The 57,671-nt window shown below is 33.2% G+C and carries 51 protein-coding genes (2 of these 51 cut by a window edge); 23 read left to right on the forward strand and 28 right to left on the reverse strand.

Annotation, left to right across the window (positions count from 1 at the left end; all coding sequences use genetic code 11):
* Positions 1–906, reverse strand: the 5' portion of a protein-coding gene (locus SD960_RS14430) for a fumarate reductase/succinate dehydrogenase flavoprotein subunit (RefSeq protein ID WP_318804217.1). It extends 1,095 nt beyond the left edge of the window; 906 of the gene's 2,001 nt are visible here — the first part of the coding sequence; its start codon is at positions 904–906; its stop codon lies beyond the left edge, outside the window.
* An 11-nt stretch (positions 907–917) separates the two neighbouring features.
* Positions 918–1,583 (reverse strand): succinate dehydrogenase cytochrome b subunit, encoded by a 666-nt coding sequence (locus SD960_RS14435; protein WP_318804219.1) that lies wholly within the window; start codon positions 1,581–1,583, stop codon positions 918–920.
* Between the two features lie 362 nt (positions 1,584–1,945).
* Between SD960_RS14435 and SD960_RS14440 the strand changes: the two genes are divergently transcribed.
* Positions 1,946–3,307 (forward strand): hydroxymethylglutaryl-CoA synthase family protein, encoded by a 1,362-nt coding sequence (locus tag SD960_RS14440; protein ID WP_318804221.1) that lies wholly within the window; start codon positions 1,946–1,948, stop codon positions 3,305–3,307.
* Between the two features lie 153 nt (positions 3,308–3,460).
* On the opposite strand, the gene SD960_RS14445 is transcribed toward SD960_RS14440, so the two are convergent.
* Positions 3,461–3,817, reverse strand: coding sequence for a hypothetical protein (locus tag SD960_RS14445; protein ID WP_318804223.1), 357 nt, complete (start codon positions 3,815–3,817; stop codon positions 3,461–3,463).
* Between the two features lie 223 nt (positions 3,818–4,040).
* Between SD960_RS14445 and SD960_RS14450 the strand changes: the two genes are divergently transcribed.
* Both SD960_RS14450 and SD960_RS14455 read left to right on the forward strand, forming a co-directional pair.
* On the forward strand, positions 4,041–4,226 hold the full coding sequence (locus SD960_RS14450) for a bacteriocin-like protein (protein WP_318804224.1): 186 nt from the start codon (positions 4,041–4,043) through the stop codon (positions 4,224–4,226).
* A 67-nt stretch (positions 4,227–4,293) separates the two neighbouring features.
* The gene (locus SD960_RS14455; protein ID WP_318804226.1) at positions 4,294–4,488 is read left to right on the forward strand and encodes a hypothetical protein; all 195 of its coding nucleotides are present in this window, start codon (positions 4,294–4,296) and stop codon (positions 4,486–4,488) included.
* Between the two features lie 79 nt (positions 4,489–4,567).
* Here SD960_RS14455 and SD960_RS14460 read toward each other — a convergent pair whose 3' ends face one another.
* From SD960_RS14460 to SD960_RS14470, 3 genes are all read right to left on the reverse strand, one after another.
* Positions 4,568–5,005, reverse strand: a complete 438-nt coding sequence (locus tag SD960_RS14460; RefSeq protein WP_318804227.1) for a GNAT family N-acetyltransferase — start codon at positions 5,003–5,005, stop codon at positions 4,568–4,570.
* Positions 5,006–5,066: 61 nt separating this feature from the next.
* Entirely contained in the window at positions 5,067–5,537 is a 471-nt protein-coding gene (locus tag SD960_RS14465) for a GNAT family N-acetyltransferase (RefSeq protein WP_318804228.1), read from the reverse strand.
* Positions 5,538–5,676: 139 nt separating this feature from the next.
* Positions 5,677–6,852: a DUF5018 domain-containing protein gene (locus SD960_RS14470; RefSeq protein WP_318804229.1), complete on the reverse strand. Its 1,176-nt coding sequence runs from the start codon at positions 6,850–6,852 to the stop codon at positions 5,677–5,679.
* A 341-nt stretch (positions 6,853–7,193) separates the two neighbouring features.
* Between SD960_RS14470 and SD960_RS14475 the strand changes: the two genes are divergently transcribed.
* On the forward strand, positions 7,194–8,486 hold the full coding sequence (locus SD960_RS14475; protein WP_318804230.1) for an aminopeptidase P family protein: 1,293 nt from the start codon (positions 7,194–7,196) through the stop codon (positions 8,484–8,486).
* A gap of 65 nt (positions 8,487–8,551) precedes the next feature.
* On the opposite strand, the gene SD960_RS14480 is transcribed toward SD960_RS14475, so the two are convergent.
* Complete coding sequence (locus SD960_RS14480; RefSeq protein WP_318804231.1) at positions 8,552–9,070, reverse strand: ferritin; 519 nt, start codon at positions 9,068–9,070, stop codon at positions 8,552–8,554.
* An 88-nt stretch (positions 9,071–9,158) separates the two neighbouring features.
* Positions 9,159–9,515 carry a hypothetical protein gene (locus SD960_RS14485; RefSeq protein ID WP_318804232.1) on the reverse strand — a complete coding sequence of 119 codons (357 nt, stop codon included), beginning with the start codon at positions 9,513–9,515 and terminating at the stop codon, positions 9,159–9,161.
* Positions 9,516–9,694: 179 nt separating this feature from the next.
* On the opposite strand from SD960_RS14485, the gene SD960_RS14490 reads away from it, so the two are divergent.
* Both SD960_RS14490 and SD960_RS14495 read left to right on the forward strand, forming a co-directional pair.
* Positions 9,695–10,498, forward strand: a complete 804-nt coding sequence (locus tag SD960_RS14490; protein ID WP_318804233.1) for a TIGR00266 family protein — start codon at positions 9,695–9,697, stop codon at positions 10,496–10,498.
* 175 nt (positions 10,499–10,673) lie between these two features.
* Positions 10,674–11,453 carry an alpha/beta hydrolase gene (locus tag SD960_RS14495; protein WP_318804235.1) on the forward strand — a complete coding sequence of 260 codons (780 nt, stop codon included), beginning with the start codon at positions 10,674–10,676 and terminating at the stop codon, positions 11,451–11,453.
* 94 nt (positions 11,454–11,547) lie between these two features.
* Here SD960_RS14495 and SD960_RS14500 read toward each other — a convergent pair whose 3' ends face one another.
* The 6 genes from SD960_RS14500 to SD960_RS14525 all read right to left on the reverse strand — a co-directional run bounded on the left by SD960_RS14500 (position 11,548) and on the right by SD960_RS14525 (position 21,501).
* Positions 11,548–14,313, reverse strand: a complete 2,766-nt coding sequence (locus tag SD960_RS14500; protein WP_318804237.1) for a PD-(D/E)XK nuclease family protein — start codon at positions 14,311–14,313, stop codon at positions 11,548–11,550.
* Positions 14,314–14,376: 63 nt separating this feature from the next.
* Positions 14,377–15,852 (reverse strand): OmpA family protein, encoded by a 1,476-nt coding sequence (locus tag SD960_RS14505; protein WP_318804239.1) that lies wholly within the window; start codon positions 15,850–15,852, stop codon positions 14,377–14,379.
* A 112-nt stretch (positions 15,853–15,964) separates the two neighbouring features.
* Positions 15,965–17,158 (reverse strand): glycine C-acetyltransferase, encoded by a 1,194-nt coding sequence (gene kbl, locus SD960_RS14510; RefSeq protein WP_318804241.1) that lies wholly within the window; start codon positions 17,156–17,158, stop codon positions 15,965–15,967.
* A gap of 70 nt (positions 17,159–17,228) precedes the next feature.
* Positions 17,229–20,384 carry a UvrD-helicase domain-containing protein gene (locus tag SD960_RS14515; RefSeq protein WP_318804242.1) on the reverse strand — a complete coding sequence of 1,052 codons (3,156 nt, stop codon included), beginning with the start codon at positions 20,382–20,384 and terminating at the stop codon, positions 17,229–17,231.
* 195 nt (positions 20,385–20,579) lie between these two features.
* Positions 20,580–21,176, reverse strand: a complete 597-nt coding sequence (locus SD960_RS14520) for a lipoprotein signal peptidase (RefSeq protein ID WP_318804244.1) — start codon at positions 21,174–21,176, stop codon at positions 20,580–20,582.
* A 121-nt stretch (positions 21,177–21,297) separates the two neighbouring features.
* Positions 21,298–21,501, reverse strand: a complete 204-nt coding sequence (locus SD960_RS14525; RefSeq protein WP_318804246.1) for a hypothetical protein — start codon at positions 21,499–21,501, stop codon at positions 21,298–21,300.
* Positions 21,502–21,678: 177 nt separating this feature from the next.
* Here SD960_RS14525 and SD960_RS14530 point away from each other — a divergent pair, with 177 nt between their 5' ends.
* Positions 21,679–22,035, forward strand: a complete 357-nt coding sequence (locus SD960_RS14530; protein WP_318804248.1) for a roadblock/LC7 domain-containing protein — start codon at positions 21,679–21,681, stop codon at positions 22,033–22,035.
* Positions 22,036–22,069: 34 nt separating this feature from the next.
* Positions 22,070–22,450, forward strand: coding sequence for a hypothetical protein (locus tag SD960_RS14535; protein WP_318804249.1), 381 nt, complete (start codon positions 22,070–22,072; stop codon positions 22,448–22,450).
* A gap of 157 nt (positions 22,451–22,607) precedes the next feature.
* Here SD960_RS14535 and SD960_RS14540 read toward each other — a convergent pair whose 3' ends face one another.
* From SD960_RS14540 to gdhA, 7 genes are all read right to left on the reverse strand, one after another.
* The gene (locus SD960_RS14540) at positions 22,608–22,988 is read right to left on the reverse strand and encodes a TraR/DksA family transcriptional regulator (RefSeq protein WP_026983623.1); all 381 of its coding nucleotides are present in this window, start codon (positions 22,986–22,988) and stop codon (positions 22,608–22,610) included.
* Between the two features lie 10 nt (positions 22,989–22,998).
* Positions 22,999–26,400, reverse strand: a complete 3,402-nt coding sequence (gene ileS, locus SD960_RS14545) for an isoleucine--tRNA ligase (protein WP_318804255.1) — start codon at positions 26,398–26,400, stop codon at positions 22,999–23,001.
* 201 nt (positions 26,401–26,601) lie between these two features.
* The gene (locus SD960_RS14550) at positions 26,602–28,521 is read right to left on the reverse strand and encodes a hypothetical protein (RefSeq protein WP_318804257.1); all 1,920 of its coding nucleotides are present in this window, start codon (positions 28,519–28,521) and stop codon (positions 26,602–26,604) included.
* Positions 28,522–28,575: 54 nt separating this feature from the next.
* Positions 28,576–30,468 carry a PQQ-binding-like beta-propeller repeat protein gene (locus SD960_RS14555; protein WP_318804258.1) on the reverse strand — a complete coding sequence of 631 codons (1,893 nt, stop codon included), beginning with the start codon at positions 30,466–30,468 and terminating at the stop codon, positions 28,576–28,578.
* A gap of 93 nt (positions 30,469–30,561) precedes the next feature.
* On the reverse strand, positions 30,562–31,275 hold the full coding sequence (gene recO, locus SD960_RS14560) for a DNA repair protein RecO (RefSeq protein WP_318804259.1): 714 nt from the start codon (positions 31,273–31,275) through the stop codon (positions 30,562–30,564).
* A gap of 115 nt (positions 31,276–31,390) precedes the next feature.
* The gene (locus SD960_RS14565) at positions 31,391–33,673 is read right to left on the reverse strand and encodes a T9SS type A sorting domain-containing protein (RefSeq protein WP_318804260.1); all 2,283 of its coding nucleotides are present in this window, start codon (positions 33,671–33,673) and stop codon (positions 31,391–31,393) included.
* A gap of 218 nt (positions 33,674–33,891) precedes the next feature.
* Positions 33,892–35,235 (reverse strand): NADP-specific glutamate dehydrogenase, encoded by a 1,344-nt coding sequence (gene gdhA / locus SD960_RS14570; RefSeq protein ID WP_318804262.1) that lies wholly within the window; start codon positions 35,233–35,235, stop codon positions 33,892–33,894.
* A 322-nt stretch (positions 35,236–35,557) separates the two neighbouring features.
* On the opposite strand from gdhA, the gene SD960_RS14575 reads away from it, so the two are divergent.
* The gene (locus tag SD960_RS14575) at positions 35,558–36,349 is read left to right on the forward strand and encodes a THC0290_0291 family protein (protein WP_318804263.1); all 792 of its coding nucleotides are present in this window, start codon (positions 35,558–35,560) and stop codon (positions 36,347–36,349) included.
* A gap of 81 nt (positions 36,350–36,430) precedes the next feature.
* On the opposite strand, the gene SD960_RS14580 is transcribed toward SD960_RS14575, so the two are convergent.
* The gene (locus SD960_RS14580; protein WP_318804264.1) at positions 36,431–37,609 is read right to left on the reverse strand and encodes a cystathionine gamma-synthase; all 1,179 of its coding nucleotides are present in this window, start codon (positions 37,607–37,609) and stop codon (positions 36,431–36,433) included.
* 69 nt (positions 37,610–37,678) lie between these two features.
* On the opposite strand from SD960_RS14580, the gene SD960_RS14585 reads away from it, so the two are divergent.
* The 3 genes from SD960_RS14585 (at position 37,679) to SD960_RS14595 (ending at position 39,300) form a co-directional block, all read left to right on the forward strand.
* Positions 37,679–38,422 carry a DUF3298 and DUF4163 domain-containing protein gene (locus tag SD960_RS14585; RefSeq protein WP_318804265.1) on the forward strand — a complete coding sequence of 248 codons (744 nt, stop codon included), beginning with the start codon at positions 37,679–37,681 and terminating at the stop codon, positions 38,420–38,422.
* A gap of 82 nt (positions 38,423–38,504) precedes the next feature.
* The gene (locus SD960_RS14590; protein ID WP_318804266.1) at positions 38,505–38,981 is read left to right on the forward strand and encodes a DUF6932 family protein; all 477 of its coding nucleotides are present in this window, start codon (positions 38,505–38,507) and stop codon (positions 38,979–38,981) included.
* 10 nt (positions 38,982–38,991) lie between these two features.
* A complete protein-coding gene (locus tag SD960_RS14595) occupies positions 38,992–39,300 on the forward strand; it encodes a hypothetical protein (RefSeq protein ID WP_318804268.1) in 309 nt (102 codons plus the stop codon).
* Between the two features lie 92 nt (positions 39,301–39,392).
* Here the strand turns inward: SD960_RS14595 and SD960_RS14600 are convergent, their stop codons facing one another.
* From SD960_RS14600 to SD960_RS14615, 4 genes are all read right to left on the reverse strand, one after another.
* Positions 39,393–40,544, reverse strand: coding sequence for an ATP-binding protein (locus SD960_RS14600; protein ID WP_318804270.1), 1,152 nt, complete (start codon positions 40,542–40,544; stop codon positions 39,393–39,395).
* 334 nt (positions 40,545–40,878) lie between these two features.
* On the reverse strand, positions 40,879–41,634 hold the full coding sequence (locus SD960_RS14605) for an SDR family NAD(P)-dependent oxidoreductase (RefSeq protein ID WP_318804271.1): 756 nt from the start codon (positions 41,632–41,634) through the stop codon (positions 40,879–40,881).
* A 104-nt stretch (positions 41,635–41,738) separates the two neighbouring features.
* Positions 41,739–42,227, reverse strand: coding sequence for a GNAT family protein (locus tag SD960_RS14610; protein WP_318804272.1), 489 nt, complete (start codon positions 42,225–42,227; stop codon positions 41,739–41,741).
* A 15-nt stretch (positions 42,228–42,242) separates the two neighbouring features.
* Positions 42,243–43,118, reverse strand: coding sequence for an aldo/keto reductase (locus SD960_RS14615; RefSeq protein WP_318804273.1), 876 nt, complete (start codon positions 43,116–43,118; stop codon positions 42,243–42,245).
* A 224-nt stretch (positions 43,119–43,342) separates the two neighbouring features.
* Between SD960_RS14615 and SD960_RS14620 the strand changes: the two genes are divergently transcribed.
* The 8 genes from SD960_RS14620 to SD960_RS14655 all read left to right on the forward strand — a co-directional run bounded on the left by SD960_RS14620 (position 43,343) and on the right by SD960_RS14655 (position 52,908).
* The gene (locus tag SD960_RS14620; protein ID WP_007807095.1) at positions 43,343–44,347 is read left to right on the forward strand and encodes an AAA family ATPase; all 1,005 of its coding nucleotides are present in this window, start codon (positions 43,343–43,345) and stop codon (positions 44,345–44,347) included.
* A gap of 96 nt (positions 44,348–44,443) precedes the next feature.
* Entirely contained in the window at positions 44,444–45,307 is an 864-nt protein-coding gene (locus SD960_RS14625) for a DUF58 domain-containing protein (protein ID WP_302093882.1), read from the forward strand.
* Positions 45,308–45,462: 155 nt separating this feature from the next.
* Positions 45,463–47,097 (forward strand): hypothetical protein, encoded by a 1,635-nt coding sequence (locus SD960_RS14630; RefSeq protein ID WP_318804279.1) that lies wholly within the window; start codon positions 45,463–45,465, stop codon positions 47,095–47,097.
* Complete coding sequence (locus SD960_RS14635) at positions 47,097–48,098, forward strand: VWA domain-containing protein (RefSeq protein WP_318804280.1); 1,002 nt, start codon at positions 47,097–47,099, stop codon at positions 48,096–48,098. The genes SD960_RS14630 and SD960_RS14635 overlap by 1 nt, the downstream gene beginning before the upstream one ends.
* A 51-nt stretch (positions 48,099–48,149) precedes the next feature.
* Positions 48,150–49,184, forward strand: coding sequence for a VWA domain-containing protein (locus tag SD960_RS14640; protein ID WP_318804282.1), 1,035 nt, complete (start codon positions 48,150–48,152; stop codon positions 49,182–49,184).
* Positions 49,185–49,316: 132 nt separating this feature from the next.
* On the forward strand, positions 49,317–50,093 hold the full coding sequence (locus SD960_RS14645; protein ID WP_318804284.1) for a tetratricopeptide repeat protein: 777 nt from the start codon (positions 49,317–49,319) through the stop codon (positions 50,091–50,093).
* A 131-nt stretch (positions 50,094–50,224) separates the two neighbouring features.
* Positions 50,225–51,973 carry a BatD family protein gene (locus SD960_RS14650; RefSeq protein ID WP_318804286.1) on the forward strand — a complete coding sequence of 583 codons (1,749 nt, stop codon included), beginning with the start codon at positions 50,225–50,227 and terminating at the stop codon, positions 51,971–51,973.
* Between the two features lie 188 nt (positions 51,974–52,161).
* On the forward strand, positions 52,162–52,908 hold the full coding sequence (locus SD960_RS14655) for a tetratricopeptide repeat protein (RefSeq protein ID WP_318804288.1): 747 nt from the start codon (positions 52,162–52,164) through the stop codon (positions 52,906–52,908).
* Positions 52,909–53,096: 188 nt separating this feature from the next.
* On the opposite strand, the gene SD960_RS14660 is transcribed toward SD960_RS14655, so the two are convergent.
* Together SD960_RS14660 and SD960_RS14665 are read right to left on the reverse strand one after the other, a co-directional pair.
* On the reverse strand, positions 53,097–53,666 hold the full coding sequence (locus SD960_RS14660; RefSeq protein WP_318804290.1) for a 5-formyltetrahydrofolate cyclo-ligase: 570 nt from the start codon (positions 53,664–53,666) through the stop codon (positions 53,097–53,099).
* Positions 53,653–54,639, reverse strand: coding sequence for a succinylglutamate desuccinylase/aspartoacylase family protein (locus SD960_RS14665; protein WP_318804291.1), 987 nt, complete (start codon positions 54,637–54,639; stop codon positions 53,653–53,655). The genes SD960_RS14660 and SD960_RS14665 overlap by 14 nt, the downstream gene beginning before the upstream one ends.
* 105 nt (positions 54,640–54,744) lie before the next feature.
* Between SD960_RS14665 and SD960_RS14670 the strand changes: the two genes are divergently transcribed.
* The 3 genes from SD960_RS14670 to SD960_RS14680 form a co-directional block, all read left to right on the forward strand.
* Positions 54,745–55,272, forward strand: a complete 528-nt coding sequence (locus SD960_RS14670) for a hypothetical protein (protein ID WP_318804292.1) — start codon at positions 54,745–54,747, stop codon at positions 55,270–55,272.
* A gap of 107 nt (positions 55,273–55,379) precedes the next feature.
* Positions 55,380–57,173, forward strand: coding sequence for an excinuclease ABC subunit UvrC (gene uvrC / locus SD960_RS14675; RefSeq protein WP_318804294.1), 1,794 nt, complete (start codon positions 55,380–55,382; stop codon positions 57,171–57,173).
* Between the two features lie 9 nt (positions 57,174–57,182).
* Positions 57,183–57,671, forward strand: partial view of a patatin-like phospholipase family protein gene (locus SD960_RS14680; protein ID WP_318804296.1) — the 5' end (the start) only. The gene runs 1,788 nt beyond the window's last position; the window shows 489 of its 2,277 coding nt (coding positions 1–489); its start codon is at positions 57,183–57,185; its stop codon lies beyond the right edge, outside the window.

Here is a 57,671-nt window from a genome sequence, read left to right on the forward strand (position 1 = left end):
TGCATCTTCTAGTTTTGCAGGAACCCAAATACGACCGTCATTACGTAACGATTCAGACATCAAAGTCAGTTTTGACTGGTGATCTCCAGAAACCGGAATACAAGTTGGGTGAATTTGTGTGTAACAAGGATTTGCGAAAAATGCTCCTTTTTTATGAATTTTCCAAGCTGCTGTTGCGTTACTTCCCATAGCATTTGTTGACAAGAAAAATACGTTTCCGTATCCTCCAGAACCAACTACTACTGCGTGAGCAGAATGTCTTTCTATTTCTCCTGTAATTAAGTTACGAGCGATAATACCTCTCGCTTTTCCGTTTACGATTACTATGTCCAGCATTTCGTGACGGTTGTACATTTTTATTTTTCCACGACCAATCTGACGGTTCATTGCAGAATAAGCTCCTAGCAATAACTGTTGTCCCGTTTGTCCTTGTGCATAAAAAGTACGGGAAACCAAAGTTCCTCCGAAAGAACGGTTGTCTAAAAGTCCGCCATATTCACGAGCCAATGGAACTCCTTGAGCCACACACTGGTCAATAATATTGGCAGAAACTTCAGCCAAACGGTGAACGTTTGCTTCACGCGCACGGTAGTCACCCCCTTTTACAGTATCGTAGAACAATCTGTAAACAGAGTCACCATCACCTTTATAATTTTTTGCTGCATTGATTCCCCCTTGTGCTGCAATAGAGTGTGCACGACGAGGCGAATCCTGAAAGCAGAAAGCTTTTACGTTATATCCCTGCTCAGCCAAAGTAGCCGCAGCCGAACCTCCAGCCAAACCTGTACCAACAATGATAATATCTAAATTACGCTTGTTAGCAGGGTTTACTAAATTAATATGATCTTTATAATCTGTCCATTTGTCCGATATTGGGCCGTGTGGAATTTTTGAATCTAATGCCATTATAATTTATATTAATTATTGAAATGATGAAATAATGCGATAATTACGAAAGCAGCCGGTACAACAACAGCGAACCAGTAACCTACTTTACTTAAAAATCTTGAATATTTGTTGTGCATTCCCATTGATTGAAGAGAAGATGCAAATCCATGCCAAAGGTGAAAACCTAATAACACAAAAGAAATACAATACAATCCTGTGCGAATTGGATCGTGAAATTTATGAACTAACTCTCCATAATATCTTGTAGCATCAGGTGCCGTTCCGTTTACATATTTATAAGCAACTTCAGGAAACCAAAAATCATAAAAGTGCAATCCTAAGAAAGCTAAAATAACCAATCCGGAAATAATCATATTTCTAGAACTCCATGAAGCATTTGCAGCTCCGTTGTAATTTGCGTAAGCAATTGGTCTAGCAGCTCTATTTTGAGCAGTAAGTACAAATCCCATAACAAAATGGAAAATTACTCCGAATGCCAAAACAGGTTGCATTACATATTGAATTAGCGGATTGTAACCCATAAAGTGAGAAGCTTCGTTAAAAACATCTTCACTAAGAATAGAAATGAAATTTAAGGTAACATGCAGCGCTAAAAACGTGATTAAGAATATTCCCGAAAGAGCCATAGCCACTTTCTTTAAGATGGAAGCATTCAATAGTGCAGATTGTGCCATAAGTGTTTAAGTAGTTTGTTTTAAAAAATTAGACAAAAATAAGTCAATTAACAAAGAACTACAACCATTTCGTTGTTATTTATAATGATTTTAAAATAGACTACGTAATACGTATTTTTACGTATTAAAAATACTTAATATCAAATAATTTTATTATAAAAAACTAAAAACGCATACTTTACAGAAATTATTTAACAGTAATACCCACTATCTGACTCTCACAAAACTTTATCAAATTATTATTTTAATCAAACATTTAATTTATTTTCTTCAAAAGTGTTCGCTCATCGCAATTTTATAGCCGAAAAAAATGGTCATTCCATTGCATAATTTTACCTTTATCAGCTTCAAAAAAAATCAGAATGAAAACAGGAATAGACGCTATATCATTTGATGTAGCCAACATACATTTACCTATAAAAACTTTGGCTGTTGCCAGAAATATTGAACCGGAAAAACTAGAAAAAGGTCTCGGATTAATTAAAATGACTTTACCGGACGTTCATCAGGATGCGGTTGTTTATGGAGCAAATGCTTTAACTAAACTTATTCTTGAGCATGAAATAAACTTAAACGAGATTAGCCGGATTTATGTTGGAACCGAAAGCGCCATCGATAGCTCAAAACCAATCAGTTCTTATTTAATTAATTTAATGGAACAAAAATTTGGCGAAGATTCTCTTGCCGAATGTGATGTTGTCGATTTTACTTTTGCCTGTATTGGCGGTGTTGACGCTTTGCAAAACTGCGTTGATTTTGTAAAACTGAATCCAACAAAAAAAGCTATTGTGGTTACAACTGATTTTGCAAAATACGATTTAAACTCTACGGGTGAATATACACAAGGCGCTGGAGCATTGGCAATGTTAGTAACTTCGAACCCAAGAATTATTGCTTTTGATGAAAATTGGGCAACAAGCACAAAAGGAGTTTTTGACTTTTTTAAACCTTACAGAACTATATCCAAAGGCGCCATTACAAAAAACGAAAACAACGATCCGTGGTTTGAGAATTTAGAAGCTGAAATTGAAGTTCACAAAGACCAGCCTGTTTTTGACGGTCAATATTCAAATCAATGTTATATGGACCGTACGCGAAATGCTTACTTCTCCTTTAAAAAATTAAAAAACACAACCGAAACCTTATACAATACCTGGAATAGCATTATCATGCACTTGCCATATTCTTTTCAGGGACGCAGAATGTTGTCTGAAATTTACGCTTTAGACAGTGCCGATAAAATCATTGCAGAAAATATTGAGCCGGCAGATTATCAGAATAAAATTAAAGAAGTGGGAAAATCGGATGAATACAAAAAATTTGTAACCGAGAAATTACAACCTGCAGAATTGGCTTCTTCTTTAATAGGAAACCTTTATACAGGATCTATTTTCATGGGATTATTATCTACTTTGGCCCATTATTATGATACTAAAAAAGAAGTTTCAGGAACTAAATTCGGATTTCTGGCTTACGGAAGCGGATCGAAATCAAAAGTTTTTGAAGGAACAATTCAACCAAATTGGCAATCGGCTTTAGCCAAAACCAAACTTTTTGAAAATCTGGAAGAAAGCGTCGAAATTGGTTTTGAAACTTATGAAAGTCTGCATAAAAAAGAACAAAAACAAAGTATTCGAACTCCTAAAAACGAATGGGTTTTGGATCGAATAGAAAAAGAAATCCCTAATTTGATTGGGGCGAGATATTATAAATGGATTGATTAAGAAATTCCATTTTTTCTAAATTCCAAATTCCAATTAATTAAATACGCAGAACCTTTGTCAAAGTTTGAAGCTTTGACAAAGGTTTTTTATTTATGTGCGTTGTGAGAGATATTAAATTTCTTCACTCCGTCTTTCCTTATTTTTTAAAATAAACTATAATTTAAAGGGTTTCCACTTTTCTTTTTTTGTTTTTCTTTCTGCGCCAATACCTTTTGGCATTTCGTATAAATCATTAATAGACTGATCAATTTCTGTAGCATTTTTTAATGATATTATTTTTGCATTTTCCTCGGTATGATCTTCTTGTCCACATAGAAATTGCCAATCTCCTTCAACATCATGGCTTGCATATAAAATATCCCGTTCGTGATTAAAAACATGATTACATACAAAACAGGAAGTGTTTTCAGGTTCTATAAAATCAAATCTATTATTTGGGGTTTTGTTCTGTCCGAAAATATTCAAAAAAGCCATAATCAGTAAGATTGAAAAGTAATATTTCACATTCATAGTCATTAAATTTATAAAAATCAACGTATTACAAATTTACCAAAATTACTTTATCAAATTACTTCCTCGCCAATTACTTTAAAACACAATCTTAACCTTTGTCAAAGTTCCAAACTTTGGCAAAGGCTTTTTTTGTAAGTATTTATTTAAAAATATTTTGTAGTTTTATCAAAGTAGTATCCGAAAAACTTATAGAGTAGGAAAATCCAAAAAACAAACCATTATGAAAAATTTCCAAAAATTAACAAAAGAAGAACTAAAATCAATTAACGCTGGTACCAGCACAACTTGCATACCATGGCAGCTCTGTAACGGTCAGGAAGCTACTTTTTATACCATCAACTCATGCGGCTGGTACTTATACAAAACAGCAACAGGCAGCATCTGTATGGAATATGGAGCATCGTAAAACTTACCTGTCCTTATTAATTCATATTTGAAAAACTTATAAGTAAAAACCAAAAAACAAACTATTTATGAAAAATTTAGAAAAATTATCATCACAAAAATTATCAAAAGAAGAATTAAAATCAATTAATGCCGGAACTCCAACCTGCGTACCATATCCAATATGTGCCGGTGACGAAGTCTCTTATTACGGAAGAAACATATGCGGTTGGTATTTATTCAGAACAGCAACAAATAGTATCTGTATGGAATACGCTCTATAATAAAAACAATAATCAATTATTAAAACTGCTATTAACAATAGCAGTTTTTTTATGTTTAAACTTTTTATCGCTGAAAAGTTTAAACATAAATCGTAAACTTATTATGCGATAAAGTAAAACAAAGATTTTCATAAATTAACACGTTCTCAACTCTTCTGCGATTTGTGGTGACTTCGATACTTTTCAAATTATTTGCCTCCGAAAACTGCATTATCTTTTCTATTAATTGTCTTCCAATTCCTTTTCCACGATGGTTTTTCTCAATAAAAAATTCCTGAATTTCTCCTACTAATCGGCAATGATGCAAAAGGTTTTGCGTGTGGAAAGTGATAAAACTTAAAACTTCATTTTCATTTTCGGCTATTAAATACAAATTGTTCGGATTTGAAATATTTTCATTGAATATTTCTTTGAATACTTTGAAATCTAATTCTTCATTTTCGAGTTCGCATATTGATTTGTAGATAAAATCTAAGTCTTTGTTTTCTACCTTTCTTATTTGAAGATTTGAAGTCATATATTTATCTTGAAATTAGGTAACAATCTACCTTTGTGAAAGTCTTTAACTTTGATAAAGGTTAGTCATCAAATTCATCCTCATTAAAATTCAGTTCCATTATCGGCAAATATCGATCTTTCATGGAAGTTTCGATTTGCCCGACTTTTATAAAACCGAATTTAATATAAAAATCTTCAGCATTTGGTTCTGAGTTTAAAATTACTTTTTGAGCGTCGCTATTTTTCATTCGAACAAGAAAATCATTCATTACTATTTTTCCGAATCCTTTGCCAATAAAATCAGGCAAAACAAATAAATTATCCAGTTTTATAGTGTTTTCACTTTCGTGGAAGAATGAATAATAACCAATAATTTTATTATCAACAATTAAATTGTAAACAGATTTAGTTTCGACATATTCTTTTGAAACTGTTAAGAATTGAGACCAGATTTCGATTTGCTCTTCAGAATATCCCCAATGTGCTTTTGACTTTTTGGTTATTTCTGTGAGGATTTTGTGATCGTGGGGATTTGCTTTTTTTATGATCATTTTATCATTAAATATGAATTTATATTTTGATAACAATATACAAATTACCCTAATCGAAAATTCATTTTCATTGTTAACTTCAAGATAAAAAAAGCCGAAACATACAGTTTCGGCTTTTCTACAATTTCAGGATTTACTTTTATTCTTTACCTTCTAATTCTATATTAAAATGCCAAGGATGTTTATACAAAACTTTTAGATCTTCAATATTTGTATTTCTACTAATTCTCGATTCACCATCGTAACCAGTATTAAAACAAAATCCAGATCCATCTTTCGTATTACCTGTACTACTAGAACTAATACCCAACTTTTCTCCATCTACTAGATACCAATAAAAAATATAAGTTTTATTGGCTTGTAAAAAAAGATTTAGTTTTTGTAAATCAAATGGAATAAAACCTCCGCTAAACTGACCAGAAACAGATGTAGTAGTTGTTGCTAAAATCTTAAGATTCACATCTCTGATAATCAATTTAAGCTCAACCGGCTTATTATACTCTTGACGATCTTCATCATATGAAAAACCTTCAAAAAGATGGATATTAAAAGAAGAGGGAACTAGGTCTTTATCTACAATAATTACCTGTCCTGTTGCTACATTCCTATCATATGGCAAAAGATCAGGAGCAGTAATTCTATTGTCACCTCCAAACCATTTCCATGCGTTTGTTTCTGTACATGATCTAAATTTACTAACATTCATATATTCAAACTTTACCTGATACACTTTTTCTAATCCAGATTCAGACTTTACAGTAAAACTTACAGGAGATGAATAATCTTTAATTGTTTTTGGATCAGGTGTAATTGAAGCATATTTTGAAATTTTCAAATCAACAGTTAAATTCTCCAAATCAACAAATTCCGGCAATCTTTTACTGATTATTCCGGTTTTCTCATCAATTGTAGCGTTTGTCAAAAAATTTGATGCGTTGATATTAAACTCTAAAAGAGAATTACCAGCGCCTGGTTCTCTGTTTATTTCAATTTTATAAACTTTTTGATCTCCATTTGCTGCAGTAACGGTCAAAGAAAACGGACCTGTTATCGATTTAATTGTCGCTGGATCAGGACTAATTGTCGCTCCTTCAGCTAGAACAACAGTCAAACTTATATCGTTTAATTCAAAATCAGTATCAACTTTACCACTTATAGAAGTTTCGGTAATGTCAAATTGTTTAGAAAGCTGCCCTTTCGTTACGGTAAATGATATTATCTTATTATCAGCACTCAATACTTCATCTGAAGCGCATGACACCATTAAGAAAATAATAAATAAAAAAGTTGTAAATCGAAGTAATTTTGTTTTCATTAATTGTTTTGTTTTGGATTATTACATAAATCTTTGTTTGAAATCATATTAATTATACATTTTAATCCTATCGAAGCAGGTATTTTTTTTTGAGAAATGTAAATTGGAATATAATTTAAAACAAACGCAAATATGGTCATTTAGAAATTAGTTCCTTTACGGGAAGCCGTATTTTGTTAAATATACTTACAAAGAATTCCTAACTCTAAAACACAGCGAATTTACCTTTTATTAGTTTGATCAATAATAGAAAAACAAATAAGAAAACTTTAATAAACCAATTATATCATCTTCTGTAAAAATCACTAATTTTGAAAATCGAAGTTCAAAAATCAATTTTTATGAAATATCATCAAATAAACAGCGCTCTTTTTGTAAAAAATCGCAGAAAATTCACGGCAGAAATGAAACCTAACAGTGTTGCCGTTTTCAACTCAAATGACATTTATCCAATTAGTGCAGATAGTACTTTGCCCTTTGCTCAACACAGAGATATTTTTTATCTGAGCGGTGTAGATCAGGAAGAAAGTGTTTTGCTTTTGTTTCCGGATGCGCCGTATGAAAATCAAAAAGAGATTCTTTTCCTGAAAGAAACCAGTGAACATATCGCTATCTGGGAAGGCGAAAAACTAACTAAAGAACGCGCTTTTCAGGTTTCTGGAATCAGAACTGTTTATTGGTTGCAAGATTTTCATAAAGTTTTGAACGAAATGATGACGTATGCCGACACAATGTACATTAACACAAACGAACATTACCGCGCAACTGTTGAAACAGAAACTCGCGAAGCTCGTTTTGTAAAATGGTGGAAAGAGCGTTATCCTGCGCATAATGTCGCAAAAAGCAACCCAATTTTGCAGCGCATTCGTTCTGTAAAAGAAAGTGAAGAAATCGATTTGATTCAGCAAGCTTGTGATATTACAGAGAAAGGTTTCCGTAGATTGCTTTCGTTTGTGAAACCAAATGTTACGGAATATGAAATTGAAGCCGAATTGGCTCACGAATTCATCCGCAACCGTTCTAAAGGTTTTGCTTATACGCCAATTATTGCTTCTGGAAATAATGCGAATGTTTTGCATTACATCGAAAACAATCAGCAATGTAAAGCAGGAGATTTAATTTTGTTGGATGTCGCGGCAGAATATGCCAATTATTCTAGCGATATGACGAGAACGATTCCGGTTTCGGGAAGATTTTCTGATCGTCAAAAAGCGGTTTACAATGCGGTTTTAAGAGTTAAAAATGAAGCTACAAAAATGTTGGCTCCGGGAACACTTTGGAAACAATATCATATTGAAGTGGGTAAAATCATGACTTCAGAATTACTTGGCTTAGGTTTAATTGACAAAGCTGATGTTCAGAACGAAAACCCTGATTGGCCAGCTTACAAAAAATATTTCATGCACGGAACTTCTCACCATATGGGTCTTGACACGCACGATTACGGATTACTTCATGAACCAATGAAAGCGAATATGGTTTTTACGGTTGAACCGGGAATTTATATTCCGGCAGAAGGTTTCGGAATTCGTTTGGAGGACAATCTTGTGGTTCAGGAAAAAGGAGAACCTTTTAACTTAATGCGTAATATTCCGGTTGAAGTGGATGAAATCGAGAGTTTGATGAATGAATAAATAGAATAAAATAAAGCCCTTAATAATTTAGATTATTAAGGGCTTTTAAATTTATAAACGTTTATTTATCCGATTTTTGAAATCTGAAGATCCAATTGAAATTTACCATCAGCTTCGTTTCCGTTGATCAGTTCAAAAAGCTCTAAAGCTCTTCTTGCGTTTTTCTCTTCTTCTCTTTGCTCAGCAACATACCACATCATAAAATCTTCTGTAGCATAATCATTTTCAGCTCTACATTTTGCAATTACTTTATTGATTGCCTGAGTAACTGCAATTTCGTTTTGCAAAGCAATTTCAAATACTTCTCTAAAAGAAGCAAATTCTTGCTGTACTTCTGGAACAGATGGTGTAATTGCTATCCCTCCCATATCTGTAATGAATTTGAAAATTTTTAGAAAATGCTCTCTCTCCTCTTCAGCCTGCTTATAAAAATACGATGCTGTATTCGCATAACCATTTCTATCCAGCCATGCAGCCATAGCTAAATATTTATTAGAAGCGTCACTTTCTATTTTTGCTTGTAAATTCAATATATTTTCTATTCCTTCAACTAATGAAGTACTCGTTCTTAGTAAATCTTTCATAACCTTTAATTTTTATACGTGTAAAATTACAAAAATTAAAGACGCAACTGTAAAGGTCTGAAAATTTGGATTTAATCTAAGTAAGAATCTAAATAAGCTCGACGTTGACAGTATTACAAAGCAGGGAATGTAAAGTAAGGGTAAATTTAGTTCCATTTAACAAATCTCTTAGCTGCACTATTTCGCAGATCGTAAGATTTCTGGAAAAATTTCTTTTGGTAGTTTCAATCAATTGTGCGTCTGACTGATCAGACAAGTCATAAAGCATATTGAGAATATCAACGCTATTAACCTTTCTTTGAAAAATCAAAAAATCATGAATTTTATAACTAGACACAGTATCAACAAAATTGATAATTATACTATTAGTCAAATCACATTGATAACTGTATCCTTTTTCGGTTTCAAATAATATTTTGTTGGTCAAATCACTAACTAATGCCATTCTGATAAAATATAATAACAGTGCAAAAATATAGAATTTAAAGCAATAAAAAACATAATTAAGACTAATTTAAAATAACAAAATCATTTAATGTTCTTAAAAACAGCTGAAGTCTATCAAAAACTGTAACATTCAACAGTATTATTAGTCTAATTTTAAAAACAAAAAATTTAGAAATTATGCAAGCGCACGAAATAGATTATCAGATTTTTGGAGAAGAAATGCAGTACGTTGAAATTGAACTAGACCCGCAGGAAATTGTAATTGCCGAGGCCGGCAGCTTTATGATGATGGAAAACAACATTCAGATGGAAACAATATTTGGAGACGGTTCTCAACAACAAGGTTCCGGTTTGTTTGGCAAACTTTTAAACGCAGGTAAAAGAGTTCTTACTGGTGAAAGTTTGTTTATGACGGCTTTTTTAAATCAAGGCAACAGCAAAAGCAAAGTTTCGTTTGCATCGCCATATCCCGGAAAAATTCTCCCTATTGATTTAACGCAATTTCAAGGTAAATTTATCTGTCAAAAAAGCTCTTTTTTATGCGCTGCAAAAGGCGTTTCTGTCGGAATAGAATTCTCTCAGAAATTAGGACGCGGATTATTTGGTGGAGAAGGTTTCATTATGCAAAAAATCGAAGGAGACGGAATGGCATTTGTACATTCGGGCGGAACAATGGCAAAAAAAGAACTAGCGACAGGTGAAGTCTTAAAAGTAGATACGGGTTGTATTATTGGCTTTACTAAAGATGTAGATTATGATATTGAATTTATAGGCGGAATCAAAAACTCTATCTTTGGCGGAGAAGGTTTATTTTATGCAACCTTAAAAGGTCCGGGAACCGTTTATATCCAATCTTTACCATTTAGCAGATTAGCTGACAGAATCATTGCGTCGGCACCGAGATCAGGTGGAAATGGCCGTGACGAAGGAAGCTTGCTAGGCGGACTCGGAAATCTTTTGGATGGCGATAATCGCTTTTAAATTAATAAGATTTACAAACGGCTTTCATTTCTGAAAGCCGTTTTTTTATTTCAAAACAATTCCTACTATAATAAAAATGATATCACTATCGAATAAATATTAACTCAAAAGCACATATGTTTCTTATACAGCCTGTGCTTTCTTATATTTGTACTTTAAAATTTAAATTATCATTTTGAAAAGCACTTTATATAAAAACACAAAGATATCATACACCGATTCTGGCGAAGGAAATGCAATTGTATTCCTTCACGGCTTTCTGGAAAACAAAAAAATGTGGCAGGATTATGTTGCTCTTTTCTCAAAAAAATATCGTGTAATCACCATCGATTTATTAGGTCACGGCGAAACAGAATGTCTGGGTTATGTACATGAAATGGAAGAAAATGCAAATGTTGTGAACCAGGTTTTAGAACATTTAAATATTGAGAAAGCCATTGTTGTAGGCCATTCTATGGGAGGTTATGTTGGTTTGGCTTTCGCCGAATTATACCCGGAAAAGATCCAGAAATTGGTTTTATTGAATTCTACTTCGAAAGAAGACAGCGCTGAGAAAAAACTAAACAGAACTCGGGCTATTAAAGCGGTAAAACAGAATTATGTAAATTTTGTTAGCCTTGCAATTGCAAATTTATTCAGTGAAAATAACAGAACGCGTTTTGCTTCTGAAATCGAAAAAGCAAAAGTACAAGCCTTAAAAACGCCTTTGCAAGGCATTGTAGCTTCACTTGAAGGAATGAAAGTAAGAAAAGACAGAGAGACTCTTTTACAAAAAAATCTTTTTCCGGTTTTACTCGTTTTAGGCAAGAAAGATCCCGTTTTAAATTATGAAGAAAGTCTTGCCCAAATCGAAGATACAACCGTAGAACTTGTTTCTTTTGAAGACGGACACATGAGTCATATTGAAAATAAGGAAGAGCTGGAAATTGTACTGGCTGATTTTTTCAATAAATAAAAACAAACAAGATCAAAAAAGGCTGTTCAAATACTATTGAAACAACCTTTTTTGATTACTAAAATTAAAAAACAAGTCGATAATTTTAAACTGTTTAAGGTATTTTTTCTTCGAAAGGAATGTTAATGTCAAAAATCTCGTTTAAAAGTAAAGCTATTTCTTCTAAATAATTATTGAGAATTTCCGGAGTTATTGTAATAGTAAGTTCCTTATCTTCCTTAAAACCAAAAGGAAAAAATCCGGATTTTAGATTTTTAAACGAAATAATTCCAACTTCAATGGGAATATCTTTCATTTCATTTTCAAACATAAACGCATAAGCAAGAACCTGAATAATTTTGTCGTTTTTAAGCTCCTCTGTCAATCCATTCCACGATTTCAGTATAACGTTTGCTTTTTCTACTTTTCCGGTCTTATAATCGATGATTCTTATTTTTCCGTTACGCAATTCAATTCTATCGACATTCCCTTTAATTAAAACGGGGAAAGGCAAACTCGGATGATTGAATTCACGACCAAAAGTTTGCTCTAAAGCAATAATTTGAACGGCATCTCCATTTTGAATTGATTCTAACTCCATTTTCAGAAAATTAGAAACATTTCGCTTTGCAACCTCAAAAGCCAGAAGATTGCGGCCTTTTTTAATTTCGCCTTCTTTATAAACTAATTTAAATTGCTTTAAAACTTCATCATCCAATAATTTAAAGCAATTTGAAATATCGGCCTCCGAAATAAATTTACCAATAAATGGCGTGTATAATGTTCTTAATATCTCGTGAATTATAGTCCCAAGAGTATTTAGAGCAATATTCTCTTCAACTTCTTCGACTTCTCGAATCCGTAGAATTTTTTGAAAATAAAAATCAATTGGATTTCGAATATAACTTGTTAAAGCCGAAGGAGAAAAACCCGTCAATGCAATTTCTTTCAAACGTTCCATCACTGCCTCCGACTTAGGAACCACTATTGGTTGATAGGCCGTTGTAGGCAAAGCAGGATTATAAATATCAAAAATAAGATTGTGCTTCGGTTGTTTTTCAACTTCCAATTGCGTGATAAAACGACTGCGTTCACCGGCATCCAAACCGTCGTTTTCGGTATTATATATCAAATAAATATTTTTGGCTCTCTGCAATAAATGGTAAAAGTGATAGGTATAAATTGCGTCTTTTTCTTTAAATGTTGGCAAACCCAACTCTTTCTTCACATCATAAGGAATAAATGAATTCTGGGATTTTCCGGCAGGAAATTTTCCTTCGTTCATAGAAGTTACGATTACCGTATCGAAATCCAAAACACGGCTTTCCAAAACTCCCATAATCTGTAGTCCTCGTAGAGGTTCTCCTTCAAAAGAAACTTCTGCAACGTCTATAACTTGTTTGTAGATCGCATACAAAGTATCAATATTATCAATATGCTGATGTTTAGAGTAATAATTAATCAATTTATTAATTACCTTGAAGATTGCATAAACAAAAGCTTTAGCAATTTTTTCTTCTTCATTATCATTGCTAAAATTTTCTTTTATTAAAAGCAAAAGTGCCGAAATATTCTCTAAAACTGCAACTGCACCACTTTCCCATTTTTGAAACAATAGCTGAAATAAAGCTGTAGAATTAGATCCAAGTTCAATGAGCCTGTTATGGGTTATAAAAGTGTAATTATTCTCTTTTATAATCTTTACTAAATTGTTTGCATTTGCATAAGGCTCGACTAATGGATGTGTTAAAACATCAAGTACATCTTTATAATAAAACACATAGCTCTCCCCTTTTCTTGAAAGCGCATTAGTATGCATCTTAAATAATTTTGCAATTAATATTTGCGATGGATTATTTTTACCCGAATAACCCATTGTTATATTTAATGCTCCAACCGAAGATGGCAAAGCATACAAAACCGGCATTAATAAATTTTCTTCCCCTAAAACAATTGCAACTTTGTCAAGAGATGTTTCCGGCATTTCCTTTATTATGCTATCTATAATATTACCAGCCAATTTGGCCTGCCCAATAGTCTTCGGAGTTCCAATTACCTGAATGTTTTTAGACTTAGAAAAATCATCTACAATCCACTCAAAAGGATTTGATTTATAATATTTCCAGTTCTCTTTAAAACGTCTTACAAATAAACCAGCATCATGATATGGATCATTCAAAAAAGTTTGATCTGCATCCCAATAAATTTTAGCCTGATCAAGAGCCAAAAGATGCTGCACAATTTTTTCTTCAGCTGCATTTAAAGCATTAAAACCAGCAAATACAAAAACACGATTTGAAATGGTATTCGAAAAATGATTTAGATTATTAACTGCTTCGCGGTAAATTAAACCTTGATAACCAATTGCTTTATTTAATAAATGATCATACAATGAATTGTAATAAAGAGGCAGTAGTTTCCAAAAATCAATATAATTTTCTAAAAGCTTTGTTTTGTTTTCTACTTCTATTCCCCATTTTTTAATATCCTCAATATCTTTCAAGTAAGACAGAACGTGAGATGGCTCTAATAAATAGCGATCGATTTCATTAAAATCCTGCAAAAGAGTTTTCGCCCAGTTGGCAAACAATTCAAACGACTGTTGGTTTTGTTTTTCTGTTACGGAGAGATAAACTTCATAGAACTCAAACAGAAGCTCAATCGAGTCAACAGATCTGATTGAAGCCACATCCTGTACAAATTCTTCAATACTAATAATTTCAGGAGAAAGAATAGTTTGTTTAGTTTCTTTTTTCAGAGCTTCAATTAGAAAAACTTTTGCTCTTTTGTTTGGAAGAATAATAGTAGTTTCCGCCAATTTAGCCGAATAATTCTGAATTATAACATTCGCTATTTTTTCGAGAAAAGAAGAATTTATCATTTGATAAAAATAAAAAAAGCCATTCAATTAAGAATGGCTTTTCTGTATTATTTACAAAGTAAATTATAGTTTACCTTGGTATTTAGAACCAATATGTTTGATTTCAGTTCTTCTGTTTTGTGCTTTACCTGCAGCAGTTTTGTTACTTGCAACTGGTACGCTTGATCCAAATCCTTTAGCAACTAAGTTTTCTGGATTAACACCTCTTTCGATTAAAGCATTCATAACAGCGTTTGCTCTATCTTCAGAAAGTTTTTGATTGATTTTTGCAGAACCTGTACTATCTGTGTGTCCTTCAATAGAGAATTTCGCGTTTGGATAGTTTTTAAGGATTTCTTTAATAGCATCTAATCTAGCTGGAGTTTCTTTATCTCCTGTTTTGAAAGTAGCTTTTCCTGAGTTAAAGTAAACCGCTCTCGCTTGAACTTTAAGATCTTCTAAAGCCTCAGAAGTTACTTCTGGACATCCTCTGTTTGAAGCGGGACCTGCAACTGTAGGACAATCATCATCTTTGTCTAAAACACCATCTTTATCAGCGTCTAAGAAAGGACAACCACCATTTTCTTTAGGACCAGCAACAGTAGGACATTTGTCATCTTTGTCAGCGATACCATCACCGTCAGCATCTGGACAACCTTTTAAAGCAGCTAAACCAGCAACATCTGGACAAGCATCATCTTTATCAGCAATTCCGTCTCCGTCAGTATCAGGACATCCGTTTAATGCAGCTAAACCAAATACATCTGGACAAGCATCACTAGCGTCAACGATTCCGTCTCCGTCAGTATCAGGACATCCGTTGAATTGTTTTAAACCTGCAACATCTGGACAAGCATCATCTTTATCGTAGATTCCGTCTCCGTCAGTATCTTTACCTCCGAATTTGAAGATAAGACCAGCAGTGTGTTGGAAATGAGATGGAGTGTCAATTTCTCCATTGTAGTCATTTCTTCCTGGAGGATCACTTGGAGAAACTGCCCATTTATATTTAGTAGCAAGCTCTAAACCAATGGCATCTGTAAACCAAAAAGTAATTCCAGCACCTGGATTTACAGTTCCAAAACTATCATCTCCTAAGAAAGTATAACCTCCACCAACAGATAACGAAGGATCGATTACTTTAGATTTGATTAATTCCTGGAAGCTATATTTGATAGTAGCATCAATTCCATAATACATCAAATCACCAGGATTAGTAACAACATTACCTCTTCCGTCATGCCCAGGAGCAGTTGGTCTAAAGTAAACTGCTTTATCAATTTTGTTTACTGACCCTTGTAAACCTACAGAGAAACCGCTTCCTACGTATCTAGATACACCAATGTAAGATAGAGAAGGAAGAATATTCCAGTTGTCTTTTACAGCGAATGGCTGCGAAAAATGTTGATCAAAGAATCCACTTCCACCACCAGCACTGGTTCTAGTGTCAACGGCATTAACTCCAAAAGAGATAGCCCATGGATTGTTACTGTCTTGCGCGTGAGAAGTTAACCCCATCACCATCATCACAGCAACTAAAAGTTTGTTAAGATGTTTCATACTTAATTTTTTTAATTACAATTTAGTTAATTACAGACAAAAGTAACACCAAATTTTTTAAATACAAAATGAAATGTTAAAAAAAACCTACAAAAATTATTTAAAATGGGAATTATATAACTTTTAACATTTTTCCTACTGATATAAAAGCATTTATTGCTTTATCCAAATGTTCTTTAGTATGAGCGGCCGATAATTGAACTCTAATTCTTGCTTTTTCTTTAGGAACAACCGGAAAGAAAAACCCAATTACATAAACTCCTTCCTTCAAAAGCTCATTAGCCATGGTCTGTGACAACTTTGCATCATATAACATAACAGGTACTATGGCAGAATCACCATCTATAATATCAAAACCGGCTTTTTTCATACCTTCTTTGAAATAATTGGTATTCCATTCTAATTTATCTCTTAAGGAAGTATCTTTCTCCAGCAACTCAAACACTTTAATCGAAGCTCCAACAATTGCCGGGGCAAGTGAATTTGAGAACAAATAAGGACGTGAACGTTGGCGCAGCAATTCGATAATCTCTCTTTTCGCAGTAGTATAACCTCCCATCGCACCACCTAATGCTTTACCTAGAGTTCCTGTGATAATATCGACTCTGCCCATTACGCCTTTTGCTTCAAGAGTTCCTTTTCCTGTTGCACCAATAAATCCGGCAGCGTGGCATTCATCAACCATTACCATTGCATCATATTTGTCTGCCAAATCGCAAATTTTATCCAAGGGCGCTACAATACCATCCATTGAGAAAACACCGTCGGTAACAATTAATTTAAAACGGGCACCAGCTTCGTTGGCTTTAATTAATTGTTGTTCCAAATCTGCCATATTGCTATTTTCATAACGATATCGGGCAGCTTTGCACAAGCGTACACCATCTATAATAGAAGCATGATTTAAACTATCAGAAATAATGGCGTCATTTTCCCCCAATAAAGGCTCAAAAACTCCACCGTTAGCATCAAATGCTGCTGCATACAGAATCGTATCTTCAGTACCGTAAAATTCTGCAATCTTTTTTTCCAGTGTTTTATGAATATCTTGTGTACCGCATATAAAACGCACAGATGACATTCCGAAACCATGTGTATCCATCGCATCTTTTGCAGCCTGAACAACATCAGGATGTGAAGAAAGTCCTAAATAATTATTGGCACAAAAATTCAAAACTTTTTCTCCTGTTGAAATTGTAATTTCTGCATCTTGTGCAGACGTTATAATTCTTTCTTTTTTGAAAATCCCGTTTTCTTCAATTGTCTGCAGCTCACTTTGCAAATACTCTTTAATTTTACCGTACATTTTAATATATTTAATATGTTAAAAATTAACAAGTTAACCCCATTAAACTCTTAACATCTGATTAATTTTATCACAAATTTACCACATCGATTTCGGTTCCAATATACACTAATGCCCTTTTTAACACTTTGTACCCTAAATCCTCAATTGCATCCTGATATTCTTGAATTTGCTGTGTGTATTTTGAATTTATTGCTCCGGTTTTATAATCCAACAAATATGCTTCTTTGTTTTGAGTTAAAACAATTCGGTCCGGTTTTAATATCTTTCCTTCTTTTTGTACGATTGTCTGTTCGTTCAGAATGTTATTTTTCCCATCAAAACAAATATTCAATTCAGGATGATTCACTATTTCTAAAAGTGTCTGCAGGACTTTTTCGGCCTGATCAAAATTTATCAAACCATTTTCTAATGCTTTTGTCACTGCCAAATCAACATCTGATTTATCTTTTATAAAAGCTAAAATCTCATGAACTATATTCCCATAAGATATCGCTTCCTGTTGATGCGTTCCCCACATTAAGGATTCTCTTTGGGCAATTTTTATATTTTTCGGATTTAAAACTTCTGAAACAACAGGAATAGTTTTAACTAAATTTAATACTTCACCTGAAATGGAAAGTCTTTTTCTATCTCCAAATTCGTATTGTAATTTTTCTGAATCATAAACTCCTTTGTGTATTAAATATTTAATAAAAAAAGAAGCCATATTATTTGGGAATTCTCCGTCTTTTTTCTCGTTTAAGGATTGGGATATTACATATAATTGTTCCTCGGCACGAGTTAATGCTACATACAAGACATTAATATTATCCAGTAATTCTTCTTGTTTTTTCAAATTAAAAACCGCCGAAGCGCTTTCGCCAAAACCTTCAACCGCACTGCTGTTATCTATCAAAGCTTTTGGAACCCCTAAATCTGCATCTTCAGCGTCAAGCCATAATTTATCTTTGGGTTTTCTACTATAATCTTCTTCTGCAAAAGGCATAATTACAACCGGAAATTCCAAACCTTTCGATTTATGAATGGTCATAATTCGAACGGCGTTATTCCCTTCCGGAGATGGAATGCTGAATTTGTGTGCATTTTTATCCCAATAACTCAAAAAATCAGCAATTCCGGCTTGATTTCGAATATCGCGTTCCAAAACAATATCCAGAAAATATTGCACATAAGCGTTTCCTTCTAAAGGAAGAACAAATTTTGATATGATAATCTCTACAGCTTCGTACAGCGATTTTTTTCGAATATCCTCAAATGAAAGCGAAACATCAAATGCCAAAAGCCATTTTTCGAAATCATTTTCAAACCTTTGAGCCATGCCTTGCGCGATAAAATCATGAATTGGCATTTCAATTTCTTTCGTATTTCCCAAAAAATGTAGGAAGTTTGCTTTTGCCTCCAGATCAATGCTATTGTTAAGATATTTTAGCAAATGAACAATCAAACGAACTTCTGTTGCATTTTGAATCATCAAAGTTTCTGATGACAAAAGCGGGATATTTTGTTCTGTTAAATAATTTGCAATCGCAATTCCCTGATCTCTTTTTCGGGTCAAAATCACAATATCACGATATTCAAAACCTTGACGAAGAACATTCTTAATTGTATTTAAAGTTGCCAGAACATACAGATCTGATTTTTCAACAACATCGTCCTCATCTGCAAAATCATTTTTCTCAATTATTGGAAGGAAAGAAATATTTACATAACCGCCTTTTTTAGAATTTGAATTCTGAAAACTATGATTCTCGTACAAATCCTTATAATCTTCATTAGAAAATTCAGTCGAAATCAATTTAAAAAAAGCATTATTAAAATCAATAACTTCACTATAACTTCGGTAATTTGTATCTAAATGTTTGATTAACTTATCCGGATTATTGAACGGATTTTCATCTTTACTTAATTCAATAAACTGTTCTGCTTTTCCTCCGCGCCAGCGATAAATTGATTGTTTAGGGTCTCCAACAATCATTAGCGTTCCCTTGTTTCCTAAATCATCCTGACCAGAAAGTGCATTGTCAATTAATGGAATTAAATTTTGCCATTGCATCTCTGAAGTATCCTGAAATTCATCTATAAAAAAATGACGATAACGCTCGCCCAAACGCTCATAAATAAAAGGCGCTGGCTGATTTTGGATTTCACGATGAATAATGGCATTGAATTCTGAAATTGACAAAATATTTTGCTCCGATTGTATTTTGGCAAGCTCGTTACTAACAGTATTTAGCAATGAAAGCGGCGTAATATTTTTTAAGAATGCTTTATAAAAATCTCTTTTTTCAAAGTTTTTATAAATTTTATCCAGAGATTGAAGCATCTCGGGAATTATATTTTCAATTATTGTCCTGTCTTTGGCTGTTTTATTAATGGCAATATCATCAAACTCATGAAACGTTTTATTTCTCGGATTGAATTTTCCATCGCGAATACTTTCTAGATGATTGGGAAAAGTTCCTCTTGAAAATGATTTCAAATCAATTCCGTTTTTTTCAATTAATGAAAGAAGTTCTAAAGCATAATCAGCATTTTCTTTTTCTAAATCGCGACATAAAATCGACATTTTCTTTTTGATGGCGACAAATTCTTCGATTGAAGTATCATGAAAATGAGAAATTTCATTTCGATTATTTTCGTTTAAAACTAATCTTCCTGTTTCAAGAATTTCGCGCGAAACATCCCAACTTTTATCATCGTCGGTTTTTTCCATCGTAAAATCTATCAATAATTTTGTCAGTGTTTCGTCCTGACCGGCTTGAGCAATAATTGCATCTACAGCTTCTACCAATAAATTTTCGGTATCCAAAGTAACCTCAAAAGTCATTAAATTAAGATCGTGAGCAAAAGCACGAATTACTTTATGCGTAAATTTATCTATGGTAGAAATATCAAAAGCAGCATAATTATGAATTAAGTGCTTTATAATATTTTGAGATTTTGTTTTGATTTTAATTATCGAAAGTCCTGTTTCACGAGACAAATCTTCCATTAAATCCATGGCTTTCGCCGAAGGTGCTTCCTTTGTAAATTCAGACAAACTGCCAACAATACGGCTTTTCATTTCGTGAACCGCCTTATTTGTAAAAGTTATTGCCAGAATATTACGATAGGCGTCATTTTTTGGGGATGAAAGAATAATTTTTAGATATTCTCTAACCAAAGTATAGGTCTTTCCCGAACCGGCAGATGCATCATATATAGAGAAAGACGGACTTTGCATATGTTTGACTTTAGTAATTGTAAAAATAGCACAATAATATTAAATCCCACTTATGTGAAATTCCAATAATAAAATCCCAAATTCCAATAACAAACAGTAATTCCAATTATAAAAAATTCCAAAATCCAAAATCAGTGCGCAACAAACGCTTTAAATATTGGAATTTGGAATTTTATTATTGGGATTTTTAAAAATTTAATTTTTCGGAAATGCTCTTGTATTGAAAATAAGCAAAATACCAACTCCTGTAGAAATCGCCATATCGGCAACATTAAAAATAGCATTAAAAAACATGAAGTGTTTACCTCCAAAAAATGGCAACCAGAATGGAAGATTTCCTTCCCAGATGGGAAAATAAAACATATCAACTACTAAACCATGAAACCATGTTCCGTATGGTTGTGGAGAAAAAAGTGTTGCTAAATTATTTGTACTGTCATCAAAAATAACTCCGTAAAAAACAGAATCTAAAATATTTCCGGCAGCTCCGGCAAAAATCAATGCGATCGAAACGATCAAATAAGTGGAGTGACGTTTTTTAATAGAATCTGCCAACCAATATCCGATTCCAAAAACCGCAAAAATTCTAAAAACGGTTAAAATTAATTTTCCGTATTCGCCAGGAATTTTTGTTCCCCATGCCATTCCTTCATTTTCAATGAAATGGATTCTAAACCAATTAAAAACTTCAACTTCTTCACCTAAAATAAAATTGGTTTTTACATAGATTTTTGAGATCTGATCAACAAGTAAAACTAAAAATATGAGGAAATACGCTTTTCGTAATGACATTTTGTGATTTTTTGATGCGCAAAAGTAACAATTTAATCAAAAAAAACGCTCCTTATGGAACGTTAATTCTTTTGTGGTAAAACGAATTAAATAAACTTAATTGTTAAACAAAATATAATTATTACTTTTTGACAGGTGTTTTTGGGCTGTCTGCAAAAAATTCAGAGATAGATTTAAGCAAACCTTTGCCCTCTTTCCCAGCGCTGGCTCTTTTAGCCACATCTTTGTCAATCTGAGATTTTAATTTAACTCTCATCTTTTCAAATTCTTTCATTCTACTTTCAACATCCGAGTTCACATCTTTGAATTTCAACACTTTAGCCATAATGTAAGTTTTTTATAGTGAAAAATAAAATTATTTAACGGTTTGGTATTACAATGATACAGAAATTAATTTATATTTGTTAATAAAATTAACACTTGTTTAAAGTAAATATTTATATTTATTTCAAATAAACTGTTGATATCTATCATTTTTAACAACTTCTCAAAACCATGTAAAATGAATGAAATCACCTCTACTCTAAACACATTTTTAACCACTACCAAATCTACTTCTGCCTTAATTTTAAACGGAAAAGGAAAATTAATCACTTCCTTACATGTTGATTATGGAGATAGTGTTGCCGCAATGAGTGCTGCAATTTTATCAATGAGCGAAAAATTTCTTTCTGATTTAGAAAAAGGCTCACTAAAGCAATTATTTTTAAAAACATCTGATGGAGTTGTTATTGGAAACAAGATAAACAGCTCAAATTTTGTAATTGCTTTTTCAAAAGACGGAACTAATCTGGGCTTGTTAATGCGCAACACCGATGAGCTTTCGGCTGAACTCAGCAAAAATTCCCTATTAAAATAAAACATAAATCTATTAACAACAAACCCAACTAACTATGAGCAACGACTTTTTAAATGTGTTTTTAAATGAAATGAAAACCAACGTAAACGGCTTTATCGCTGTAGCTGTAACTGAAATTGAATCAGGATTAAGTTTTGGAAACTTGACCATCGATCCTTCTTTTGACCCGGAATTGGCCGCAGCTTACAATCTTGAAGTAGTAAAAGCCAAATTGAGCGCTGTAAAAGCCTTAAATTTAAATCAGGATATTGAAGATATTTTGATTACGCTTTCTAACCAGATACATATTATTGACATTTCTCCAAATAAGAAATTCATGATCTATCTTGCTGCAGATTCTGCTAAAGCAAATTTAGGAATGACAAGAGCTGTTTTAAGAAAACACAAACTGGATTTAGAGAAAAACCTGGCTTAAGCAGTCAAGATGATTTAGAACTATCCATTTAATCAAGATAGTTCTAAATTATTTTATTTCACTTTAATTCATCTTCTTTCAGAACTAACTTTCCTGAAGCAATTTACTTTTTTCTATATATAACAAAAAAACGCTCCAAAAGGAGCGTTTTTATATATTATCGTTGTAGATTTTTTGCTTCGATACTCATTGTTGCATGAGGTACTATTTTCAGCCTTTCTTTGCTGATTAGTTTACCTGTTACTTTACAAATACCGTACGTTTTATTTTCTACACGGAATAAAGCATTTTTAAGGTCACGGATGAATTTTTCTTGTCTGATAGCCAACTGTGAGTTCGCTTCTTTGGACATTGTTTCACTTCCTTCTTCAAATGCTTTGAATGTTGGTGAAGTATCATCAGTTCCGTTATTTAAATCATTCATGTAAGCACTTTTTATTAAATCCAGATCGGCTTGTGCTTTTTGTATTTTATTTTGAATTATTTCTTTGAACTCTGCTAAATCAGCATCAGAGTATCTTGTAATTTCATCTATCATGGTATTTATATTATTTTGAAATTAATATCACTGTTTTAATATTATCAAACTCAATTTCTGTGCCGTTTTCCAAGGCGTCTACAAAAACCAGGTCATCTGTTAATGTCTCAGACTTAATATAGTCTTCATTTTTAAGAATTGCTTCTTCTAAAAGACCGCTTCTTTGTATTTGAACTTTAATTTTATCAGTAACCTCAAATCCTGAATCTTTACGGATATTCTGAATTCTGTTTACTAATTCTCTCGCGATTCCTTCGTTTTTCAATTCTTCAGAGATTGTAATATCAAGCGCAACTGTAATTCCGTTTGAATTTGCAACCAGCCATCCTTCGATATCCTGAGATGTTATTTCGACATCTTCTAATGATAAAGTTACGTTATTTCCAGCAATAACAATATCTAGCGTTCCCTGCTTGTCCAATTCATTAATCTGATCTGCAGAAAAAGCCTGTATCTCCTTAGAAATCAATCCCATATCTTTTCCGAAACGAGGCCCTAAAGCTTTAAAATTAGGTTTAATCTGTTTTACCAGGATTCCTGAATCATCATCTAAAAGCAAGATTTCTTTTACATTTACCTCAGCTTTTACTAAGTCAGAAATAGCTAAAATTTCAGCTCTCTGATTCTCGTCAAGTACCGGAATCATTACCTTTTGCAATGGTTGGCGTACTTTTATCATTTCCTTTTTACGCAGTGAAAGAACCAAAGATGAGATGGTTTGTGCTTTCTGCATTTTGCTCTCTAACGTTTTATTAACAAAGTTTTCGACAAATTTTGGAAATTCAGCCAAGTGAACACTGGCATATTGCTCAGATTGTGTTGAACTTGTTAAATCGCGGTACAATTTATCCATGAAAAAAGGAGCGATTGGAGCGCTTAATTTACTGATCGTTAACAAACAAGTATAAAGCGTTTGATAAGCCGCGATTTTATCGTGAGCATATTCGCCTTTCCAGAAGCGACGACGACATAAACGAACGTACCAGTTACTTAAATTTTCCTGAACAAAGTCAGAAATGGCTCTTGCTGCTTTTGTTGGTTCATAATCTTCATAACATTCGTCAACAAATTTTATTAACGTGTGTAATTCAGATATAATCCATTGATCGATTTCCGGTCTTTCGTTTAACGGAATTTCCGCTTCAGCGTATTTAAACCCATCGATATTGGCATATAACGAAAAGAATGAATAAGTGTTGTATAAAGTTCCGAAGAATTTACGACGCACCTCAGCGATTCCTTCAATATCAAATTTTAAGTTGTCCCAAGGATTTGCGTTTGAAATCATGTACCAACGTGTGGCATCAGGACCGTATTCTGCAATTGTTTCAAAAGGATCTGTCGCGTTTCCTAAACGTTTCGACATTTTTTGTCCGTTTTTATCCAGAACCAAACCGTTTGAAACCACATTTTTATAAGCTACCTTATCAAAAACCAAAGTTCCGATAGCGTGCAGCGTATAAAACCATCCACGAGTCTGATCAACACCTTCTGCAATGAAATTTGCAGGAAAATCTTTGTTCTCGTCGATTTTATCTTTGTTTTCAAAAGGATAATGCCATTGTGCATAAGGCATTGCTCCAGAATCGAACCAGACATCAATTAAATCACTTTCGCGTTTCATTGGTTTTCCTGAAGCCGAAACTAACGTAATTTCATCTACTACATTTTTATGTAAATCGATTAAATCATAGTTTGACTCAGACATGTTTCCGATTTCAAAACCTTTAAACGGATTTTCTTTTTGAAAACCTGCTTCGATAGATTTTTCGATCGCATTGTATAATTCTTCAACAGAACCAATAAGAACTTCTTCTTTTTTATCTTCAGTTCTCCAAATTGGCAACGGAATTCCCCAATATCTAGAACGAGATAAGTTCCAGTCGTTGGCATTTTTTAACCAATTTCCAAAACGTCCTTCACCAGTAGACTTAGGTTTCCAGTTGATAGTTTCGTTCAGGTCGAACATTCTATCTTTTACATCGGTTACTTTAATAAACCATGAATCTAGTGGATAATATAACAACGGTTCATCAGTTCTCCAACTGTGTGGATAACTATGTACGTATTTTTCAACCTTAAAGGCTTTATTTTCTTCTTTTAATCGAATCGCAATTTCAACATCTACAGAACGCTCCGGCGCCTGACCCGCATCATAATATTCATTTTTCACATATTTACCAGCCAAATCACCTAAATGCGAAGTGAATTTTCCTTGTAAATCTACCAAAGGAACTGCTGTCCCGTTTTCGTCTAACACCAACATTGGCGGTACTTCCGGAGTTGCTTCTTTTGCAACTTTAGCATCATCGGCACCAAAAGTTGGAGCGGTATGTACAATTCCTGTTCCGTCTTCTGTTGTTACAAAATCTCCTGAAATTACTCTAAAAGCATTTTCAGCATTTTGATAAGGCAATACGTATGGCAATAATTGCTCGTAACGAATTTCAACTAAATCAATTCCTTTCGCTTCCGCTAAAATTTTATACGGAAGTTGTTTGTCGCCATTTTTTACTTTTTCGAAATCAGCTTCGTCTTCACTTGCAAAAAATCCTTTTCCGAATTGTTTTCCAACTAAATTTTTAGCCAAAACAACATTTACAGGTTCAAAAGTATATTGATTGAATGTTTTTACTAAAACGTAATCGATTTTTGGACCAACTGTTAAAGCAGTATTCGAAGGCAATGTCCACGGAGTTGTCGTCCAGGCCAAAATGTGAATATCTCCAAAACCTTGTAAAAACAAAGGCAATGTTTCTGGTAAAGTTTTGAATTGCGCTACAATTGTAGTATCTGTAACGTCTCTGTAAGCTCCCGGCTGGTTTACTTCGTGAGAAGACAATCCTGTTCCTGCTTTTGGAGAATACGGCTGAATCGTGTAACCTTTGTACAACAAACCTTTATCGTAGATTTGTTTTAAAAGCCACCAAACCGATTCCATGTATTTTGGTTTATAGGTTACATACGGATCTTCCATATCTACCCAATATCCCATTTTTTCGGTCAAATCGTTCCATACGTCGGTATAACGCATTACGGTTTTTTTACACGCTTCGTTATATTCTTCGATAGAAATTGTTTTACCAATATCTTCTTTTGTAATTCCTAATTCTTTCTCGGTACCCAATTCTACTGGTAATCCGTGTGTATCCCAACCTGCTTTTCTTTTTACCTGAAAACCTTTTTGAGTTTTATATCTGCAAAAAATATCCTTAATTGCACGTGCCATCACGTGGTGAATTCCCGGCAATCCGTTTGCTGAAGGCGGCCCTTCAAAAAACACATAAGGCTCTGCGCCTTCGCGGGTTGTTACACTTTTTTCAAATATATTTTCTTTCTTCCAAAAATCAAGAACTTCTGACGCTACTGTTGGCAAGTCAAGTCCTTTGTATTCAGTAAATTTTGTACTCATTTTATCCTTTTCTTAAACGAGGTGCGAAAGTAAGAAATTTTGAATTATTGACCGCCAATTTCTCGAAATTTCACAAACTTTTGTTGAGATAATAAATACAAAAACAAAAGAATCGATTAGTTACTGGCATTATTCTCAAAACTTTGAGCAAATAAACCAAAAACTAATCGATTCTAAATATCCGTAACAGGATGGTAACAATTATTTAAATCCGCCGAAATATACTTCTTTCATAAAGATTCGATTTCCAAAAACAGGATTAATTTCAATTTTCTCCCTTTGTTCCTGAAAAATAGTTTCTCCATTAAAATCTTCAATTTCATAATTGATTTTGTACGGAATTTTTCCAGAATTTAATGTTGCAACCGGACGATAATCTCCAAAAAGTTTTTTCTCAAAAAAGCTCTTGTTTCCGTTATCAAATTCAGTTTTTTCGGTAGAAACTATATTGAAACTTTCTTTATCAATAAAAACGTGATAATCTGTTTTAGGAATTGTTCTGTTACCTGTACTTAACGTTTTCTCAAAATAATTCAAATGATAACACATTCTTCCTTCATACATTTCATCTGGTAAAACTTCAAAATTATTCCACAAATCAAGTCTTAAATCGGTAAGAAAATTGATTAAATCTACATTTTTAGACAAATTACCAAAATCATAAGCCGTTAATTTTGTCCATTTTGCATTCAGGCCGCTTTCGCGATCGTCGTGACTCCATGCTTCTGCTCCATTAACTATTTCATAATAGCTTTCGGGCATTTTTTTTCTAAGAAGATAATTCGAGTTCGTTGCCCATTTTTCTTCTGTTTGAGACACATTATTTCCTTCAATTTTTAATTTAGAAAACAAATGTGCTTTTTCGACTTTTTTTAAGGCTTCACTTCCTCCTAAATTAGCAACCACTTTTGCCAATAAATTAGCATTTAACTGGTAAGGTATTGAATCGAGCATATTAAATCTTTGCATTCTTGCTTTCTCTACGCTTGCTTCTCTGTTTGCTTTTTCAACTTCCCATTCGGCTTCTTGCTGAGATATTTTTTCAAAAAAAGCCAATCTTCTTTCTTCTTTTTCCTCGGCAATTTTAACACCTAATTTTTTAAGATCGGCAAAACGTGTCGTATGGCTTCTTATTTTCTTATCAGCAAAATAACCATTATTTACTTTTTTAATAATCGAAGACCCTCTTGAATCCTGTTTATCATTCTCGACAAGTAAATTGGCATACGTTAATGCTTTTTCTTTGTTTTCAAGTAAAAAATAAGTCTCGGCCAAATTGTTGGTTACAATAAAGCGGATGTTTTCGTTTGCAGGCGAAGGAGGATATTTAACCAGCAAGCTTTCCAGATATTGCAAATGTGGTGTCAGCAATTTTTCATCTAAACCTTTTTCCAAGGTCACTTTTTCCATCTGAGCCGTTATTTCGTTCTCAAATGCCAACATTTGGTTATATTCAGAATGCCCTTTAGAAGTTACAAATTCAAATTTTATTTTGGCTTCGTCTACGTAATAAGCCAATTTATAATTTAGAAAATTTTGAATTCTGTCGACAGAACTAAAAATGATATGATCTATCCCTAATTCTTCTGCTGTATAATCACCGTCTTTTTCAGCTTGTGCACTTCTTTTATTACTTAGCTCAACAGCAAGTTTCACCTTGCCTTTTTCGTACATACCACCCACTATATGTGATTCCGTACTATTAAAATCCTGAGTAAATAAAATTTTATCTCCACACTTAGCATCCACTTTTATTTTTACATCATAATTAGAATAAACCTGAAATTCCCAGCTATTTCTTTTTTTATCAAATGTGCTATCTACTTTCGTTGCATTAAACTTAGGCAACGCAACGGTCAAGAAAATTTTTAGTTTTCCGTTTGCAGGATCTTTTATAAAACCATCAATGTTAAAATATTTTTTCTTTAAAATAATCTCCTCTTGAATCAACTCTTTATCCATTTGATAAAAAGTAGTTTGCGTTAAAGCATTATCAAGAACAGGAAATTCTGAATATTTGATTACTGGTATATAAAATTTCTTCTTTTTCGAATTTATTTTTTCTTGTGCCTGAATTGAGGTAATTACAAGCAGAATAATAAAGAGTAAAGTTTTTTTCATAGGCAAAAAAAAAGCCATCAGAAGTAAATCCTGATGGCTTTCTGTGTTTTAATATTATTTCTTATTGAAGATTTGAATAGACTTGTCTGAAACATAAAAAATGTTTTGTGTCGCAGGATCTATTTCATAAAGTGGTTTGTTGTTGTTGAAAATAATTTTGTCAACTTCAACTCCGTCAGCTTTACTTACTTTTACTAATATTTTTTCTCCAGTATCTGCTTTTGCAAAAATATAAGAGTAATCTCTGTTTTGTTTCATTGCGTTGAAACGTTTGTCAAATTTAGCCGCTACCAATCCCAAAGCTGCTGAACCAGCTGCCATGTCTCTTGATTGTTTCATTTTTGATGAATTCTCTTCTCTAACAACAGTAGATCTCATGTTTCCGTTAGAATCGCGGTATGTCATTGTTAATTCAGAACCTTGGATAGCACTTACTCCAGAACCAATTCCTAAACCAATACTTCCTGCAATTGCAGCACTTTTAAGTAAACGTCTTGTTCCTTCACCCGGTTGTGTGTATACGTGGTGGTATTTTACAGTTCCGTCCAGATTAACTCCCATTACTTCAACTGGTCCTGAAAGAACAACTCCCCAAGGGAATAATTCGATACTGTTTAATTCTTTTTCTTTTTTGATGTTTACTTTAGCAAACGGCTCTGGCTTATCGCTGATGCTTGGATCAAATTTGTATAATTTTTCGTCGTTGTAAACTAAATACGAATTTGTTGCTTCGTCGTAAGTTGGTAAAACCGGACGGCTTTTATCAAAATTGATGTTACGTTTCCAAAGTTTAACTCCGGTTTTGTAATCAACCATGTTTCCGTAAGTAGCGGTTAAGTACATTACTTTTTCACCTACTTTACCTAAATAATAAATTGGGTCTTCTTTGTCATCAGAAATTTCGATGAATTTTTTCCAAAGTTTTTCTCCGTCTTTATTAATTAGCATCATTTCATTTTCTGCAACATACAAGAAATCCTGATCGATTGGAATTACTCTTTTCAATCCGTCTCCACGTGCATCTTTTTTCCAGATTTTTTCTCCTGTTTTTAAATCAAAAAAGTTGAAACCACTGTTGTGGGCCACCAATAATTTTGTTCCCCAATCTTCTAAATAAACAACTTGTTTTGTTTTGATAGATTCTTTCCAGATACTTTTTCCGTCATCTGTACTTAAAACATTTAAATATTGTTTATTAGAAAATAAACCTGCAGCGTTTACTACAACAATATTTTTGTCATTTTGAGTTTCATAGAACTTTGTATATTCTTCTGCTGCTTTCCAGTTTAATTTTCCAGTTTCTTTATCAAAAGAATATAAATTACCGTAAAGTAAATAATAAACTGTATTTCCGTGAATTTTTGCTTTGTTGGTATTAGCAGATAATTTTAAAGAAAAACTAATCATTGCTTTTGCTTTGTCAACAGTTGTAGTCCATTTAAGTTCTCCTGTTGCCATATCCAATAAAGCAATTGCCATATCTCCGTCTTTTTTCAAAGTAAGAAGGTATTCATTTGTTTCAGGAATAAAATCTGATTGAAATACCCAGAAAGATTCTTTAGAAGAGTTGTAAACAACTTTTCCTGTATCTGTATTGATAATTAAATACTTTGAATTGATATAAGCTTCAACATAAGGACTTCCCGAAACGGTTGTTAAGTCTCTTTTGTCTTTGAACATGTTTCCAAAATCTGGATCTGTTAATATATCTTTAGATGTAATTGTTCCAAAATCTTCTTTAGTCAAAGTCCAGACAACTTTTTTTGTTTCCGGATCTAAACCTTTAACAGTTCCACCTTCTTTAAAAACAACAATTCCTGTTATTTCGTTTTGAACAATATCCTGTACACTGTTCTCTGTTGTGATTATTTCATCATATTTCCTTTGAGCAGTAATTGAAAAGCTCACCAGGAAAATCAAAATAATCGAAAAAGTAATTTTCTTCATAGTTCGTTTTTTTTTTATAAATTAGTAAATTAAGTATGGGCAAATTTTTTGATCAAACTAATCGTTTGCGAATATATATAAATTATAGTTTAATTAAGAAAAAATTTCCCTCAAAACATCTAGTGATTTTGGCCTCTTAAATCCCTCTAAATGAAAACTATAATAGTCAATTAAGACTTTTAGTAAGACTTGTCTTTCAACCACATGAAATACCCTCTGATCGTTGTCAAATTTTAGGTCAATTAATTTTTTAAACAGATTTGTTTCATGCTCCGTTAAAGTATTTATACCATGAAAAAGTGTAAAAACGCCATCGTTTATTTCAAAATAAGGCAAATCAATTTCGGAGATATCCGGATAAAAACCCAAATATTTTGTTGCCTCTAAAAGTAGGATTAAATGAAAATTAGAAACTTCGTCATGATGGTCAAACCAAATTAAGGCTGTTTCTAAAAATTCAAAAAGCGATTCGTTTTTTTCTTCTTCCTGAATAGAATGATGCAGCATTTCTGAAAGAAACATTACAATGGTACTTTTTACGATGTCGGTATGGATGGTTTGAAAAGGAACTGCCGTTTTTATTTCTTTTAAATTTTCAAGCGTGCCTTTGTTCTTATGAACAGCTTCGATTTCTAAAATCGAAAATGGCTGGAAATAAGCAATCTTCTGACTGGTTTTTCGATTTGAAAAAGCGTCACGCACAAAATAAGATTTCAGTCCGCTTGAAAGTGTAAAACATTTTACGATCAAACTTTTTTCCTGAAATTTTAATGCTGAGATAACAATTGCTTTGGTTTTGACTAACAACTTTTTATTTTAGATTTTAGATTTTAGATTTTTTGAATCTGATATCTGATTGTCAATTATCATTTTGAAAAGGGAGAACGAGACTGAAAATTATCTAATTATCTCAATTGCCACATTACCTAATTATCATTACTTTCTTTACTTTAGTTTCGCCACCGTCCTGCGCAGAAATAAAAATCATATACACGCCAGAAGCCACTTTATATCTTCCAAAAGCTGTTGTATCCCACTCAATTGTTCCGCCAGCCGAAGTTGCTTCGTAAACTAAACTTCCTGTAATATCGGTAATTTTTACATTGGCTTTATCCAGCAAGCCTGCAATTTTTACCGTTCCTGTAAACTCCGGACGTACTGGATTTGGGTATACATATACACTATTCAGATCTTCGTTGGCGCCTGTTGCAATACCACCAAAAGAAATCAATCCCTTATTGGTTGCAATAAAAACTTCTCCGGTTGTACTGTTGATTTTTATATCGTTGATGCCATTACTTGGCAAAGGTGAATTATTTATAGTAAAATGATATTTCGTTTCCTGGCCGTTTGGCGAAACCATAAAAACTCCCGAATCTGAAGTTCCAATCCATTTATTATTGGCTCCGTCGACTACAATTGAAGTAATGAATTGCTCATACAATAATTCCTGAGCCAAATTATCATCTATAATAATGATTGCATTTGCCGTTAACTGGTTTTCTGTTTGAAAACTGCTTACGTTTGTCAAAACCCTCAATCCTTTTGTGGTACCAATCCACAATTGGTTTTTAGTATCAACTGCCAATGCACGAACATCAACAACAGGTAAATTACCAACATCGGTACCAAAGGTCATTTTTTTAAAGGTATTGGTAGTTTCGTTAAAACCCACTACTCCTTCTCTGTAAGTAGCGATCCATTTCGTATTATTTTTATCTACAACAAGAGCTCCGTAAGAATTGTTCTCGGCATTATTAAGGATCGTTGCCAGGGAATAGCTGCCCCATTGTCCGTTTGTTTTTAAAACTTTCAAACCATTTTTAACCCTGCTATTCGTTATCCATAGATTTCCTGATTTATCAAAAGCTGTTGCATTGACACGAATGTCTACAACATTATAATTATCAACTTTTAAACTTTCCAGACTGCTGTTTTTTTCATTGTACAAAATAGTCGGAGTATCGTTTTCTAATTTTAATAAACCTGAAAAATAGGAACTTGCATAAACCTGATTCTCATTATTCGGATTAACAATAACACGAGAAATTGATTTTGCATCAAAAACTTCTTCGTAAGGAATATTTAACCAGCCTGAAGTATTGTACTTACTAATGCCGTAACTATCTAAAGGATAAGGATTATAACTCAAATCATAATCACCATAAACGGCCCAAACACTATTTGGACTAACATCTAATGAGAAAATATTATTTCGTAACGGTCCGGTTGGCGTTATATTTTCGAAAGCTGAATTCCCGGAAAGAGTGGAAGAAAATAATCCGTTTTCTTTTGTACCAATGTAAATCACGTCTCCAACAGCAGTTGCGCAAGTAAAACTTAATGTATCATCTAAAACCTGAGTATTGCTTATTTGACGATTTAAAACCATTTTGTTGTTATAGACATAAACAGAATTTGCTGTTGTAATAAACAAATTATGATTTTCTGCTTTCATATCTGCAGAAGGCTGCGAAAGCTGTAAAAACCCAGTAAATGTATTTGAATTAAATCGATGAATATATCCAACAGAATTAATTGCAATAAGTTCTGTATCCAACGTTTCAACGCTTGACCAATCTCCGGAATTTACAACTGCCCATTGATTAAAGTCAATTAAATTAGGACTTGTACTATTGGCTCTTCTAATACCATTGGAAGTTGCTGCGTAAATAAACCCGTTAAAAAAAGCGGTTTGTTTTACACTAATTTCGGCTCCGTTATCACCTATAAAGTAAGTATCGCCAAATTGAGACGTAGTTAAATTAAATTGTACAATACCAAAATCGCATGAAACATAAATCAGACCATTATATTCCATAAAATGATTGACTTTTTTAATATTGGCCGCCAATTGTTTATTAATGATATCGACTTTTTTTATTATACTTCCGTCAGTTTCATTGATCACAATAATCATCCCGTTTTCGTAACCAATAATTGTTTTTTTGAAAGTTTCACTATGATATACAGCCGAAATTGTTTGTCCAGAAAGTCCATCAATTGTAGTGGTTGTTTTAACAGCATTTGAAACATTACTTTTAGAGAACAAAGCATTTTCTGAAGCAGCAAAAACAGTTGTCGAACTTTCTGAAATATCTTTTATTTCATTAAATGAAAAATAACCTTGCCACGATAAAGTATTCTGTGCAAAACTGAACTGCATCAAAAGAAAAAACAAAATATACAGAAACCTTCTCATCATATTAAATGTATTCGGATAGGCAAATATACTACAAACGAAAGTATTTGAATTTTGTTCTGCTTTTAAAATAGAAGTCCTTTTTTTAACCATTAAGAGATTAAGAAAAATTAAGTTTAAAATTGAGTAAATTCCTTTAACCAATTTGTTTTATAAAATAAAAAAAGCCTTCATCTTTTCTTTACGAAAAATGAAGACTTTTAAAAATTGTATTTAAAAAATTATACTACACCTTGCGCAAGCATAGCATCGGCAACTTTAACAAATCCGGCAATGTTCGCTCCTTTTACATAGTTTACATAGCCATCTTCGCCCATTCCGTATTTTTTACATTGGTTATGAATTCCAACCATAATATCTTTTAATCTCAAATCTACTTCTTCGCTTGTCCAGTTTAAACGAATTGAGTTTTGTGTCATTTCAAGACCAGATGCAGCAACTCCACCGGCATTTGCAGCTTTTCCTGGCGCGAATAAAACTTTATTATCAAGGAATAATTTTATAGCATCTAATGTTGAAGGCATATTTGCAGCTTCAGTTACACATAAAACACCATTATCGATCAATTTTTTAGCATCTTCACCTGTCAATTCGTTTTGAGTAGCACACGGAATAGCAATATCAACTTTTACTTCCCAAGGACTTTTTCCTTTATGAAAAACAGCGTTTGGATATTTTTGAGTATAAACTTCGGCTCTATTATCACCGGTTGCTCTCATCTCTACCATGTGTTCTATTTTTTCTCCAGAAATTCCTTCTTCATCATAAATGTATCCATCAGGTCCTGAAATAGTAACTACTTTCCCGCCTAATTCATTTATTTTTAAAGCAACTCCCCAAGCCACATTTCCAAATCCGGAAATTGCTACTCTTTTACCTTTAATTTCATGTCCGATAGTACGCAACATTTGATCTGTAAAATAAACAACTCCGTATCCTGTAGCTTCAGGACGAATTAATGAACCACCATATGCAAGTCCTTTACCGGTTAAAACGCCAGTAAATTCATTTCTTATTCTTTTATATTGACCAAATAAATATCCAATTTCTCTTGCACCAACACCAATATCTCCGGCAGGCACATCTAAATCAGGTCCGATATGGCGACATAATTCTGTCATAAACGATTGACAGAAACGCATGATTTCACCATCAGATTTTCCTTCAGGATCAAAATCAGAACCACCTTTTCCACCACCCATTGGAAGTGTTGTCAAACTATTTTTAAATACTTGTTCGAAAGCAAGAAATTTTAAAACAGACAGGTTTACCGTGTGGTGAAATCTAATTCCGCCTTTATAAGGTCCAATTGCAGAGTTCATTTGAATTCTAAAACCTCTGTTTACAATTATTTCTCCTTTGTCATCTACCCATGGAACTCTAAAAATTATAGAACGTTCTGGCTCAGCAATTCTAAGAAGTAAGTTTTTTCCATCATATTTTTTTCGCTCTGCAATAAATGGAATTACTGTTTCTGCAAATTCTCTAACGGCTTGAAGAAATTCTGGCTCGTTTGGATTTTTTGACTCGACAAGAGCCATAAATTCATTAATTTTTTGTTCCATTTTGAAATAAATTATTCAAGTAAATATTTAAATTTTAGCACAATAAACAAGAAAATACGTTTAAGAAAACGTTTTCGCTTTAACAGACAAAGATATAACAAAATGCCAATCGAATGTTATTTTTTTTAATTCTAAAGAATGAATTATATAATTTTCAAACATTCCTAAATATAGCATTTACCACATCTCTATTTAATTCAAATCATCGCAATTAAAGTTAACAAATTAAGTATTTTGTTACTTATTTTTTAATACGTTAATTTTATATTTTGAATCGTACATGTTTTTTATATATTTGCCAAGATTTGAAAGCCCAAACAACATGCTTAAACCAATAGTACTCACATTATTCGCCTTTTTAGGAATCACTACAACCGCCTTTGCTCAATCTGATTTAGCACAAGAAGTAGGAATAATATTCGGACCAGTATCTTTTCAATCTGATTTTGGAGAACGCCACGATATGGAAACCAATGTTGGTAACTCAGGTTTTGGTGTAGGATTAGTTCACTTTATTAACTTTTCTGCAAATAATAACAGAGAAAGTTTCTTTACAGAACATTTTAAAGTTAGATCTGAATTATCTTTTAGTAAAACCAATCTTGAGCATTATGGTCAATGGGTTGAAAGAGAAAAACAAAAAGGATTAGTCCAACATCTAAGAGCGATGAAAGGAAGTACAACCTTAGTAAACCTTGGCTCTCAATTAGAATTTTCTTTTATAAAAATTCATGACTTCGAAAACTCAGTTGGCAGCTTTAGTCCTTATTTAAGTTTAGGTTTTCAGGCAAGTTATTATTCTACAAAAGTAGGATCAAGATTGGGTCAATTAGGACTTCCTTCAACAACTTTTGCAAAATACCTTACTCCTTCGGATGGTCGCCCTTACGGTTTTTCCAGTGAAAACGGAGTTGTACTATCTGTAGTTACCGGAGTTGGAGTTCATTATAAACTAACCGAAATGAGCGATTTAATGTTTGATATTCGTTATCAAGGATTTAATTCTGACTGGGTTGATGGTTTAAATCCAAATAAAGATATTTATAAAGAAAATAAATCAAACGATTCTCAGGTTTGGTTCAACGTAGGATACATTATGTATTTAGAATTCTAAACTAAATCTCAAAATAAAAAAAATCCCAAATTCCAAAATGATTAAACATTGGAATTTGGGATTTTTTATTTGTGATAATTTTTATGCTAAAGCCTGCTCTATATCAGCAATTAAATCTTCTGCGTCTTCAATACCAACACTCAATCGAACCAGGTCGTCGGTAATACCAACTTCAGCTCTCTTATCTGCAGGAATAGAAGCGTGTGTCATCAAAGCCGGATGATTGGCCAAAGATTCAACACCACCTAAAGATTCTGCCAAAGTAAACACTTTCAGTTTCTCTAAAAACGCAATCGAATCTTCTTTTTTACCCGAAACGAATGTAAAAGAAACCATACCGCCAAAAGCTTTCATTTGCTTCTTTGCAATTTCATGAAATGGATGACTTGGCAATCCAGGGTAATAAACTGTTTTTATTTTTGGATGGTTGCTTAAAAATTCAACCACTTTTTCGCCATTTTCACAATGTCTTTGAACTCTTAATGAAAGCGTTTTAATTCCTCTTAAAACCAAAAAACTATCCATTGGCCCAAGAGTCGCTCCGGTTGCGAATTGCTGAAAATGCAATTGTTCTCCTAAAGCTTCATCTTTTACAATTAAAGCTCCCGCTATTACATCAGAATGTCCTCCTAAATACTTTGTAGCGGAGTGCATTACAATATCGGCTCCTAAATCAAGAGGTTTTTGTAAATAAGGCGTTGCAAAAGTATTATCAACAGCAAGCCAAATTTTCTTCTCTTTGGTGATTTTTGAAATTTCTTCAATATCAGCCAGTTTCATTAAAGGATTTGTTGGTGTTTCAACCCAAATCAATTTTGTGTTCTCATTGATTACTGATTTCAATTTTGCAATATCAGTCATATCAACAAAATGAAATTTAATTCCCGAATCTTTATAAACTCTTGAAAACATTCTATAAGTTCCGCCATATAAATCATCCATTGCAATGACTTCATCTCCGGCTTTAAATCCTCTCAAAATACAATCTGTTGCTGCCAATCCAGATGAAAAAGCCAATCCGCGAGTACCATTTTCAATACTTGCCAAAGCATTCTCTAATGCTGTACGAGTTGGGTTCGATGCACGGCTATATTCATAATCACCCAAAGGTTGTCCCGGGCTTGTTTGAATATAAGTTGAAGTTTGATATACCGGAGGCATAACAGCTCCTGTACTTGGATCATGATGTTGGCCACCATGTATTACTTTAGTATTGAATTTCATATAGTTAGGTTTTTTAAACTCTTTTTCTAAGTACAAATTTACCGTTTAATTTATTCTAATCCTGACACAACTTCTTACCTTTGTATATAATTAACACTTTTAGATATGAAACAGTATAGTTTTTTAGTCTTCTTGTTTCTATTATTCACTAGTTGTAACAAGGGGCTTTCATTTGAAAATGAAACATTTGAAAAAAAATCTACCTTACCATGTAAAATCGATTGCCCACAAATTACGATTGATATTCCTATTGCAAAAAATATTCCTGTCGTTGCAGACAGTATCAATAAAAAACTCTTTTTGGTAATAAAAGAAATTGTTTATTTTGGAGAAGAACCTCTAAAACTTAATGATTACAATACATTAGCCAAATCATTTATTACTTCTTACGAAGAAATGCATGAAAAATTCCCGAACGAAACATTTGGATGGGAAGGAAAAATTAAAGGAAATATAGAATTTGAATCTGACCAAATTATAAATATAAAATTAGATCATTATACTTTTACCGGAGGTGCTCACGGATATCAGGGATATCGCTCTTTATTGTTTAATAGCAAAACAGGAAAAACCATTTTTAATGATCAGATTTTTAAAAATGAAAAAGAATTTAAGGCTTTCGCCGAAAAGGAATTCCGAAAGAAATACAAAATTCCGTCAAAATCAAATATTAATGCAACTGGCTTAATGTTCGAAAATGATAAATTTCATCTGCCCGAAAATATTTTTTATACAGAAGAAGGATTGCTTTTATATTACAACTCTTATGAAGCCGCTTCGTATGCCGATGGACCGAAAGAAATTTTGTTCCCTTATGATGAAGTTAGTAAATACTTGAAGTATCATTGATTAAAATAAATTATAATTAGCAAGTAACAATATTAAAACAGAAACCTTTTCTTACATTTTAGCATGTTTTAATTTTTTATATATGTTAACCTTTAATCAATCAGGACTGCTAGTACCCGATAATAAAATCACTTCAACAATTCAAGAGTTAGAAAATGAGTTTGTATTAAAAATTGCCTCTACCAAAAGAAGAGAAATTTTTGAAGCTTATGTTAAATATAATGAGGATTTCAAAAAAGTATGTAATTTAGACGAGCTTCATCAATGGATTAACGGATCGTATGTAACACAAAAGAATAATCCCGGAGATATTGATTTAGTAACATTTTTAGACCACACAATTGTTTCTCAATTAGGTTCAAAATTAGATAATTTTAAATATCCTAATTCAGAAATTATATATGGCGTTGACGCTTATATCATTGAGGTTTATCCACAAAATCATATTAATAATTTTAGATATGTAAGTGATAAAGCATATTGGCTGGATCGATTTACAAAAACAAGAAGAATTAGAGGAAACAGATTATCAAAAGGCTTTTTGGAAATAAAATTTTAATTTACAACAAATGAAAGATAACAAGCTATATCATATTTTAGACTTAATTGAAGAAATAAATAAGGTCGATAAGATGCTCATTTTGCACAGAGACTCAGATTCTGATTTAATGTTAAATCAGTATAAGAGCCAAAAACTAAAATTAAGTAATTATTTGGTTAAGGAGCTTTTAACTAATAGTGATAATAGAACTGAAGTTATGTACATCATTAAACTTTTTATTGAAAAATTCTATAATAATGAAATGAGACATTTACAATTTGAGGAAAATGATAGCTTAAAAAAAATTGAAAATGTATTTATTGAAAATTACGCTTAATAAACTCTGGTTAAAGACAATCCAAAAATCACTTTGTGTTAGACGCACTGCTGTGCGTCTCTACGGAAAATCTTTGTCGCTTTGAACCTTTGCTACTTTGAACCTTCCTGAAAATCATATTTCATCTTCCTCAAAATCCTCAAAGCTTCTTTAAAAGATAAATAAACTTGAGAAAAAGGCTTTAAAAGCAATTTCGAATCAATTAATTTTTGTTTTGCATCATCAAAGCCATTTAAATAACAAATCATAAAAGTCGAAGGAAGATTTTCTAAATCCTTAAGTTCCCGTTCCGATAAAACAGATCCTTTTTGTAGTTTTTGAAGTAAAGCCATATTCGAATTATAGATATGAAAAAGCATTGGTCTGTTGAATTCTGGCGGTTGAAAAAGCATTTTACGATCGATTTTATAATAACCGTTGTCAAAAAACCGAATCGTTTGCTCTTCCAGAGGGTAATAACTCGTTTTGTCATTTAGTCCTAACGGAACATATTCGGTTATTGTAAAACTATCATCATCAAAAACAATTGTTACAACATCCTGAGCTGAGTAAAAAAGTTTAATTTGTTCGTTGATTAATTCGATATCAACACGGGAAAGAAAGGTTTTATCGCGGGATTTTTTAGGAACGCCCGCCCAGCAAATCACAAATAATTCTTTAAAAACATAATATTTGGGCGACATATCTTTATGCCTGAAATTCATAAAATCTATTACCCCATCAAGAGTATATTGAATACTGTTGCGAGAACTATTTTCAATTCCAATAACAGTCTCAGTATTTTGGTAATTTTTTTCGACTTCACCTTCAAACGGAATAGAATTACTTCCGCGCCTGATAAAAACACTATTTGCCAAAATGGTATGAATTCCTTTTTTGAAATAAGAAACTTTGTTTTTGGGTTTAATGGTTACCAATCCAATTACTCTGTCTTTTGGAAGATTCGGAAATGGGACGTTTTCGTATTGAATTTTTGGTGGATTTTCTAAAAAAGCATTAACGAGATTCTGAATTCGGCTATCGTCAAAGAAATCGTCGCCAACAATTTCATTGTCCTGATCTTCTACACCAACCACGATATAAGAATTATTAGTTGGATTAGAATTTGAAAGTGCACAAATATGTTTCAGAAATTTTCCTTTTCCTTCGCGGGTGTGCAGATTCAGCTGTCTTTTTTTATCATAAAAACTGCTTTCGTCATTATGAGCGAGTAAGTTTTTGATTAAAAGACGTTTGTTAATCATGCTTTTTAGATATTAGACTGGCTTAGATTTTTTAGACTTCTTAGATTGTTGAATTTCAGATTTCTAAATTAATCTAATTTTCTAAGAAGTCTAAAATTTTACATTATTTTATTGACAATAAAAAGCTCCAGCGGAGTATTTATATTTATAGATAATTAACGAAGGCGTTGAAAAGAGCTCCGGCGGAGCGATATTAGACTTTCTATATAATCATTCAAATATTTCACCCCGCTGGGGTTCTATCGGATAAATTTATAATCTATAAATATGATGTCCCTCAGGGACTTGGATATTGTAACTTTCTTTAACGAATTTTAAAATCAGAAAATATAACTTAAATATTCTTTTTCACAATCGTCGACGATGCCTGCGCCGTACTCATTACCATCAAATCGGCAATATTAACATGGTACGGTCTTGAAACCACAAAATGAATAATATCTGCAATATCTTCTGCCTGCAACGGATCAAATCCTTTATATACATTCGAAGCTCTTTCTGCATCGCCTTTAAAACGGACTTCGCTAAACTCTGTCTCAACCATTCCGGGATGAATTGCGCCTACCCGAATGCCAAACGGATTCAAATCTATTCGCATTCCGGCTGTAATTGCATCAACGGCATGTTTTGTTCCGCAATATACATTTCCGTTAGGATAAACTTCCTTTGCGGCTGTTGAACCAATATTGATAATATGCCCTGATTTTCTAGCCGTCATTTGCGGAATCACAGCTTTTGAAATATACAAAAGACCTTTTACATTGATATCAATCATGGCGTCCCAATCGTCAAGATCTCCCGTTTGAATTGGGTCTAAACCGTGTGCATTTCCTGCATTATTAATTAAAACGTCAATTTGAGCAAATTCTGCTGGTAATGAATTAATGTTTTCTAAAACCGCCTCTTTATCACGAACATCAAAACTTAAGGAATGTACTTCTGTAAAAGCCGAAAGTTCTTTTTCAAGTTCTTCTAAACGTTCTTTACGTCTTCCGCAGAGGATAATTTTATAGTTATTTTTTGCCATTATTTGTGCAGTGGCTTTTCCAATTCCACTTGTGGCACCAGTAATTAAAACTGTTTTTTTCATTTTTATATTTTTGTTTTTTGCCACAGATTAAAGGATTAAATTGATTTTTAAATCAGTGAGAATCTTTTAATCTGTGGCAAATAATTTCAATTTTTATTTTTCCATTATTCTAAATTCAACACCATATTCAACGCTGTCCAGGTTTCGCCATCAACTTCTCTAAGCAACTTTTTATCAGGATTTATTCTGAAACCAACTTTTTCATAGCATTTTATAGCGCCAATATTAAAATCGAAAACATTCAATTCAATATTGCGTTCTTTTCTGTTTTCAAGAAGAAAATTTAGTAATAAAATCACCATTTGTTCACCAATTCCTTTTCCTCTTTGGTTTTCATCCATAATCAGGATTCGACCCAATTTTGCAGAATCATCTTTAAAATAAATTTCGCAATGTCCGATAGTAGTTCCATCAGAAATATTGGCAACTCTAAAAGCAATTCTGTTTTCATCAGAAAGTGTCTTATCAATTTGTTCATCCGTTAGGGGAAAAGAAAATTCAGGACCACCAAATTGCATTAAATCTTTTGCATTTTTGATAGAATTGATCAATTCAGAATAAAACTTTTTATCAAATTTTTCGAGGCGTATCATTTTCAGAATGTTTTCTTAAGGCACATCATCTCCCATACTTTCTGTCCAGATTGCAAACCAGTCTTCTTTATCCATTTCTAATTCAACTGCTTTCATCAAAGATTGAATTCTCGCAATATTAACCGTTCCTGCAATTGGAACAACTTTCGCAGGATGCTTTAAAATCCAGGCCAATAAAAGTGTATCAGAACCAAAACTGTATTTTTGAACCAGTTCTGAAAGTAATTTTTTTAAACGACGTGTTTTCTTGGTATCTTCTCTAAAAACAGTTCCAAGCGGATTCCACGACAACGGACAAATTTTGTGCGTTTGCATATAATCTAAACTTCCGTCAGTCATTGCTTCATAATGAGTTGCAGAAAATTGCACCTGATTATAGCTCACTTCTGTTTTTGAACGAATTAATTCGGTTTGAGAACTGGTAAAATTAGAAAGTCCAAAATCAATAATTTTTCCTTGTGATTTTAATTTTTCCACGGCTTCAGCAATTTCATCTGCCTGCATTAACGGACTTGGTCTGTGCAATAAAAAAACATCAATAAAATCTGTTTTTAATTTCTTAAGAGATTCCTCAGCCGACCAAATAATATACTCTTTCGAATATTCATAATGTTTGATTTTGTTCTCCGGACGTTTTTCGGCAATCATCTGAATTCCGCACTTGGTAATTAACTGTAATTTGTCGCGTGAAATCTTGCTGGCGTGAAATGCTTTTCCAAAATCTGCTTCGGTGGTATAATCTCCGTAAATATCGGCGTGATCAAAAGTGGTAATTTTGTTTTCGATACAAATTTGTATCATGTTTTCCATTTCTTTATTTGTAAGGTTTTTATCCCATACTCCCCAATTCATAGTGCCCGAAATTATGGGCGATAATGCTGTTTTGCTCATGGTTTTATTGCGTTATTTTTGGTAATAAATATGCTTTAATAAAACATATCGACCAAAGTTCTTAAAAATATAAAAATAGATTCCCAATTCGTCCTTAAAATTAGGTCTTTGGTCGAAGTTTTAACCATTCTTTAACATCTTACTTCTCAAAAAATATTCAATTTGCACTCTCAAAAGTTAGACATAAAAATCAGCGTTTTAAAATAGGTTTTAAAAATATTTATATGGAAGAAAATACAACGACTTTAGACATTAGAGCGATAAATGAAAAAATTGAAAGAGAAAGTGCTTTTATAGACCTTCTTACAATGGAAATGAACAAAGTTATTGTGGGCCAGAAACATATGGTCGAGCGTCTATTAATCGGACTTTTAGGACAAGGGCATATTTTATTAGAAGGTGTTCCCGGGCTAGCCAAAACTTTAGCGATAAATACGTTGTCTCAAGCGGTACAAGGTTCTTTCAGCCGTATCCAGTTTACTCCCGACTTATTACCTGCCGACGTTGTCGGAACGATGATTTACAACATCAAGGCAAACGAATTTTCTATCAAGAAAGGACCAATTTTTGCCAATTTCGTACTTGCAGACGAGATTAACCGTGCTCCGGCAAAGGTTCAATCTGCTTTATTAGAGGCGATGCAGGAAAAACAAGTTACTATTGGCGACACAACTTTCAAATTAGACCGTCCGTTTTTAGTATTGGCAACTCAAAACCCTGTTGAGCAAGAAGGAACATACCAACTTCCTGAAGCACAAGTCGACCGTTTTATGTTGAAAACAGTAATTGATTACCCAAAAATTGATGAAGAGCGTTTCGTAATTCGTCAAAACTTAAAAGGATCTTACGAAAAAGTAAATCCGGTAGTTTCTGTAGAACAAATTTTGCGTGCGCAAGAAGCTGTTCGTGAAGTTTACATGGACGAAAAAATTGAAAAATATATCTTAGATATCATCTTTGCTACTCGTTACCCAGAAAAATACAAACTGGCAGACTTAAAACCTCTTATTAGTTTTGGAGCATCGCCACGTGGAAGTATCAACCTTGCCAATGCAGCAAAATGTTATGCTTTCATCAAACGTCGTGGATATGTAATTCCGGAGGATGTTCGTGCAGTTGTACACGATGTTTTACGTCACAGAGTTGGGATAACGTATGAGGCTGAAGCCGAAAACATTACTTCTGTAGACATTATCAACAAAATCGTAAACGAGATTGAAGTACCTTAAAAAATTTTAGATTTTAGATTGCTGATTTTAGATTTAAAATTCAGCAATCTAAATTTCAATCTAAAATCTATAATCTAAAATCTGCAATCCGAAAAAATGGATACAAAAGAGCTTTTAAAAAAAGTACGGAAAATAGAAATCAAAACCAAAAGACTGAGCAATCATATCTTTTCCGGTGAATACCATTCTTCATTTAAAGGACGCGGGATGACTTTTAGCGAAGTGCGTCAATACCAATATGGCGATGATATTCGTAACATCGATTGGAATGTAACCGCACGCTATAACGAAGCCCACGTAAAAGTTTTTGAAGAAGAACGCGAATTAACCATGATGTTAATGGTAGATATTTCGGGTTCTGAAGGGTTTGGTTCAAAAAGTCAGTTTAAAAAAGACATCGTCACCGAAATTGCGGCAACGATGGCTTTTTCGGCTACACAAAATAATGATAAAATTGGTTTAATATTATTTTCTGATAATGTTGAATTATACATTCCACCGAAAAAAGGGCGTTCGCACGTTTTAAGAATCATTCGTGAATTAATCGAATTTGAACCAAAAAGTAACAAAACCGATGTTGGTGCTGCTTTAAAGTTTTTATCGGGAACCCAAAAAAAGAAAGCGATCGTTTTTGTTATTTCCGATTTCATGTCTGAAAATTATGAGCAAACATTAAAAATTGCTTCAAAAAAACACGATATTACAGGAGTTCGCGTTTATGATATCCGCGAAGAAAAAATCCCAAATTTAGGAATGGTCAGCATGCTTGACGCCGAAACCGGAAAAGTACAACTGGTTGACACGGGTTCGAAATCAGTACGAATGAATTACGAAAAACACTATCAGGAAAGAGTCAATTATTTCAAGGATATTTTTAGTAAATCTGGCGCAGGCGTTGTAAACACAAGAGTTGACGAAAATTACGTGACCAAATTATTGGGATATTTCAAATCAAGATAAATATAAATTTTAGATTGCAGATTTTAGATTTAGATTTTTTGAAAATCGATTAACTTATTTCTGCCAAATTAAAAATAAAAATCCGTTTAAATCAGCGTCATCCGCGTTCTATATTTAAGCATTCGTTTTAGACTAAAATCTGAAAACAAAATCAAATGAAATTAAAGTTTTACATATTTTTATTTTTGCTTTCCTCCTCTATTTTTGCCCAGCAAAAACAGATTGAGACAAGTATCGATACTACAAAAAATAAAATTGGCGCCGAATTTAAGTTGACACTTAAAACGGTTGTAAGTTCAAAATCGAAAGTTGTTTTTCCTAAACTAAAAAACATTGGTTCGCTTGAAGTAATTCAGTCGTATCCAATTGACACAGTTAAGAAAAATGACACGTATGAATTGATCAAAAAATATGGTTTAACGCAATTTGATTCAGGAAAATATACCATTCCGAGCATTAAAATTTTAATTGATAAAAAACCTTTTTCGTCCGATTCAATTCGAGTTGAAGTTAATAATATAAAAGTTGATACATTACAGCAAAAAATGTACGACATCAAAGACATTACCGCTGTTGATAACGGTATTGGCGACTGGTGGATTTATGTTTTACTTGTACTTGTTATTATCGGAATTGGTGTTTTTGTTTATTGGTTCGTCAAAAAGCGCCAACAGAAAAAAATCGAAGAAGAAGTTTATAAAACACCAATTGAAAAAGCAACAAGTTTGCTAAACAATCTGGAGCAAAAAGAACTGGTTCAAAAAGGTGAAATAAAAGAATACTATAGTGAATTAACGGATATTGCCCGTAATTATATTGAAGAAGCAATTCATATTCCGGCAATGGAAAGTACCACTTCTGAATTGATTCAGGCAATTAGATTGGCTTCTACTAAGAAGAAAATGACTTTAACGCCGGAAACAGTTGAAAATCTGGAACGCGTTTTACGTCAGGCCGATTTAGTGAAATTCGCAAAATCGAAACCGCTTGATTTTGAAATTACTGATGACAGAAATAAAATCCAAAAGGTAATTTTAACGCTGGATAATGCAATTCCGACTGAAGTTCCTGAGGAAATAGAAGATCAGTTATTGAATGAAGCTCAGAGACAAAAGCAAATCAAACTGCAATTACAGAAAAAACGCAACAAACGTATTGCAATTGCTGTAGGTACAGTTGTCTTTTTATTGGCTGCAACAACAACTTTTTTCATTGCTACAAAAGGTTTCAAATACGTAAAAGATAATGTAATTGGTCATAAAACCAAAGAATTATTAGAAGGAGAATGGGTGAAAAGTGAATACGGAAATCCAGGCGTTTTAATTGAAACTCCAAAAGTTTTAAAACGTATGGATACTCAAAAAGCACTTCCAAAAGAGGCAATGGCCTTGATTAAGGAAATGCAGCTTTTTGCATACGGAAGCATGATTGATAATTTTTACATTACGGTTTCTACAAGTAAATTCAAAAATCCCGTAGAACTTGACTTGGCAAAAACTTTAGAAGGAACTTTAAAAATAATTGAAGCACAGGGCGGACAAAATATCATTGTAAAACAAGAAGATTTCCAAACCAATGAAGGTGTTCAGGGATTAAAAGGATACGGAACAATGACAATATTAAATCCGGTTGATAAAACAAGTGCAAAAGCATATTACGAAATTTTATTATTCAAACAAGATCAGGGATTACAACAAATTATGATTTTGCATGAAGAAGGCGACACATACGGAAACGATATTGCAACCCGAATTTTAAATTCTGTTGAACTTAGAAAAGCGAGTAACTAATGAATAAAATAACTTTTTTAAATCCGGAATTTTTTTGGTTGTTTCTTTTAATTCCAATTGCAATTGCTTGGTTTTTCTGGAAACGCAACCAGCAATCGGCTACGTTAAAAATGAGTTCAACTCAGGGTTTTAAAAACAGCGAGTCATTTTGGACAAAACTAAAACCTTGTTTATATGTTTTCAGGATTATTGCTTTATGTTCTTTGATTATTGCTTTGGCACGACCAAGAACGGTTGACATTAGCAATCAGACAAAAACGACTAAAGGAATTGACATTGTAATAGCAATTGACGTTTCCGGAAGTATGCTGGCCAAAGATTTAAAGCCAAACCGTATGGAAGCTTTAAAAAGAGTAGCTGCAGATTTCGTTGAAGAAAGACCAAATGACAGAATTGGATTGGTTTTATACGCTTCTGAAGCATATACAAAAACTCCGGTAACGAGCGACAAACCAATCATTCTCGAGGCGATAAAAGAAATCAAATACGATAATCTGTTACAAGACGGAACGGGAATCGGAATGGGATTGGCAACTGCAGTAAATCGCCTTAAAGACAGCAAAGCAAAAAGCAGAGTAGTCATTTTAATGACCGATGGTGTTAATAATGCCGGTTTTATCGAGCCTGAAACAGCTGCTGATATCGCAAAACAATATGGAATAAAAGTATACACAATTGGTTTGGGAAGTAACGGAATGGCTTTGTCTCCCTATGCATATGCTCCAAACGGCGGATTTTTATTCAAAAATCAAAAAGTAGAAATCGACGAGCAATTAATGAAAAGTATTGCCCGTAAAACAGACGGAACTTATTTTAGAGCAACAAGCAACGACAGGTTAGCGCAGATTTACAGCGCAATTAATAAATTAGAAACCACTGAAATCCAGGAATTAAAATTCTACGATTACGACGAAAAATACAGACCTTTTGTTTTACTCGCAGCGTTTTTACTATTACTGGAAGTGGGTTTAAGAAATACAGTTTACAAAAGCTTTATTTGATTTTCGATTTAAAAAAATCTAAAATCTAAATTCAGAAATCTAAAATTTAAAATGGAATTAGACGAAAAAAAATATTTATACCTTTTGTTCTTACTGCCAATTGTGGTGTGTATTTTCTTTTTCAACTTGTATTGGAAAAGAAAAAAACAACGTGAATTTGGTGATATTGAAATGGTGAAAAAACTAAGCCCTGAAAGTTCTGTTTTTAAACCTGTATTGAAATTATCTGTTTTGCTTTTGGCACTTGCCTGTATCATTATCGGATTGGTAAATCCGAAGATTGGAACCAAGATGGAAACCGTAAAACGTGAAGGTATTGATATTGTTTTTGCAGTCGATGTTTCTAAAAGTATGCTTGCAGAAGATGTTGCACCAAGCCGTTTAGAGAAAAGTAAACAATTGGTTTCGCAAATTATTAATAATCTTGGAAGCGACAGAATTGGAATTGTGGCTTATGCAGGAAGTGCCTTCCCGGTTTTGCCAATTACATCCGATTACAGCGTCGCCAAAATGTTCCTGCAAAGTATGACTCCGGATATGGTTTCATCTCAAGGAACTTCGCTTGACGAGGCTATCAGATTATCATCGACTTATTTCGATGAAAAGAGCAAAACCAGCAAATTACTGATTTTGATTTCTGATGGAGAAGATCATTCTGAAGGTGCTTCAGCCGCTGCGGAAGAAGCCAATAAATTGGGAATGAAAATCATTACGATTGGTATTGGAACTGAAAAAGGAGGAACTATTCCGTTAAGGGAAAATGGTATAATAAGAAATTACCAGAAAGATCAAAACGGACAAACTGTTATTACAAAACTGAATCAGGAAGGCCTAAAAGCAATCGCCAAAGCAACAAAAGGCGGATATGTTTATGGCGGAAACACCAAAGAGGTTTTAGATTATATTAAAAATGCATTGAATAATATTCAGAAAACAGAATTTGAAGCTACACAAATGGCCGATTTTCAATCGCAGTTTCAGTGGTTTCTTGGTTTAGGATTCTTATTGTTATTTGTAGACATTTTCCTTTTGGAAAGAAAAACAAACTGGATTAAAGAGTTGAATTTATTTAACGAAAAGAAATAATAAAGTTCGCCACTAATTACACGAATTTACACGAATAAAATTATTAATAAGTATTCGAAAAATTCAGACACAAGTAACTAATTAGTGATAATTAGTGCAATTCGCGGCAAATAAAAAACATAAAAAATTAGAATGAAAAATTTACTTCTTTATATTTTACTAACGGTTTCCTTGGCGGTTTCGGCTCAGGAAAAAGATAAAACATTGCCTGAAGGTAATGAAGAATATAAGCAGAATAAATTTGTTGATGCTGAGGCAAATTATAGAATTTCGGAATCAAAATTCGCAAAACGCGGTGTTGCTTCTTATAACTTAGGAAATACAATTTACAGACAAAATCAGGCGTCTGAAGCTAAATTGGCTTATGCAAAAGCAATTAAAAATTCCAAATCAAAATCTGACAAACATAAAGCCTATCATAACTTAGGAAATGTTTTTATGAAAGAGAAAGATTATACGCAGGCAGTTGAAGCTTACAAACAAGCATTGCGTAATGACCCGACGGATGATGAAACGCGTTACAACTATGCCTACGCCAAACAAAAGCTAAAAGAAAATCCTCCTAAAAACGATAAAAACAAAGACAAAAATAAGGATAAGGACAAAGACAAGGATAAAAATAAAGATAAGGACAAGGATAAAGACAAAAACAAGGACAAAGATAAAGATAAGGACAAAAAAGACGACAAAGGAGATAAAGACAAGGATAAAAAAGATGGTAAAAATGATCCGAAGAAAGACGACAAGTCTGACAATAAAGGAGAACCAAAACCACAGCCTGGCGGAATTTCAAAAGAACGTGTTCAGAATTTATTAGATGCCGTAAATAACGAAGAAAAGAAAATTCAGGATAAGGTAAATGCTCAAAAAGTAAAAGGCAATCCTAGAAAAACAGAAAAAGACTGGTAGTTTTTTATGGTTAACCGTTTATTCGTTTAACTGTTAATTTGATAACAACTTTAACGACTAAGCAATAAAACATTAAAAAAAACGATTAAACAAATTAACAATTAAACAGTTAAACAAAACTGAAACAATTAATGAAAAGATATTTAATTCTATTACTATTCACTTTTCAGGGGCTTATGGCTCAAGTTCAATTTGAAGCCAAAGTAAGCAAAAACACGCTTGGACTTAACGAAAGACTTCGTATTGACTTTATTATGAATGTTGATGGAGATAACTTTGACCAGCCAAATTTTGAAGGATTTAGAGTGGTTGCAGGACCAAGTCAGCAAGTAAGTCAATCGTGGATTAATGGCCGAAGTTCTTTTCAAAAAATTTACTCTTATATTTTACAGCCTGCGCAAAAAGGGACTGTAACTATTAAACAGGCCACAATTGAGTTTAATGGGCAAATCTACAAAACAGCACCTATAAAGATTGTTGTTACCAATGCTGTTGCCGAAGAAAGGGATCCGAATGACAGACCACAAGGTTCCGGAAGCGAAACTTTAAATCTTGTTGCCGAAATTTCGAAAACAAGCCCTTACTTGAACGAACCTATTACGGTAGTTTATAAATTATACTTTAATAACATTGGTGTTACCGGTTTTAAAGAACTGGCAAAACCAAAATACAATGATTTCTGGAATCAAAATATTGACATCAAACAATTAAAGATCGAAGAAGGAACTTATCAAGGTCAGAGATGTTATTTTGTAGTCTTGAAAAAAACCATCTTATACCCTCAAAAATCAGGTCGATTAACCATTGAACCGCTTTCGTTAGACATTGGTGTTCAATTGCCTACAAATCGCCGTGATATGTTTGGGCAAATGATTTTATCTGATGATAATAAAATAGTTTCGGCCGGAGCAAAAACTATTAATGTAAGACCTCTTCCTGAAGCTACTAAACCGGAAGGATTTAGTGGGGCAGTTGGTAAATTTAATTTTACGGTTACACCATCAAGAACAACTTTAAAAAGTGGCGAAAGTCTTGATTTATATGTAAGTGCCAGTGGAAGCGGAAACATGAAATTGTTTACTTTACCAAAACCGGTGGTGCCAAATGCACTTGAAATGTATGATCCTGTTCATGACGAAAAAGTAACCACAACATTGTCTGGAATGTCTGGAAAAATCTCAGACAAGTACACTATTATTCCGCAATACAAAGGAAAATATGCCATAAAAGCAATGCAGTTTTCATACTTTGATTTGAATTCCGGCTCTTATAAAACCATAAATTCTCCGGAAATTATGATTGATGTTCTCGACGGACCAATGCAGGCGGAAGCAAATGCAACAGCAAGCGCGTCAAAAAATGTGATTTCGAAAACAGAACAATTTAAATACATAAAATCAAAAACCAATCTGGTTTCGATTGCCAAAGATGATTTTTACGGTTCCAATTTATATTATACGCTATTGTTCCTGCCTTTTGTGATTTTACCAATTATTATCTTAGCTAAGAAGAAAAAAGAAGCGATTGATAGTGACGTTACAGGAAACAGAATCAAAATGAACAATAAATTGGCAAAGAAATATTTATCTGAAGCCAAGAAACAGCTTAACAATAAAGAGCCGTTTTATATTGCATTGGAAAAAGCAATGCACAATTTCCTAAAAGCGAAATTGCATATTGAAACCTCGGAAATGAGCAAAGACAATATTCGCGAATTATTATTGTCGAGAAATGCAAATCCGGAAACGGTTCAAAGTTTTATTGTTTTAACAGAAAACTGCGAATATGCACGTTATGCTCCGGCTTCTAGCGCTTCGATTCAGCAGGATTATGATAAGGCTGTTTTGATTATTTCGGAATTAGAAAAACAAATCGTTTAGTTTTAACCGCGACGTTAATTTTACCGCAAAGTGCGCTAAGAAAAAGTGATTTTGATTGTGTTGATTTTAAGTTCGCAAAGTTTTGAAACTTCTTAAACATAAAAATATTGTTATTGTCAAATCGAGCGGAGTCGAGATTTAATTGAGCTTCGACTCCGCTCAGCTTGACAAATGAAAAATAGAAACAAATGAAAAACATACTATATCTCTTTTTATTAATCTCTCAGGTTTTCTTTGCTCAAAACGGCTTTGAAAAAGGGAATGCTTTTTACCAAAAAGCCCAATATAAGGAAGCGGTTCAGGAGTACGAAAGCGTTATTAAAGAAGACAAGCAGCAATCTGCTGAGTTATATTTTAATTTGGCTAATGCTTATTATAAACTGAACAAAGTAGCGCCTTCTATTTACAATTATGAGAAAGCTTTGGTTTTAAAACCAAATGATGCTGAAATTTTAAACAATTTGAGATTCGCCAAAAAATTAACTATTGACGAAATCAAAGAAGTTCCAAAAGTAGGTTTCGCAAAACTGATTCAGAATTTTACGGGCATTTTTACCTATAATACCTGGGCGGTAATTTCGGTTGGAATTGCTTTTGCTTTCTTGCTAAGTTTTATTGGCTATTATTTTTCTCAGCTTACGGTTTCAAAAAGAATTTATTTCATCGGAATGTTTGTTTTCCTGATTGCTTTAGGTTTAAGTATCGCTGCCGGAATGGCCGAAAAAGATCATTATGACAACGATCGCCCGGCAATTGTTTTTGCTGAAGTTAGCGAAGTGCGAAGTGAACCTCAAAAAGCAGGATCGGCTATTTTCTTATTACATGAAGGTGCAAAAGTTTACGTTATTGAAACTTTAGGACAATGGAAAAAAATAGAATTAACAGACGGAACAGAAGGCTGGATTGATTCTTTGACCATTAAAGAAGTAAAGTAGAAAATTTTAAAATTCAAATAAAAAAATCCCAAATTCCAATTGTTATAGCTTGGGATTTGGTTTTTTTGTTTTCAATCCTTCACCCCGCAAATTGTAGAGACGCACAGCAGTGCGTCTACACCCAGCATATCAACAAAGATTGCGTACACGCACTGCTGTGCGTCTCTACGATTTTGCAGGTGGGGAATTTAAAATGTATATATTTTCTCAGGCGTCACACAATAATCCAATTTTACATCCGATTCAAAAACATCATCGATTTGGTTTACGGCTTCGAAGAACGAAAGACCAATTTTAATGGTTTCCGGTTTGCATTCTGCTAAAAATTTATCGTAAAAACCTTTTCCGTAACCAATACGGTTTCCAAAAATATCAAAAGCCAAAAGAGGAACAAAAACTACTTCAATAGTTTCAGACGGAACCGGCAAACCATTTACTGGTTCGGGAATATTGTATTCGTTTTTTTTGATTTTGGTATTATCCGTCAATAAAAAATGAGACATCTTTCTGGTTTCAAAATCACTTTTTGAAATCACAATTTCTTTATCTTTTCCGGAAAGCAAATGCAAAATGTATTCTGTATTGACTTCTTTTTGTTCTTCTATCGGAAGAAAAACATGATAATAGGTTTTATTCCAAATAGGCAATTGCAGTAATTCATTGGCTACAGCCAGACTTTTTTCTTCAATTTCGTCAGGCGAAATCCCTTTTCGAAGACTTTTATACTGTAATCGTAGTTCTTTTTTATTCGTCGGCATCTTCTTCTCCTGGATTATTTTTAGAAATGTGATAAATAGCATCGCCTTCATAAACAATTGGCGAATGATTGGCGTTGATTACATAACCTTCATGCGGTGCTTTTACCTTTTGTTCGAATTTACCAAAAGGGTCTGTAATGATTGCTAAAATTGTTCCTTTGGTAACAAACTTTCCAATCAAATTATAATCGTGCAATAAACCGGAACATTTGGCACGAAGCCAAACCGAGTTTTTAATAAAAATTGAAGGACTTTCAGGTTCTTCTACAATTTGATTTGGATCAAGCATCCCTAAATAATTTAGTAAACGCTTCACTCCCATCACACCTTCATTTGCAATAACATTATTGATATCTAATGATTTTCCACCTTCAAAAAGCAACATTTTTACATTGGCTTTTTCTGATGTATTCCTGAAAGAACCACTAATATTTTTAGAATAAAGTGTAAATGGGGCATTAAATATATCTGCCAAAAGTTTTAATTCCTTATTATTTTCTGTGATCCTGATTTGGGGAGCATTAAATCTGCTTGCACCTCCGGCATGAAAATCGACTGCGTAATCTATAATCGGTAAAATTTCGGCAACGATATGAAAAGCAAAACGGCTCGCCAAAGATCCTTTTTTACTTCCCGGAAAAACACGATTTAAATCACGTCCATCAGGAAACTCCCGGGATTTATTTACAAAACCATAAATATTAATAATCGGAATACAAATTATGGTACCCCGAATTGGTCGATTTATTTTCTTGCTAATAATCTGGCGCACAATTTCGACACCATTTATTTCATCGCCGTGAATTCCGGCTGAAAACAAAACCACCGGACCATCAAGCTTGGAGCGACGTACAATAATGGGAATATTCAGTTTTGTAGTAGTATGTAATCGGGCAATTTCGACGTTTATCGTTTTGTGTTCTCCTGGCAAAACCGGTTCGCCAAAGATAATCATGGGCTTATTATTTTTCATATGAATTATAAAATCTAAATATAGAAATTATATTTTAAATCTATATATTTGACCCAAATACTTAAGCTTTTAGTCGCTTATTTCACTCAAAAATTTAAAAACATTATGAAAAAAATAGTCCTTTTATTTAGTGCAGTAACATTACTTGTTTCCTGTATGAGTAAAGAAGAAAAAATGAAAGAAGCGGAAACAGACGGAAACGAAGCAATCGCTGTAAAATCTAAATTAATTGAAGGTGCAGGAAAGGCACTTCAGGAAGAAGGAAAAGCCGCAGCTAAAAGTGCATCAAAAGGAATTGGAGATGTAATAAAAGGAATAAATTCGGGAATGAGCGAGAGTATAAATAACTCAAAAGTTATTGCTGATCCCGGATTTACTGCAAATTTTGATGAATGTAAAGCTGAAAAGATCTACGGAGCCGATGCAGAAAAGCATAAAAAAGTCACTATTTACTTAATCGCAAAAAAAGATTTTAAGGGTAAAATACTTTTAAAAGCTTTCAATGAAGATAAAAAAGAAATTGGAAGAAGTAATATGGAAGTTTCTATTAAAAAAGACGATGCAAAATATGTAGACTTTGAGTTTGACGAAAGAACACATTTGCTACAAACGGAATACTTCACGATTAAATAAAAATGCCAGATAAAAAAGAGTCCGTTTTATAAAAAGCGGACTCTTTTTTTTTGAAGAAACTTAAAAGAATGATTCATAATTTAAACTCAAAAGTTTAAATTTGTTCTATGCAAAAACCGTCTTTAGAACTTCAAATACAAACCTTGCCGGACAATCCCGGCGTGTATCAATATTATGACAAGGACGACAAAATATTGTATGTTGGCAAAGCCAAAAATCTAAAAAAAAGGGTCTCTTCTTATTTTAATAAAATTCACGATACACGAAAAACGAATGTTTTGGTTCGAAAAATTGTAACCATCAAACATATCGTTGTTCCTACCGAAACAGATGCGCTTTTATTAGAAAATAACCTGATCAAAACATTGCAGCCGCGTTATAATGTGTTGTTGCGCGATGATAAAAGTTATCCATGGATCTGCATTAAAAAAGAACCTTTTTCGAGAATATTTTTAACCCGAAGAATGGTAAAAGACGGGTCTGAATATTTTGGACCCTATACGAATTTCAAAATGGTGCATACAATTCTGGATTTAATCAAAGAATTGTATCCGTTAAGAACTTGCAATTACGATTTAAGTCAATCGAATATCAATTCGGGTAAATTTAAAGTTTGTCTCGAATATCATATTGGCAATTGCAAAGGTCCTTGCGAAGGCCATGAATCGTTTGAAGATTATCAAAGACAAATTGATGCTATTCGCGAAATTCTGAAAGGAAATTTCAAAGAAAGCATGAAAGATTTTAAGCGTTTGATGAATGATTATGCGCAGAACCTACATTTTGAAGAAGCGCAAAAAATCAAAGAAAAAATAGAAATTCTTGAGAATTACCAATCGAGATCAACGATTGTAAACCCAAAAATTACCAATATCGACGTATTTTCGATTGTATCGGATGAAAGTGCGGCTTATGTGAATTTTCTACAAATTTCTCATGGCTCGATCATTCGTTCGCACACCATGGAAATCAAGAAAAAGCTGGACGAAACCGATGAAGAATTATTAGAACTGGCGATTATAGAAATGCGCGAACGTTTTAATTTATTATCAAGAGAAGTAATTGTTCCGTTTGAAATTGATTTGGGAGAAAAAATAAAAACAACCGTTCCGCAGCTTGGCGATAAAAAACAAATTCTGGATTTATCAATCAGAAATGCCAAATTTTACAGAATTGAACAGTTAAAACAATTGCAAATTGTAGATCCTGACCGACACGTAAATCGCATCATGGCACAAATGCAAAAAGATTTGCGTTTGCCTGTAGAACCGCGCCATATTGAATGTTTTGATAACTCGAATATACAGGGAACCAATCCCGTTGCTGCCTGCGTAGTTTTTAAAGACGGAAAAGCCAGCAAAAAAGATTATCGTCATTTTAACGTAAAAACTGTTGAAGGTCCCGACGATTTTGCGTCGATGACCGAAATTGTCTATCGCCGTTACAAAAGATTACTGGATGAAAATGAACCGCTCCCACAATTGATTATTATTGATGGAGGAAAAGGGCAATTATCTGCTGCTTTAAAAAGTATTGACGATTTAGGTTTAAGAGGTAAAATTGCCATTATCGGGATTGCAAAACGACTCGAAGAATTATTTTATCCCGGAGATTCAATTCCGTTATATTTAGATAAAAAATCTGAAACATTAAAAGTAATACAGCAATTAAGAAACGAAGCGCACCGTTTCGGAATCACGTTTCATCGTGATAAACGAAGCAAAGCCGCGCTCAATTCTTCTGTAGAAAGCATACCGGGCATTGGCGAAAAAACGATGCTTACGTTAATACAGCATTTCAAAAGTGTTAAAAGATTAAAATTGGCTACCGAAAAAGAAATATCTGACGTTGTAGGAGTATCAAAAGCCAAAAAAATTGTCGACTTTTACAAAACCAACTAGTTATTTCTTATGCGCCTAATTCAGCTGTCTATTACGAATACTTGTTCAAAACGATTTTTTTCCATTTCCAACTGGTTTGTTCAGTTGACATTTCTTGCATTCTTATTTTTTAATTCGCAGCAAACATTTTCGCAAGAACAACAAGACAGCGTAAAAAGACCCAAAATTGGTTTGGTTTTAAGTGGTGGAGGCGCCAAAGGATTTGCACATATTGGAGTTTTAAAAGTTTTGGAAGAAGCCGGAATCAAAATCGATTATATTGGCGGAACCAGTATGGGATCTATAATTGGGGGACTTTATGCTTCTGGCTACAACGCCTCTCAAATTGATTCTATTTTCAAGAAAACCAATTTTGACGAATTGATAAACGACTATATTCCGCGTTCGTCTAAAAACTTTTATGGCAAAAAAAATGACGAGTTATATGCCATCGTTTTGCCTTTCAGTAATTTCAGAGTCGGTATTCCCGAAGCACTTTCAAAGGGAATGTACAATTAT

Origin of the sequence: Flavobacterium sp. MMLR14_040 (assembly GCF_033657265.1) — a bacterium.
Classification (GTDB): Bacteria; Bacteroidota; Bacteroidia; order Flavobacteriales; family Flavobacteriaceae; genus Flavobacterium.

Excerpts from the sequence above, each read along its gene's own strand:
- SD960_RS14435 (WP_318804219.1), bottom strand. The coding sequence starts at position 1,583 with ATGGCACAATCTGCACTATTGAATGCTTCCATCTTAAAGAAAGTGGCT.
- SD960_RS14440 (WP_318804221.1), top strand. The coding sequence starts at position 1,946 with ATGAAAACAGGAATAGACGCTATATCATTTGATGTAGCCAACATACAT.
- SD960_RS14445 (WP_318804223.1), bottom strand. The coding sequence starts at position 3,817 with ATGAATGTGAAATATTACTTTTCAATCTTACTGATTATGGCTTTTTTG.
- SD960_RS14450 (WP_318804224.1), top strand. The coding sequence starts at position 4,041 with ATGAAAAATTTCCAAAAATTAACAAAAGAAGAACTAAAATCAATTAAC.
- SD960_RS14455 (WP_318804226.1), top strand. The coding sequence starts at position 4,294 with ATGAAAAATTTAGAAAAATTATCATCACAAAAATTATCAAAAGAAGAA.
- SD960_RS14460 (WP_318804227.1), bottom strand. The coding sequence starts at position 5,005 with ATGACTTCAAATCTTCAAATAAGAAAGGTAGAAAACAAAGACTTAGAT.
- SD960_RS14465 (WP_318804228.1), bottom strand. The coding sequence starts at position 5,537 with ATGATCATAAAAAAAGCAAATCCCCACGATCACAAAATCCTCACAGAA.
- SD960_RS14470 (WP_318804229.1), bottom strand. The coding sequence starts at position 6,852 with ATGAAAACAAAATTACTTCGATTTACAACTTTTTTATTTATTATTTTC.
- SD960_RS14475 (WP_318804230.1), top strand. The coding sequence starts at position 7,194 with ATGAAATATCATCAAATAAACAGCGCTCTTTTTGTAAAAAATCGCAGA.
- SD960_RS14480 (WP_318804231.1), bottom strand. The coding sequence starts at position 9,070 with ATGAAAGATTTACTAAGAACGAGTACTTCATTAGTTGAAGGAATAGAA.
- SD960_RS14485 (WP_318804232.1), bottom strand. The coding sequence starts at position 9,515 with ATGGCATTAGTTAGTGATTTGACCAACAAAATATTATTTGAAACCGAA.
- SD960_RS14490 (WP_318804233.1), top strand. The coding sequence starts at position 9,695 with ATGCAAGCGCACGAAATAGATTATCAGATTTTTGGAGAAGAAATGCAG.
- SD960_RS14500 (WP_318804237.1), bottom strand. The coding sequence starts at position 14,313 with ATGATAAATTCTTCTTTTCTCGAAAAAATAGCGAATGTTATAATTCAG.
- SD960_RS14505 (WP_318804239.1), bottom strand. The coding sequence starts at position 15,852 with ATGAAACATCTTAACAAACTTTTAGTTGCTGTGATGATGGTGATGGGG.
- kbl (WP_318804241.1), bottom strand. The coding sequence starts at position 17,158 with ATGTACGGTAAAATTAAAGAGTATTTGCAAAGTGAGCTGCAGACAATT.
- SD960_RS14515 (WP_318804242.1), bottom strand. The coding sequence starts at position 20,384 with ATGCAAAGTCCGTCTTTCTCTATATATGATGCATCTGCCGGTTCGGGA.
- SD960_RS14520 (WP_318804244.1), bottom strand. The coding sequence starts at position 21,176 with ATGTCATTACGAAAAGCGTATTTCCTCATATTTTTAGTTTTACTTGTT.
- SD960_RS14525 (WP_318804246.1), bottom strand. The coding sequence starts at position 21,501 with ATGGCTAAAGTGTTGAAATTCAAAGATGTGAACTCGGATGTTGAAAGT.
- SD960_RS14530 (WP_318804248.1), top strand. The coding sequence starts at position 21,679 with ATGAATGAAATCACCTCTACTCTAAACACATTTTTAACCACTACCAAA.
- SD960_RS14535 (WP_318804249.1), top strand. The coding sequence starts at position 22,070 with ATGAGCAACGACTTTTTAAATGTGTTTTTAAATGAAATGAAAACCAAC.
- SD960_RS14540 (WP_026983623.1), bottom strand. The coding sequence starts at position 22,988 with ATGATAGATGAAATTACAAGATACTCTGATGCTGATTTAGCAGAGTTC.
- ileS (WP_318804255.1), bottom strand. The coding sequence starts at position 26,400 with ATGAGTACAAAATTTACTGAATACAAAGGACTTGACTTGCCAACAGTA.
- SD960_RS14550 (WP_318804257.1), bottom strand. The coding sequence starts at position 28,521 with ATGAAAAAAACTTTACTCTTTATTATTCTGCTTGTAATTACCTCAATT.
- SD960_RS14555 (WP_318804258.1), bottom strand. The coding sequence starts at position 30,468 with ATGAAGAAAATTACTTTTTCGATTATTTTGATTTTCCTGGTGAGCTTT.
- SD960_RS14565 (WP_318804260.1), bottom strand. The coding sequence starts at position 33,673 with ATGATGAGAAGGTTTCTGTATATTTTGTTTTTTCTTTTGATGCAGTTC.
- gdhA (WP_318804262.1), bottom strand. The coding sequence starts at position 35,235 with ATGGAACAAAAAATTAATGAATTTATGGCTCTTGTCGAGTCAAAAAAT.
- SD960_RS14575 (WP_318804263.1), top strand. The coding sequence starts at position 35,558 with ATGCTTAAACCAATAGTACTCACATTATTCGCCTTTTTAGGAATCACT.
- SD960_RS14585 (WP_318804265.1), top strand. The coding sequence starts at position 37,679 with ATGAAACAGTATAGTTTTTTAGTCTTCTTGTTTCTATTATTCACTAGT.
- SD960_RS14590 (WP_318804266.1), top strand. The coding sequence starts at position 38,505 with ATGTTAACCTTTAATCAATCAGGACTGCTAGTACCCGATAATAAAATC.
- SD960_RS14595 (WP_318804268.1), top strand. The coding sequence starts at position 38,992 with ATGAAAGATAACAAGCTATATCATATTTTAGACTTAATTGAAGAAATA.
- SD960_RS14600 (WP_318804270.1), bottom strand. The coding sequence starts at position 40,544 with ATGATTAACAAACGTCTTTTAATCAAAAACTTACTCGCTCATAATGAC.
- SD960_RS14605 (WP_318804271.1), bottom strand. The coding sequence starts at position 41,634 with ATGAAAAAAACAGTTTTAATTACTGGTGCCACAAGTGGAATTGGAAAA.
- SD960_RS14610 (WP_318804272.1), bottom strand. The coding sequence starts at position 42,227 with ATGATACGCCTCGAAAAATTTGATAAAAAGTTTTATTCTGAATTGATC.
- SD960_RS14615 (WP_318804273.1), bottom strand. The coding sequence starts at position 43,118 with ATGAGCAAAACAGCATTATCGCCCATAATTTCGGGCACTATGAATTGG.
- SD960_RS14620 (WP_007807095.1), top strand. The coding sequence starts at position 43,343 with ATGGAAGAAAATACAACGACTTTAGACATTAGAGCGATAAATGAAAAA.
- SD960_RS14625 (WP_302093882.1), top strand. The coding sequence starts at position 44,444 with ATGGATACAAAAGAGCTTTTAAAAAAAGTACGGAAAATAGAAATCAAA.
- SD960_RS14630 (WP_318804279.1), top strand. The coding sequence starts at position 45,463 with ATGAAATTAAAGTTTTACATATTTTTATTTTTGCTTTCCTCCTCTATT.
- SD960_RS14635 (WP_318804280.1), top strand. The coding sequence starts at position 47,097 with ATGAATAAAATAACTTTTTTAAATCCGGAATTTTTTTGGTTGTTTCTT.
- SD960_RS14640 (WP_318804282.1), top strand. The coding sequence starts at position 48,150 with ATGGAATTAGACGAAAAAAAATATTTATACCTTTTGTTCTTACTGCCA.
- SD960_RS14645 (WP_318804284.1), top strand. The coding sequence starts at position 49,317 with ATGAAAAATTTACTTCTTTATATTTTACTAACGGTTTCCTTGGCGGTT.
- SD960_RS14650 (WP_318804286.1), top strand. The coding sequence starts at position 50,225 with ATGAAAAGATATTTAATTCTATTACTATTCACTTTTCAGGGGCTTATG.
- SD960_RS14655 (WP_318804288.1), top strand. The coding sequence starts at position 52,162 with ATGAAAAACATACTATATCTCTTTTTATTAATCTCTCAGGTTTTCTTT.
- SD960_RS14660 (WP_318804290.1), bottom strand. The coding sequence starts at position 53,666 with ATGCCGACGAATAAAAAAGAACTACGATTACAGTATAAAAGTCTTCGA.
- SD960_RS14665 (WP_318804291.1), bottom strand. The coding sequence starts at position 54,639 with ATGAAAAATAATAAGCCCATGATTATCTTTGGCGAACCGGTTTTGCCA.
- SD960_RS14670 (WP_318804292.1), top strand. The coding sequence starts at position 54,745 with ATGAAAAAAATAGTCCTTTTATTTAGTGCAGTAACATTACTTGTTTCC.
- uvrC (WP_318804294.1), top strand. The coding sequence starts at position 55,380 with ATGCAAAAACCGTCTTTAGAACTTCAAATACAAACCTTGCCGGACAAT.